The 55,216-nt window shown below is 72.5% G+C and carries 52 protein-coding genes (1 of these 52 cut by a window edge); 30 read left to right on the top strand and 22 right to left on the bottom strand.

Annotated elements, in window-relative coordinates; genetic code table 11:
* Nucleotides 1-155, top strand: the end of a protein-coding gene (locus tag ABGB11_RS37780; protein ID WP_347640306.1) for a DUF2470 domain-containing protein. The gene continues 676 nt to the left of window position 1, outside the view; 155 of the gene's 831 nt are visible here — the last part of the coding sequence; its start codon lies beyond the left edge, outside the window; the stop codon is at nt 153-155.
* Between the two features lie 333 nt (nt 156-488).
* Complete coding sequence (locus ABGB11_RS37775) at nt 489-1,670, top strand: aminotransferase class I/II-fold pyridoxal phosphate-dependent enzyme (RefSeq protein ID WP_347640305.1); 1,182 nt, start codon at nt 489-491, stop codon at nt 1,668-1,670.
* Between the two features lie 12 nt (nt 1,671-1,682).
* Here the strand turns inward: ABGB11_RS37775 and ABGB11_RS37770 are convergent, their stop codons facing one another.
* Together ABGB11_RS37770 and ABGB11_RS37765 are read right to left on the bottom strand one after the other, a co-directional pair.
* Nucleotides 1,683-2,876 carry a DUF5925 domain-containing protein gene (locus tag ABGB11_RS37770; RefSeq protein ID WP_347640304.1) on the bottom strand — a complete coding sequence of 398 codons (1,194 nt, stop codon included), beginning with the start codon at nt 2,874-2,876 and terminating at the stop codon, nt 1,683-1,685.
* Between the two features lie 62 nt (nt 2,877-2,938).
* Nucleotides 2,939-3,721, bottom strand: coding sequence for a lysophospholipid acyltransferase family protein (locus ABGB11_RS37765; protein WP_347640303.1), 783 nt, complete (start codon nt 3,719-3,721; stop codon nt 2,939-2,941).
* 133 nt (nt 3,722-3,854) lie between these two features.
* Here ABGB11_RS37765 and ABGB11_RS37760 point away from each other — a divergent pair, with 133 nt between their 5' ends.
* Complete coding sequence (locus ABGB11_RS37760) at nt 3,855-4,712, top strand: hypothetical protein (RefSeq protein WP_347640302.1); 858 nt, start codon at nt 3,855-3,857, stop codon at nt 4,710-4,712.
* A 31-nt stretch (nt 4,713-4,743) separates the two neighbouring features.
* Here the strand turns inward: ABGB11_RS37760 and ABGB11_RS37755 are convergent, their stop codons facing one another.
* Nucleotides 4,744-5,421 carry a uracil-DNA glycosylase gene (locus ABGB11_RS37755; RefSeq protein ID WP_347640301.1) on the bottom strand — a complete coding sequence of 226 codons (678 nt, stop codon included), beginning with the start codon at nt 5,419-5,421 and terminating at the stop codon, nt 4,744-4,746.
* A gap of 257 nt (nt 5,422-5,678) precedes the next feature.
* Between ABGB11_RS37755 and ABGB11_RS37750 the strand changes: the two genes are divergently transcribed.
* The gene (locus ABGB11_RS37750) at nt 5,679-7,127 is read left to right on the top strand and encodes a wax ester/triacylglycerol synthase family O-acyltransferase (protein WP_347640300.1); all 1,449 of its coding nucleotides are present in this window, start codon (nt 5,679-5,681) and stop codon (nt 7,125-7,127) included.
* On the opposite strand, the gene ABGB11_RS37745 is transcribed toward ABGB11_RS37750, so the two are convergent.
* Nucleotides 7,114-8,109, bottom strand: a complete 996-nt coding sequence (locus ABGB11_RS37745; protein WP_347640299.1) for a hypothetical protein — start codon at nt 8,107-8,109, stop codon at nt 7,114-7,116. The genes ABGB11_RS37750 and ABGB11_RS37745 overlap by 14 nt on opposite strands.
* A gap of 10 nt (nt 8,110-8,119) precedes the next feature.
* Complete coding sequence (locus ABGB11_RS37740; protein ID WP_347640298.1) at nt 8,120-9,040, bottom strand: NAD(P)/FAD-dependent oxidoreductase; 921 nt, start codon at nt 9,038-9,040, stop codon at nt 8,120-8,122.
* 65 nt (nt 9,041-9,105) lie between these two features.
* Here ABGB11_RS37740 and ABGB11_RS37735 point away from each other — a divergent pair, with 65 nt between their 5' ends.
* Both ABGB11_RS37735 and ABGB11_RS37730 read left to right on the top strand, forming a co-directional pair.
* Nucleotides 9,106-9,678: an XRE family transcriptional regulator gene (locus ABGB11_RS37735; protein WP_347640297.1), complete on the top strand. Its 573-nt coding sequence runs from the start codon at nt 9,106-9,108 to the stop codon at nt 9,676-9,678.
* Nucleotides 9,679-9,694: 16 nt separating this feature from the next.
* On the top strand, nt 9,695-10,972 hold the full coding sequence (locus tag ABGB11_RS37730; protein WP_347640296.1) for an MFS transporter: 1,278 nt from the start codon (nt 9,695-9,697) through the stop codon (nt 10,970-10,972).
* On the opposite strand, the gene ddaH is transcribed toward ABGB11_RS37730, so the two are convergent.
* Nucleotides 10,969-11,808: a dimethylargininase gene (gene ddaH, locus ABGB11_RS37725; protein ID WP_347640295.1), complete on the bottom strand. Its 840-nt coding sequence runs from the start codon at nt 11,806-11,808 to the stop codon at nt 10,969-10,971. The genes ABGB11_RS37730 and ddaH overlap by 4 nt on opposite strands.
* A 186-nt stretch (nt 11,809-11,994) precedes the next feature.
* On the opposite strand from ddaH, the gene ABGB11_RS37720 reads away from it, so the two are divergent.
* From ABGB11_RS37720 to ABGB11_RS37710, 3 genes are all read left to right on the top strand, one after another.
* Entirely contained in the window at nt 11,995-12,135 is a 141-nt protein-coding gene (locus ABGB11_RS37720; RefSeq protein ID WP_347640294.1) for a hypothetical protein, read from the top strand.
* A complete protein-coding gene (locus ABGB11_RS37715) occupies nt 12,132-12,305 on the top strand; it encodes a hypothetical protein (protein WP_347640293.1) in 174 nt (57 codons plus the stop codon). The genes ABGB11_RS37720 and ABGB11_RS37715 overlap by 4 nt, the downstream gene beginning before the upstream one ends.
* Before the next feature lie 119 nt (nt 12,306-12,424).
* Nucleotides 12,425-13,576, top strand: coding sequence for a transposase (locus ABGB11_RS37710; RefSeq protein ID WP_347640292.1), 1,152 nt, complete (start codon nt 12,425-12,427; stop codon nt 13,574-13,576).
* Between the two features lie 292 nt (nt 13,577-13,868).
* On the opposite strand, the gene ABGB11_RS37705 is transcribed toward ABGB11_RS37710, so the two are convergent.
* On the bottom strand, nt 13,869-15,398 hold the full coding sequence (locus ABGB11_RS37705) for a helix-turn-helix domain-containing protein (RefSeq protein ID WP_347640291.1): 1,530 nt from the start codon (nt 15,396-15,398) through the stop codon (nt 13,869-13,871).
* Between the two features lie 132 nt (nt 15,399-15,530).
* On the opposite strand from ABGB11_RS37705, the gene ABGB11_RS37700 reads away from it, so the two are divergent.
* The 3 genes from ABGB11_RS37700 to ABGB11_RS37690 all read left to right on the top strand — a co-directional run bounded on the left by ABGB11_RS37700 (nt 15,531) and on the right by ABGB11_RS37690 (nt 18,477).
* The gene (locus ABGB11_RS37700) at nt 15,531-16,784 is read left to right on the top strand and encodes an FAD-dependent oxidoreductase (protein WP_347640290.1); all 1,254 of its coding nucleotides are present in this window, start codon (nt 15,531-15,533) and stop codon (nt 16,782-16,784) included.
* A gap of 105 nt (nt 16,785-16,889) precedes the next feature.
* A complete protein-coding gene (locus tag ABGB11_RS37695) occupies nt 16,890-17,813 on the top strand; it encodes a DUF2637 domain-containing protein (RefSeq protein WP_347640289.1) in 924 nt (307 codons plus the stop codon).
* 55 nt (nt 17,814-17,868) lie between these two features.
* Complete coding sequence (locus tag ABGB11_RS37690) at nt 17,869-18,477, top strand: hemerythrin domain-containing protein (protein ID WP_347640288.1); 609 nt, start codon at nt 17,869-17,871, stop codon at nt 18,475-18,477.
* 64 nt (nt 18,478-18,541) lie between these two features.
* Here ABGB11_RS37690 and lpdA read toward each other — a convergent pair whose 3' ends face one another.
* A complete protein-coding gene (gene lpdA, locus ABGB11_RS37685) occupies nt 18,542-19,945 on the bottom strand; it encodes a dihydrolipoyl dehydrogenase (protein WP_347640287.1) in 1,404 nt (467 codons plus the stop codon).
* 289 nt (nt 19,946-20,234) lie between these two features.
* Here lpdA and ABGB11_RS37680 point away from each other — a divergent pair, with 289 nt between their 5' ends.
* Both ABGB11_RS37680 and ABGB11_RS37675 read left to right on the top strand, forming a co-directional pair.
* Nucleotides 20,235-20,867 (top strand): hypothetical protein, encoded by a 633-nt coding sequence (locus ABGB11_RS37680; RefSeq protein WP_347640286.1) that lies wholly within the window; start codon nt 20,235-20,237, stop codon nt 20,865-20,867.
* Between the two features lie 65 nt (nt 20,868-20,932).
* Nucleotides 20,933-22,333 (top strand): MFS transporter, encoded by a 1,401-nt coding sequence (locus tag ABGB11_RS37675; RefSeq protein ID WP_347640285.1) that lies wholly within the window; start codon nt 20,933-20,935, stop codon nt 22,331-22,333.
* 338 nt (nt 22,334-22,671) lie between these two features.
* Here ABGB11_RS37675 and ABGB11_RS37670 read toward each other — a convergent pair whose 3' ends face one another.
* Nucleotides 22,672-22,977, bottom strand: coding sequence for a metalloregulator ArsR/SmtB family transcription factor (locus ABGB11_RS37670; protein WP_347640284.1), 306 nt, complete (start codon nt 22,975-22,977; stop codon nt 22,672-22,674).
* A 196-nt stretch (nt 22,978-23,173) separates the two neighbouring features.
* Between ABGB11_RS37670 and ABGB11_RS37665 the strand changes: the two genes are divergently transcribed.
* From ABGB11_RS37665 to ABGB11_RS37650, 4 genes are read left to right on the top strand one after another with little or no spacing between them, the layout of a single operon-like run.
* Nucleotides 23,174-24,589 (top strand): family 2B encapsulin nanocompartment shell protein, encoded by a 1,416-nt coding sequence (locus ABGB11_RS37665; protein ID WP_347640283.1) that lies wholly within the window; start codon nt 23,174-23,176, stop codon nt 24,587-24,589.
* Nucleotides 24,586-25,953: a family 2B encapsulin nanocompartment shell protein gene (locus ABGB11_RS37660; RefSeq protein WP_347640282.1), complete on the top strand. Its 1,368-nt coding sequence runs from the start codon at nt 24,586-24,588 to the stop codon at nt 25,951-25,953. Before ABGB11_RS37665 ends, ABGB11_RS37660 begins: the two co-directional genes overlap by 4 nt.
* A gap of 16 nt (nt 25,954-25,969) precedes the next feature.
* Nucleotides 25,970-27,052, top strand: a complete 1,083-nt coding sequence (locus ABGB11_RS37655; RefSeq protein WP_347640281.1) for a family 2 encapsulin nanocompartment cargo protein polyprenyl transferase — start codon at nt 25,970-25,972, stop codon at nt 27,050-27,052.
* A 35-nt stretch (nt 27,053-27,087) separates the two neighbouring features.
* Entirely contained in the window at nt 27,088-27,384 is a 297-nt protein-coding gene (locus ABGB11_RS37650) for a hypothetical protein (RefSeq protein ID WP_347640280.1), read from the top strand.
* A gap of 51 nt (nt 27,385-27,435) precedes the next feature.
* Here ABGB11_RS37650 and ABGB11_RS37645 read toward each other — a convergent pair whose 3' ends face one another.
* Nucleotides 27,436-28,653 carry an ABC transporter substrate-binding protein gene (locus tag ABGB11_RS37645; protein ID WP_347640279.1) on the bottom strand — a complete coding sequence of 406 codons (1,218 nt, stop codon included), beginning with the start codon at nt 28,651-28,653 and terminating at the stop codon, nt 27,436-27,438.
* A gap of 294 nt (nt 28,654-28,947) precedes the next feature.
* On the opposite strand from ABGB11_RS37645, the gene ABGB11_RS37640 reads away from it, so the two are divergent.
* Genes ABGB11_RS37640 through galT form a run of 4 tightly spaced genes read left to right on the top strand, consistent with a single transcriptional unit; the run spans nt 28,948 to nt 33,614 of the window.
* Nucleotides 28,948-31,551 (top strand): nitrate- and nitrite sensing domain-containing protein, encoded by a 2,604-nt coding sequence (locus tag ABGB11_RS37640; RefSeq protein WP_347640278.1) that lies wholly within the window; start codon nt 28,948-28,950, stop codon nt 31,549-31,551.
* A gap of 6 nt (nt 31,552-31,557) precedes the next feature.
* Nucleotides 31,558-31,938 carry a DUF742 domain-containing protein gene (locus ABGB11_RS37635; protein WP_347640277.1) on the top strand — a complete coding sequence of 127 codons (381 nt, stop codon included), beginning with the start codon at nt 31,558-31,560 and terminating at the stop codon, nt 31,936-31,938.
* Nucleotides 31,919-32,548 (top strand): ATP/GTP-binding protein, encoded by a 630-nt coding sequence (locus tag ABGB11_RS37630; protein ID WP_347640276.1) that lies wholly within the window; start codon nt 31,919-31,921, stop codon nt 32,546-32,548. Before ABGB11_RS37635 ends, ABGB11_RS37630 begins: the two co-directional genes overlap by 20 nt.
* 13 nt (nt 32,549-32,561) lie before the next feature.
* Nucleotides 32,562-33,614, top strand: a complete 1,053-nt coding sequence (gene galT / locus ABGB11_RS37625; RefSeq protein WP_347640275.1) for a galactose-1-phosphate uridylyltransferase — start codon at nt 32,562-32,564, stop codon at nt 33,612-33,614.
* On the opposite strand, the gene ABGB11_RS37620 is transcribed toward galT, so the two are convergent.
* Nucleotides 33,601-35,058 (bottom strand): hypothetical protein, encoded by a 1,458-nt coding sequence (locus tag ABGB11_RS37620; RefSeq protein ID WP_347640274.1) that lies wholly within the window; start codon nt 35,056-35,058, stop codon nt 33,601-33,603. The genes galT and ABGB11_RS37620 overlap by 14 nt on opposite strands.
* 107 nt (nt 35,059-35,165) lie before the next feature.
* On the opposite strand from ABGB11_RS37620, the gene ABGB11_RS37615 reads away from it, so the two are divergent.
* Nucleotides 35,166-36,059, top strand: coding sequence for a hypothetical protein (locus tag ABGB11_RS37615; protein ID WP_347640273.1), 894 nt, complete (start codon nt 35,166-35,168; stop codon nt 36,057-36,059).
* Between the two features lie 68 nt (nt 36,060-36,127).
* Here the strand turns inward: ABGB11_RS37615 and ABGB11_RS37610 are convergent, their stop codons facing one another.
* From ABGB11_RS37610 to ABGB11_RS37570, 9 genes are all read right to left on the bottom strand, one after another.
* Entirely contained in the window at nt 36,128-37,066 is a 939-nt protein-coding gene (locus ABGB11_RS37610; RefSeq protein WP_347640272.1) for a LamG-like jellyroll fold domain-containing protein, read from the bottom strand.
* Nucleotides 37,067-37,129: 63 nt separating this feature from the next.
* Nucleotides 37,130-39,223, bottom strand: coding sequence for a PQQ-dependent sugar dehydrogenase (locus tag ABGB11_RS37605; protein WP_347640271.1), 2,094 nt, complete (start codon nt 39,221-39,223; stop codon nt 37,130-37,132).
* A gap of 127 nt (nt 39,224-39,350) precedes the next feature.
* Nucleotides 39,351-40,622 (bottom strand): hypothetical protein, encoded by a 1,272-nt coding sequence (locus ABGB11_RS37600; RefSeq protein ID WP_347640270.1) that lies wholly within the window; start codon nt 40,620-40,622, stop codon nt 39,351-39,353.
* Nucleotides 40,619-41,419, bottom strand: coding sequence for a sugar phosphate isomerase/epimerase family protein (locus tag ABGB11_RS37595; RefSeq protein WP_347640269.1), 801 nt, complete (start codon nt 41,417-41,419; stop codon nt 40,619-40,621). Before ABGB11_RS37595 ends, ABGB11_RS37600 begins: the two co-directional genes overlap by 4 nt.
* Nucleotides 41,419-42,537, bottom strand: coding sequence for a dihydrodipicolinate synthase family protein (locus ABGB11_RS37590; RefSeq protein ID WP_347640268.1), 1,119 nt, complete (start codon nt 42,535-42,537; stop codon nt 41,419-41,421). The genes ABGB11_RS37595 and ABGB11_RS37590 overlap by 1 nt, the downstream gene beginning before the upstream one ends.
* Nucleotides 42,534-43,676 (bottom strand): Gfo/Idh/MocA family oxidoreductase, encoded by a 1,143-nt coding sequence (locus ABGB11_RS37585; RefSeq protein WP_347640267.1) that lies wholly within the window; start codon nt 43,674-43,676, stop codon nt 42,534-42,536. The genes ABGB11_RS37590 and ABGB11_RS37585 overlap by 4 nt, the downstream gene beginning before the upstream one ends.
* Before the next feature lie 63 nt (nt 43,677-43,739).
* A complete protein-coding gene (locus tag ABGB11_RS37580; RefSeq protein WP_347640266.1) occupies nt 43,740-44,558 on the bottom strand; it encodes an ABC transporter ATP-binding protein in 819 nt (272 codons plus the stop codon).
* Between the two features lie 20 nt (nt 44,559-44,578).
* On the bottom strand, nt 44,579-45,601 hold the full coding sequence (locus ABGB11_RS37575; protein WP_347640265.1) for an ABC transporter substrate-binding protein: 1,023 nt from the start codon (nt 45,599-45,601) through the stop codon (nt 44,579-44,581).
* A gap of 146 nt (nt 45,602-45,747) precedes the next feature.
* Entirely contained in the window at nt 45,748-46,617 is an 870-nt protein-coding gene (locus tag ABGB11_RS37570) for an ABC transporter permease (protein ID WP_347640264.1), read from the bottom strand.
* 141 nt (nt 46,618-46,758) lie between these two features.
* On the opposite strand from ABGB11_RS37570, the gene ABGB11_RS37565 reads away from it, so the two are divergent.
* Together ABGB11_RS37565 and ABGB11_RS37560 are read left to right on the top strand one after the other, a co-directional pair.
* Nucleotides 46,759-47,817, top strand: a complete 1,059-nt coding sequence (locus tag ABGB11_RS37565) for a LacI family DNA-binding transcriptional regulator (protein WP_347640263.1) — start codon at nt 46,759-46,761, stop codon at nt 47,815-47,817.
* Between the two features lie 13 nt (nt 47,818-47,830).
* On the top strand, nt 47,831-48,955 hold the full coding sequence (locus ABGB11_RS37560) for an enolase C-terminal domain-like protein (protein ID WP_347640262.1): 1,125 nt from the start codon (nt 47,831-47,833) through the stop codon (nt 48,953-48,955).
* A 46-nt stretch (nt 48,956-49,001) separates the two neighbouring features.
* Here ABGB11_RS37560 and ABGB11_RS37555 read toward each other — a convergent pair whose 3' ends face one another.
* Nucleotides 49,002-49,130 (bottom strand): hypothetical protein, encoded by a 129-nt coding sequence (locus ABGB11_RS37555; protein ID WP_347640261.1) that lies wholly within the window; start codon nt 49,128-49,130, stop codon nt 49,002-49,004.
* A gap of 192 nt (nt 49,131-49,322) precedes the next feature.
* Between ABGB11_RS37555 and ABGB11_RS37550 the strand changes: the two genes are divergently transcribed.
* Nucleotides 49,323-49,850, top strand: a complete 528-nt coding sequence (locus ABGB11_RS37550; RefSeq protein ID WP_347640260.1) for an NADAR family protein — start codon at nt 49,323-49,325, stop codon at nt 49,848-49,850.
* Between the two features lie 115 nt (nt 49,851-49,965).
* On the opposite strand, the gene ABGB11_RS37545 is transcribed toward ABGB11_RS37550, so the two are convergent.
* Entirely contained in the window at nt 49,966-52,155 is a 2,190-nt protein-coding gene (locus tag ABGB11_RS37545; RefSeq protein WP_347640259.1) for a germacradienol/geosmin synthase, read from the bottom strand.
* 113 nt (nt 52,156-52,268) lie between these two features.
* Between ABGB11_RS37545 and ABGB11_RS37540 the strand changes: the two genes are divergently transcribed.
* Genes ABGB11_RS37540 through ABGB11_RS37525 form a run of 4 tightly spaced genes read left to right on the top strand, consistent with a single transcriptional unit; the run spans nt 52,269 to nt 55,095 of the window.
* Nucleotides 52,269-52,640, top strand: a complete 372-nt coding sequence (locus tag ABGB11_RS37540) for a phage holin family protein (protein ID WP_347640258.1) — start codon at nt 52,269-52,271, stop codon at nt 52,638-52,640.
* Between the two features lie 16 nt (nt 52,641-52,656).
* Nucleotides 52,657-53,544, top strand: a complete 888-nt coding sequence (locus ABGB11_RS37535; protein ID WP_347640323.1) for an aldolase — start codon at nt 52,657-52,659, stop codon at nt 53,542-53,544.
* Nucleotides 53,545-53,575: 31 nt separating this feature from the next.
* Nucleotides 53,576-54,124: a 2Fe-2S iron-sulfur cluster-binding protein gene (locus ABGB11_RS37530; RefSeq protein ID WP_347640257.1), complete on the top strand. Its 549-nt coding sequence runs from the start codon at nt 53,576-53,578 to the stop codon at nt 54,122-54,124.
* Nucleotides 54,121-55,095 (top strand): xanthine dehydrogenase family protein subunit M, encoded by a 975-nt coding sequence (locus ABGB11_RS37525; protein WP_347640256.1) that lies wholly within the window; start codon nt 54,121-54,123, stop codon nt 55,093-55,095. Before ABGB11_RS37530 ends, ABGB11_RS37525 begins: the two co-directional genes overlap by 4 nt.
* Nucleotides 55,096-55,216: the final 121 nt, after the last annotated feature.

Genomic DNA, 55,216 nt, shown 5'->3' with positions numbered 1-55,216 from the left:
CGCTCGACCGGTACGGGATGTGGCTGCGGTGCTCCGCCCCGCCACCGGACGGGCCCTCGTCGTTCGACGTGCGGCTCGCGTTCCCCTCGCCCGTCAGTGATCTCCACGGTCTGCGGTGCGTGTACCGGCGGCTGTTCGCCCGCGCGACCCCGTAACCGGTACGTAGTACTCGCGGTCGCGGCCCCGTAGGGGCCGTCCGGTATTGGCGGTGGTACCCCGGATGGCGGGAGGGGCCCTCGCCGGGTGATGCTCGGGTCTCCGGTCGAGGGACGCCGATCGCCACCTCGTCCGGGACGACCCCGATCGCCGGTCCGCCCTCGCGGGGTGGGTGGGCCGGCGACGGGACCGTACCGGGCGGCCAGGGGCGGCGGCGCCCCGGCCGGGCCGGTGGTCCGGCTCCGCGACGCACGGCAGCGGGGGGCGTGGTCCGGGCCACTGGTCGGAATTGGCCGTTTCCGCCGGTCGGGCGACGGGCACAGGCTGGGACCATGACCGGACACCATCCGCAGACCCGCGCCGTCCACCCGCCCGTGATCGCCCCGGAGGGGAGCCGCCCGCTCGGCGTCCCGATCTACCAGGGCCACCTGTTCTCCTTCGACGCCGCCGACGAGCTGGCCGCCGCGTTCCGGGGGCCGGACGAGGCGTTCTTCTACGCCCGGATGGGCAACCCGACCGTCCGCTCCCTCGAACGGGCGCTCACCGAGCTGGAGGGCGGGGCCGGCGCGCTCGCCACCGCCTCCGGCATGGGCGCGGTCAACGCCGTGCTGATGGGGCTGCTCCGCGCCGGCGACCACGTCATCGCGCAGACCGCCCTCTACGGCGGCACCTACGCGCTCCTCCAGGACCTCTCCGCGCGCTGGGGCGTCGACGTGACGTTCATCCCCGGCGATGACCCGGCCGAGGTCCGCGAGGCGCTGCGCCCCACGACCCGCCTGCTCTACCTGGAGACGGTCGCCAACCCCACCACGCACGTGACGGACCTGCCCGCGTTCACCGAGGCCGTCCGCGGGACGGGCGTCCTCACCGTCGTCGACAACACCTTCGTCCCGCTGCTCTGCCGCCCGATCGGGCACGGCGCCGACATCGTGATCCACTCGACCACGAAGTACCTCGGCGGCCACGGCGACATCATCGGCGGCGCCGCCGTCTTCGCCGACCAGACCGTGCACCAGCGCGTGTGGGAGCACGCCGTCGAGCTGGGCTCCACCGCCGACCCGTTCGCCGCCTGGCTGGCCGTGCGCGGTCTCGCCACGATGCCGCTGCGCGTGGCGCGGCAGAGCGCGTCCGCGCTGGACCTCGCCCGCCGCCTCGCCGCGCACCCGTCCGTCACCCGCGTCCACTACCCGGGACTGGACGACCACCCGCAGCACGACGTCGCGCGCCGCCTCCTGCCGGACGGCGCCGGCGGGGTCCTCGCGTTCGAGCTGGCCGGGGGCCGGGACGCGGGCCGCACCTTCTCCGAGGCCGTCGGCCTGATCTCCCTCGGCCCGTCCCTCGGCGCGATCGCCACGCTCGTCATGCACCCGGCGAGCACGTCCCACCGCCAGATGGACGCGGCGTCCCTCGCCGCCGCCGGCATCGGCGAGGGGACGGTGCGCCTCTCCGTGGGCCTGGAACACCCCGACGACCTCTGGGCCGACATCGAGCAGGCCATCCAGAAGGCCACCTGACCGGCGCCTCGATCAGAGGTAGAAGCCCGTGTCCGTGCTGGGGGCGCTCTCGGACTCGGGGCGCTTCTCGCCCTTGCGGAGGGCGGCGAGCTCGGCGAGGGTCGCGCCGTCGGCGCCGATCTCGGCGGCCGGGACGTCCGCGCCGTCCAGCCAGTCGAGGGACTCGGCGCGGGTGAGGCGCCCGACCTCGATCTGCGCGAGGCAGCGGCCGGGGCGGACGACCGCCGGGTGCAGCATGGCGAGGTCCTCGTTGGTCGTGATGGCCACGAGGACGTCCCGGCCCTGCCCGAGCATCCCGTCGGTGAGGTTGAGCAGGCGCGACAGGCCCTGGCCCGTCGACTGCTTGGCCTCGCCGCGGATCAGCTCGTCGCAGTCCTCCAGGATCAGCAGCCGCCAGCGGCGGTTCTCGTCCTCGTCGTCGCCGACCGCGACCTCCATGAGGTAGCTGGGCGTGCCGAACAGCGCCTCGGGGTCGAGGACGCAGTCGGCCTGGCACCAGCCCTTCCAGGAGCGGGCGAGGGCGCGCAGCGCGGTGGTCTTGCCCGTTCCGGGCGGTCCGTGCAGGAGCAGCAGGCGGCCGGAGACCTCCTCGCGGGTGAGGCTCATCACGTCGTCGAGCGCCTTGGCGACGGGCGCGGTGTAGTTGCGCCGGATGCCGTCCCAGGAGTCGGCGGTGATGGCGCGCTCGTTGCGGACCGGGCCGTGCGTCCCCATGTGCCAGAAGCCCATGTCGACGCTGGTCTCGTCCACCTTCGGCGGCTCGGTCGCGTCCTTCACCGACGCTTCGAGGACGGTCTCGGCGAGCTTCTCGGTGACGGCGGACACCGCGACGTACGCGATGCCGCTGTTCCAGCGGTTCGTCAGCAGCGTCCAGCCGTCGCCCTCGGCCAGCACCGACTGCTTGCCCTTCTCGTGCGCGACCCGCACCAGCCGGGCGTCGTCCGGGCGCAGCGGCGCCTCCGCCCGGACGTTCTCCAGTCGCGTCGACCGCGACCAGGGCTGCTCGCCGGACGCGAACGGGCGCAGCGACAGCACGTCCATCACGTCGGCGGGCGAGTTGTTGTCCGACAGGTTGAAGACCACGGGCAGCGCCGGCTCCGAGCCCAGGGCGGTGCGGGGAGGCGTCCCCTCACCGAGGTCCGCGACGTTCTCTCCGGGCTCGATCAGATGCAGGACCTCCTGCGGCCTCTCGTGCGACATGGTCATGGCATCGATGATCACGCCCGGTGGCGGACCGCGTCCACCGAATTAGCCGGGCGGGACACCCGTCAGGCGCCGCCCTTGTCCGCCTCGTCGGCGGCGCGGGCCGCCTTGCGGGCCTCGGCCTCCTCCATGTCGAGCTTGTCGGCCTCCTCCGGCGTCGGCGCCGTCCCGCCGAGGTAGGCGGGCTGCCACCACGTCTCGTCCGAGCGCGGGACGTCGGGGTACTCGCGCTGCGCCTTCTCCAGCAACTCCGAGATCCTCGCGCGCAGGTCGAGGGTGACCTGGTCGTAGTCGTCGCCGCGCTTGGGGTGCATCGGCTCGCCGACGAGGATCGTCACCGGCACGTTGCGCTGGAGCAGCTTGCGCTTGCGGCCCTTCGTCCACAGCCGCTGCGGGCCCCAGATCGCGACCGGGACGAGCGGCGTCTTGGACGCCACCGCCATCCGCACCGCGCCGCTCTTGATGTCCTTCACCGTGAACGACCGGCTGATCGTCGCCTCCGCGAAGACGCCGACGACCTCGCCGCCCTTCAGCGCCTTGAGCGCCGCCGCGTACGAGGAGGCGCCCGCGTCCCGGTCCACCGGGATGTGGTGCATGCCGCGCATCAGCGGCCCGGCGATCCGGTTGTCGAAGATCTCCTTCTTCGCCATGAACCGCACCAGCCGCTTCGCCGGGTGGGCGGCGACGCCCGCGAAGATGAAGTCGAGGTAGCTGACGTGGTTGCTGACGAGCACCGCGCCACCGGTGCTGGGAATGTTCTCGGTCCCTTCGAGACGGAACTTGATGTTCAGGGCCTTGAACACACCGAGAGCCGTCTTGATCACCGGTGGGTACACGATTTCGGACATGTGAGCACCGTACTTGAGCAGCTCATGATCAGCGAGTGTGAGCCGGGGATGTCGATGCATCGCACAACCGGCCCCAAACCTGAGAAGGTGGGGAGTGACGTGATCCGCCGATGGCTGAGGGAGGATGAGCCCCATGGAACCGTTGGACGCGGCGGCGGACGTGCACTCGCTCATCCGCGACGTGCTGCCCGCCCTGGCGCCCAGCGCCTGGTTCGACCCCGGCACCTCCGAGGTGGTGCTGCCCGTGGGACGGTCGGAGGCGCGCGCCTCCAGCTGGACGGTGCTGGAGCGCTGCGCCCGCGAGCCGCGCTCGGCCTGGCCGAAGGTCGTGGACGAGTGGGTCCGCGAGATCGGCGACCGCGCGTTCCTCGCGGTCGGTGAGATGGAGCTGTTCGGCGACGTCCGGGAGCTGCTCCGCCTCCGCATCGTGCCGAAGCTCGCGCCCCGCGACCGGGAGGGCCTGGTCGTCGTCCCGGCCGGCGACCACTTCGACGCGATGGTGATGATCGAGCACCCGCGCTACGGCGGGCCGCTCACCAAGGCCCGCGCCGGTCTCCTCGGCCTCCACAAGCTCGGCTACGTGATGACGAACACCCACGACCGGGAGCTGGCCGACGTCTCCGTCCACGACCAGCCGCTGCTGCCGGGCCGCAACGTCCGTGTCGTCACCAAGCCGGGCAGCCGCTACGTGTCGGCCCTGCTCAGCGAGGTCGACCAGTTCCTCCCGTGGCCGAACGAGCACGGCGCCCTGGTCGGCGTCCCGTGCCACAGCACGCTGCTGCTGTACCCCATCACCTCGCGGTCCGTCCGTGAGGTGCTGCCCGTCTTCGCCGACGTCGTGGAGGAGATGCACGCCGCCGCCGACGACCCGTGCGCTCCCGGCGTCTACTGGAGCCACGGCGAGCGCCGCCTGACCCCGCTCCCCGCCCACACGTCCCCCGAGGGCGCCGACGAGTTCGCCCTCCTCCTCCGCAAACTCCCCGAAGACTGATGTGCTAGCCCAGGGGGTCGCTCCCTGGGGGTTACGGCAACTTCCAGTCGACCGGTGGGGCGCCCTGTTGTTCCAGGAGCTGGTCGGCCCGGGAGAACGGGCGGGAGCCGAAGAAGCCGCGGTCGGCGGACATGGGGCTCGGGTGCGGGGACTCGATGCAGGGGACGTCGCCGAGCAGCGGCTTGAGGTTGCGGGCGTCGCGGCCCCACAGGATGGCGACGAGGGGGCGGCCGCGGCCGGCGAGGGCGCGGATGGCCTGCTCGGTGACCTCCTCCCAGCCCTTGCCGCGGTGCGAGCCGGGTTTGCCGGGCATGACGGTCAGCGACCTGTTGAGCAGGCAGACGCCCTGCTCCGTCCACGGGGTGAGGTCGCCGTTGGACGGTTCGGGGTGGCCGAGGTCGGCGCGGTACTCGCGGAAGATGTTGACGAGGCTGGCGGGCAGCGGCCGGACGTCCGGGGCGACGGAGAAGCTGAGGCCGACCGGGTGGCCGGGGGTGGGGTAGGGGTCCTGCCCCATGATGAGGACGCGGACGTCGTCGAACGGCTGGGTGAACGCGCGCAGGATGTGGTTCCCGGCGGGCAGGTAGCGGCGGCCGGCGGCGACCTCGGCGCGCAGCCAGTCGCCGGCGGCGGCGATCGTCCCGGCGACCGGCTGCAGCGCGGCCGCCCACCCCGCTTCGACGATCTCCGAGAGTGGTCGTGCCGTCATGGCGCACCACCCTAGTGTGATGATCTTGGTGCCACCCGGAGAACACCCCTTTGAGCTGGGTTGTGAAGTTTTCTGACCACATGAGGTCGAGAGCCGGGCAAATGTTTTCAAGGCGCGCGGAAAGTGCCCGGTGAACTGGGTGAAACGCCCCGTTAAGTCGCTGTTACTTCCGGGCGGCCCACGTTGACCTGCGCTCCCGGAGCGCATAACTCTCAGAGAGGTAAGGACGGCGCAGGACGAGCGGACGGGACGAGAGCATGACCCAGCTGACAACCGTGGACGCCACCTTCCTCCATGCCGAGAACGGCACCACGCACGCCCACATCGCCGGGCTGGGCATCGTCGACGCGGCGTCCTGCCCCGGGGGAAGGCTCACCGTCCCGCTCGTCGCCGAGCTGATCCGGAGCCGCGCGCACCTCGCGGCGCGGCCGCTGCGGCAGCGCCTCGTCCAGGTGCCGTTCGGCCTGGACAACCCGTACTGGGAGGACGACCCGGACTTCGAGCCCGAGCGGCACATCTCCGAGATCGGGCTGCCGCCGCCCGGCACCGCCCGGCAGCTCGGCGACATCGTCGCGATGCTGCACGAGCAGCCCCTCGACCGGTCCCGCCCGCTGTGGGAGATGGTCCTCATCCAGGGGCTCGCGGGCGGCCTGACCGCCGTCTACGTGAAGGTGCACCACGCCGCGGTCGACGGCGTGATGGCCGCCGAGACGCTCGCCGCCCTGCTCGACCTGTCGCCCGAACCCCGCGACCTGCCCGCCGACGAGACCGCGCCCGCCCGTGCGCCGGGCACGGCGGGCATGCTCGGCACCGGGTTGCTCCGGGCCGCGCTGCATCCCGTCAAGTCCGCGGTGGCGGCCGCGCGGACCGCTCCGTACCTGGACGAGATCCCGGGGCTGTCGTCCGTCCCGGGCGTCGGGCTCGTGTCGTCGGCGATGCAGGGCGCGCTGCGCCGCCCCGCGCTGCCGCGGGCGCCCCGGGTGAGCGCGCCGCCGACGCCGTTCAACCGGCCGATCGGGCGCCGCCGCTCCGTCGCGTGCGGCGAGCTTCCGCTGGACGAGATCAAGGAGATCCGGCGGGCGCTCGGCGGCAGCGTCAACGACGTGGTGATGGCGCTGTGCGCGACGGCGCTGCGGCAGTGGCTGGACAAGCGCGGCGACCTGCCGGAGACGCCGCTGGTCGCGGCCGTCCCGGTGTCGCTGCGGCGGCGCGCCGGCGCGGCGGCGGTGCCGGGCAACCAGGTCTCGATCATGACGGCGCCGCTGGCCACGCACGTCCCGGACCCGGCCGAGCGGTACGAGCTCGTCCGGCGCGACATGGACGTCGCCAAGCGGCGCTTCACCGGCACGTCGGGCGGCTGGGTGCGGGACATGAGCGGGCTCCTCCCGACGCCGGTCGCCGGCGCGGTCACGCGCCTCGCGCTGCAGGCCGCGCCCGCGGTGTCGCTGCGCCCGGTCAACCTGATCATCTCGAACGTGCCGGGCCCGCAGTTCCCGCTGTACCTGTGCGGGGCGAAGGTGCGTGCCTACTACCCGATCTCCGTCATCACGGACGTCTCCGGCGGCCTGAACATCACGGTGTTCTCCTACGACGGCAAGGTGGACGTCGGCATCGTCGCCTGCCGCGACCTCGTCCCCGACCCGTCGGAGATCGTGGACCACCTGGTGGACGCGCTGGACGAGCTGAAGGCGCTCAGCCGCGCGTGAGCCCGAGCGCCGCCCGGTGCCGCCACGCCAGGCGCAGCGCGGCGGCGCCGGCCGGCTGCATCGGCCGCGGGACGGTCCCGCCGAACGGCGCCGTCGACACCTCGCCCTCGTCGTTGACCGCGACCAGGCCGCCGAAGAGGCCGGAGAACAGGGCGGCGTCCATGACGACGACGGTCAGGAGGTCGAGCGCGAACGTGAGCGGGTCGACGCCGAGCCCGAGGAAGAAGACCCGGATCATGCCCTCGGACCGGGCGGTGGTGAGCGTCCGGTGGAAGGGCCACTCGTCCTGGACGAAGCCCTCGCCGTAGTCCTCCGCGCCACCGAGGAACTCCTCGGCGTACTCGCGGACCATGCACTCCCACATGTCGGGCGCCTCGTCGCCCAGCGGCTGGAACACCCCGACCGGCATCACCTGGTAGAGCCCCCCGGCGTGCGCGACCTTCGCCGGGTCGCGCCAGTGCAGGACGTACTCCCCGGCCGTCGTCACGGTCACCGTCGTGATCGCGGGCAGCGCCGCCCGCCGGGACAGGTCGCACGGGTCGCCGATCCGGGTCCGCAGCGGCAGCCCGTTCGCCCCGGCCGCCAACTCGTGCGCGGCGGACTCGCCCACGTTCACCGCGTCGAAGTAGCGCGCGGGCCCGAGGCGCAGGACGGGGGGAGTGGCGGCCAGCAACCGGTAGCTCGGACGGTCCTCGAAGACCCTCGGCGGCGCGAGGGCGGCCATGGTCTCGGCGTACGTGCGGTACCCGGGCGGCAGACCGTCGGGCGGGTCGGCGACGGCCGGCGTGGCGGGACGGTCCTCCCACTCCAGCCGGACGTCCTCCAGCGGGATCGGTGCGTCCGGAACCCACCCGTCCCGGCACAGCAGCGAGGTCCCCGCGACGCGCGGCACGTCCGGATACAGGCCGCTCGCGACCTCGCCGAGCCGGCCGCGCCCCGCGTCGAGCGCCGCCCGCGCCCGCCGCCACTCCCGCTCGTCCACGCCGCCCACCCTAGGCGGCGATCTTGCGGGCCACCTCCTCGTCGACGAGGTCGGCGTTGAGCATCGCGGCGGCCATCACGCCGGCGGCGGCCGCCGTGATGACCTGGCCCGCCGGGGCCACGACGTTGCCCGCCGCCCACACGCCCGGGACGCTGGTCCGCCCGGTCGCGTCGACCGTCACGAAGCCGTCGTCGCCCGTCTCGCAGCCGAGGTCGGTGAGCGGCCCGTCCTTGGCGACCCATTCCGGCGCGAGGAACACCGCGTCGCACGGGAGCACCGGGCCGCCCGCCAGTTCGAGCCCGGTGAGCCGGTCGTTCTCGACGACGGCGCGCTTCACCTCGTCCGCGACGACCGGGATGCCGCGCGCGTCCAGGCGTGCCGCGTCCTCTCCCTCGGGGGCCCGCGGGGCGACGAACGTCACGTCCGGCGACCACTGCCGCACCAGCGACGCCTGGTGCACCGAGTTCGGGGACGTCCCGAGCACCACGATCTTCCTGTCGCGGACCTCCCAGCCGTGGCAGTAGGGGCACATCTGCACCTCGCGCCCCCATCTCTCCTGGAGGCCGGGGACGTCGGGCAGGACGTCGGTCACGCCGGTGGTGACGAGGAGGCGGCGGCCCTTGAGCCGCCTCCCGTCGGCCAGCGTGAGGACGAAGCCCTCCTCGGCGCCGCCCTCCGCGCGCGTGACCCTCCCCTCGACGATCTCGCCTCCGTAGCCGCGCACCTCGGTGCGGCCGGTCTCCAGCAGGAGGGCGGGCGGCATGCCGTCCCTGGTGAGGAAGCCGTGCATGTGGTCGGCGGTCGCGTTGCGCGGCTCGCCGGCGTCCACGACGGTGACGGTGCGGCGGGCGCGGGACAGGGTCAGCGCGCCGCTCAGCCCGGCGGGCCCGCCGCCGATGATCAGTACGTCTCGTTCGCTGTCGTCGCTCATGCCGCGAGAGTGCGCGGTGGGGAGCCGGTTTGACAAACTTCTTTTGCCGATTCTGCAATTGCCGTATGGAGAGCACCGAGGACGTCCTCGCCGGGGTCGGGCCCAGGCTCCGGCGGCTGCGCCAGGAGAGGAACGTCACACTGGCCGCGCTCGCGGAGGTCACCGGCATCTCGGTGAGCACATTGTCGCGGCTGGAGTCGGGCAAGCGGCGGCCGAGCCTGGAGCTGCTGCTCCCGCTCGCGCAGGCGCACCAGGTGCCGCTGGACGAGCTGGTCGGCGCCCCGAACGTCGGCGACCCGCGGATCAGGCCGCGCCCGCAGCGCATGAACGACATGATCGTCCTGCCGCTGACCAGGCGTCCCGGCGGCGTCCAGGCCTTCAAGATGATCATCCCGGAGCGGTCGCCGGACACCGAGCCGCGAGTCCACGAGGGCTACGAGTGGCTGTACGTCCTGAACGGCCGGCTCCGCCTCCACCTGGCCGGACGCGACCTGGTCCTGGAGCCGGGGGAGGCCGCCGAGTTCGACACCCGGCTGCCGCACTGGTTCGGCGGCGCCGGCGGGGCGGTGGAGGTGCTCAGCCTGTTCGGGCCGCAGGGGGAGCGGCTGCACCTGCGCGCCCGTCCGCGGCAGCCGTGACATACATTGGGTATCCGTGCATACCGCCCAAACCCCCCTGTCATCCCTGGAAAAAGAGAAGGCCGCCCCGATCGCGTGGGTGCTGTGGAGCGTCGGCGTCGTCGCCTACGCCGTGGCGGTACTGCACCGGACCTCGTTCGGCGTCGCCGGCCTTGAGGCCGTCCACCGGTTCGACGCCTCCGCCGGGATCCTCGCGTCGTTCACCGTCCTGCAGCTGCTCGTCTACGCGGGCCTGCAGATCCCCGTCGGGCTCCTGCTCGACCGCCTCGGCCCGCGCCGGATGGTCGCCGGCGGCGCGCTGCTCATGGCCGGCGGGCAGGCGCTCATGGCCGTCTCCACCGATATCGGGACGGCCGTCGCCGCCCGCGTGATGGTCGGCGCCGGCGACGCCATGACGTTCATCAGCGTCCTCGGCATCGTCGCGACCTGGTTCCCCGGCCGGTACGTCCCGGTCGTCACGCAGCTCACCGGCCAGCTCGGGCAGCTCGGCCAGGTGCTCAGCGCGATCCCGCTGGTCGCGCTGCTGCACGGGCCCGGCTGGGGCACCGCGTTCGGGTCGGCCGCCGCGCTCGGCGCCCTCATGGCGGTGCTGTCCGCCGCCTTCCTGCGCACCGGGCCGGGCCGCGCCGAGGTCCTCACGCTGCGCCAGACGGGCGCCAACCTGGCCGAGGCGTGGCGCCACCCGGGCACCCGCCTCGGCCTCTGGTCGCACTTCGTCACCCAGTTCCCGGCCCACACGTTCGCGCTGATGTGGGGCTACCCGTACCTGGTGTCGGGGCAGGGGATGCGGCCGTCGGCGGCGTCGACGCTGCTGACACTGTTCGTCCTGGTCAACGTCGTGTCCGGGCCGCTCATCGGGCGGCTCGTCGGGCGCTACCCGCTGCGCCGGTCGTGGCTCGTCCTCGGCATCGTCGCGCTCGGCGTCGGCGCGTGGACCGCCGTCCTCGCCTGGCCGCCGCCCGCGCCTTCCTGGCTGCTCGTGCTGCTCGTCCTGTGCGTCGCGCTCGGCAGCCCCGGCTCGATGATCGGCTTCGACTTCGCCCGGACGTTCAACCCGCCCGGCCGCCAGGGCACCGCCACCGGCATCGTCAACGTCGGCGGCTTCTGCGCCTCCCTCGTCACGATCCTGCTGATCGGCCTCGTGCTGGACGCGCTGTCACCAGCCGGCGAGTTCACGCCTGGAGCGTTCCGGGCGGCCTGGACCGTCCAGTTCGCGATCTGGGCGATCGGCGTGGCGGGCGTCCTGCGCACCCGCGCGCTCGCCCGCCGCCGCCTCGCCCTCGACGAGCGCTAGGAGCGCAGCTCCAGCGTGCAGCACTTGGGGCCGCCGCCCGACTTGCGCAGCTCCGACAGGTCCACCGGAACCGGCGCGTACCCGTGCTCGCGCAGCGTGCCGATCAGCCCGGTCGCCTCGGCGTTGATGACGACGTTGCGCCCGTCGGACACCGCGTTGAGCCCGAGCACCGCCGCGTCCTCCTCGCTCGCCAGGATCGCGTCCGGGAACAGCCGCTCCAGCACCGCGCGGCTCCCGGGTGAGAAGGCGCCGGGGAAGTACGCCACGTTGCGGCCGTCCAGGGGGAAGAGCGCGGTGTCCAGGTGGTAGAAGCGCGGGTCGACGAGCCGGAGCGTCACCACGGGGCGGCCGAGGAACTCCTGCGCCTCCTGATGTGCGGCGATCTCCGTCCGGAACCCCGTCCCGGCAAGGATCATGTGGTCGAGCGTGAGGAAGTCGCCCTCGCCCTCGTTCGTGTGCTCCGGCTCCAGGATCTCGGAGAAACCGTTCTCCAGCATCCACTTGGTGTACGCGGGGCCTTCGGCGTACCGCTCGGGGTACATGAACTTCGCCCCGTACACCCGCCCTCCGACGACCAGCGCCCCGTTGGCCGCGAACACCATGTCGGGCAGCCCCTCGATCGGATCGATGAGGCTGACCTCGTGCCCGAGCGCGAGGTACGCCGCCCGCAGTTCCTCCCACTGCGCGACGGCCTTCGCCGCGTCCGCCCCCGCCGCCGGGTCCATCCACGGGTTGATCGCGTAGGTGACGGCGAAGTGCTCGGGCCGGCACATCAGGTAGTGCCGCCGCAACGCGGTCCGTGCGGTGCTCGGCTTCGTTGCGGGCATCACGGTCATGGGCGTCTCCAGGCTTCCGAAGGGTGATCGCTCGATCGGAAGCCTAAGAAGTGCGCGACGGAAATCCAATGCGTCAACCTTGCGCTGACCAGGCATTTCCTTGCGTCTTCAGCCCTCATCGCGGCGTTTCGTTGCGCGCCCCCTGCTTCGGCGCGGCGGGGCTGATCCGCCAGCGTGTGGCTGCGCATGACCCCCGCCGAACTCGGCGAACTGGAGCGGGAGATCCTCGCCGTGCTCGACCGGTGGGAGCGGCGGGACCCCCCGACGACGGGCAGGACCGCGAGCCGGTCTTCCTGCTCGCCCACGGAGCGTCTGCGCGGGCCGTGACCGCCACCGGACTCGGGTCGCCGCACGGGCCCGGTGCGCGGCGCCGGCCGGGCGGCCTGCTGCGGCACCGCGACTTCCTGCTGCTGTGGACGGGCCAGACCACGAGCAGGCTGGGCAGCAGCGTGACCGGCATGGCCCTGCCGCTGACCGCTTCAGATGTGTCCCCGTGAACACCGGAGGCCGGATATCTGGTCACAAAGATCAAGTGTGCGTGCAGTGCGGAAACGCAGTGTCTACCGGCTTGTGATATCGCCATGCTGTGTCATGGACCATTAGTAGGATCCGGGGCGTGCAGCTCAGGTACCAGTTCCGGCTCTACCCGACCCCAGGTCAGCAGGAGTCGCTGGCGCGGGCGTTCGGGTGTGCGCGGGTGGTGTTCAACGACGCGCTGCGCGTACGGCAGCAGGCGCACGCGGCCGGGCTGCCGTACGTATCGGACGGGGACTTGTCCAAGCAGGTCATCACCCAGGCGAAGAAGACCCCCGAGCGGGCATGGCTGGGCGAGGTGTCGGCCGTCGTGCTCCAGCAGGCCCTGGCGGACCTGAGCACCGCCTACCGGAACTTCTTCGCGTCGGTGTCGGGGAAGCGGAAGGGCCGGAAGGTCTCCCTGCCCCGGTTCCGGTCGCGCAAGGACCGGCGGCAGGTGATCCGGTTCACCCGCAACGCCCGCTTCACGGTCACGGCGGGTGGGAGGCTGCGCCTGCCGAAGATCGGGGATGTGCGGGTGCGGTGGTCGCGGGATCTGCCGTCCGAGCCGTCGTCGGTGACGGTGATCAAGGATGCGGCGGGCCGGTATTTCGCGTCGTTCGTGGTCGAGACGGCTGGCGAGCCGTTGCCGGAGGCGGCGGCCGAGGTCGGTATCGATCTGGGGCTGACGCATTTCGCGGTGTTATCGGACGGCCGGAAGATCAGCAGCCCGAGGTTCCTGCGCCGCGCCGAACGCCGTCTCCGCAAGGCGCAGGAGGCGCTGTCTCGCAAGCAGAAGGGCTCAGCGAACCGCCGCAAGGCCGTCGTGAAAGTAGCGCGGCTACATGCCCGCGTGGCGGATGCGCGGCGGGACCATCACCACAAGCTGTCCACACGACTGATCCGCGACAACCAAGCGGTCTACGTGGAGGACCTCGCGGTGAACGGTCTGGCCCGCACCCGGCTCGCCAAGTCCGTACACGACGCGGGCTGGTCCACGTTCGTCGGAATGCTGGAGTACAAGGCGAAGCGGTATGGCCGTACCTTCGCGAAAGTCGACCGGTGGTTCCCCTCGTCCAAGCTGTGCGCGGCGTGCGGGGCCGTGGCCGAGTCGATGCCGCTGAGCGTCCGCGCGTGGGCCTGCCCATGCGGCACGGTCCACGACCGCGACATCAACGCAGCCAACAACATCCTCGCCGCCGGACGGGCGGAGAGACAAAACGCCTGCGGAGGGACCGCAAGCCCCGCCGCCTAGCGGAGGGCAGGACCCGGTGAAACAGGAAGCCACAGAAGTGCCACGCACGCGGCACAGGCTGAATCCCCGGCCTTCAGGCCAGGGAGCGCGTCAAGGGACCATTCCCCTCGGCGCGCGCGCTGCTCGGCGGGTCGCTCGCGACCGCGCTGGGCGTCCGCCCCGCCATGTGGATCATCATGAGCGCGCTGGCCGCGACCGGGCCGATCCTGCTCGTCGGACCGCTGCGCCGGCATCGCGACCTTCCGGATCGTCCGCCGGCCGACCGGCCCGCCCAGGCGACGGAAAGCCGGGCCTAGTCCCGGGCGTGGAGGGCCGTGAGCTGGAGGCGGAGGGCCAGGCGGGTCTGGGAGGACGAGAGGTCCAGCGGGGTCACCTCGCTCATCCGCCTCAGCCGGTGGCGGAGGGTGTTGGGGTGGACGTCCAGGGCCTCGGCCGTGCCCTTCGGGTCGCCGTAGTGGTCCAGCCAGGCGGCCAGGGTCGGGAGGAAGGCCGTTCCGTGCTTCTCGTCGTGGGCGCGCAGGGCGGGCACGGGTCCGCCTAGAAGGTCGGTGCCCACCGCTTTCCTGCCGCGTTCGACGGTGACGGCGTCCCAGGCGTCCTCCAGCAGAATCGTCCCGGGGGAGAGCCTGCCGGCCGTGATGAGGGCGGCGAGTTCGGCGGCCTCGGCGCGGGAGCGGGGGAGGTCGGCGGGGGAGTGCGCGAGACCGCCCGCCGCCGCGTACAGGGCGCGGTCGTGCGCGCGGACGCGGGCCAGGGCGTGCCGCAGCCAGGGCATCGTTCCCGCGGTCTCGCGGCCCGGCGGTTCCGTCAGCACCGCGAAGAGGGTGCCGTCGAGGTCGGTGAGCAGCGGGCGGTGCCAGCCGAAGCGCTGCACGATGGCGTCCCACAGGTCGAGGCGCCGGCGGACGTCCTCGCTTTCGTCCCGGCCGCCGAGGACCACCGCGCGCCACGGCGGCGGTTCCGGGATGGGCCGCGTGCCGTCCCGCAGCGCGGCGCGCAGCCGGTCCGCCGAGACGCGGCGTGCGACGCCCGCCTCGGCGCGCAGGCGCAGCAGGTGCAGGGCGAGGACGGACGCCAGGTCGGTGAGCCGCGCGACCCGGTCCGGCGGGATCGGCGTCCGCGCCACCACCCAGATCGAGCCGAGCCACTCGCCTCCGGCGCGGACCGGGATCACGAGCCGGGGCAGCATGCCGTCCGGGCCCCCGGGGACGAGGATCGGGTCGCTCGACCGCGCCAGCTTGCGGAACACCCCGGAGGCGCGCAGGTGCGCGATGACCTGCTGCGGGACGCGACGCCCGACGATCGTGGAGACGCGGGCGGGGTCGGTGCTGTCCTGGCGGCCGGAGTAGGCGAGTACGCGCGAGCGGGCGTCCTCGACCGTGACCGGGGCGTCCGCGATCTCCGCCGCGGTGTCGGCGAGGGCGAACAGGTCGTCCCGGGGGCCGGACGGCCCGGGAAGCGGCGCGTGGGCGCGGTCGACGGCCCCGCGCACGAGCCAGATGACGTGCGTCCAGGAGGCGTCCCGCTGGAGCTCGACGAGCGCGGGCGCCAGCCGCCGCGCGGCCTCGACGACCTCGGGTTCCGCGGCGAGCGGCGCCTTCAGCACGACGCCGGCCGCGCCCGCCGCGCCGGCCCGCTCCAGCAGCTCGACGGCTTCGGCGGGGCCGGTCACGCCGGCGCCGAGGACGATCTCGCCCGGCTGCCCGGCCGCCTCGCCCGGTTCGGCGAGGACGACGTCGTGCACCTGCGCGTCCCGTCCGGACGCCACCAGGCGCAGCAGCCCGGGGCCCAGCGCGTCGACCAGGCCGGTCACGCTGATCATTCGGCGACCTCCTCCCTCCATTGTGCGCTTTGCAAAACGTCGGCCGCTCATATTGGCCGGACCGGACAGAGGCATCGGCGCGCGGGCGTATCACCATCGAGAGTGACGAGGTTCACGAGGAGAGGAGTCGCCATGGCCGCCGACGCAGCGCCGCGCCGGGTCGCCGTGGTGGGCGCCGGCATGGTCGGGCTGTCCACCGCATGGTTCTTGCAGGAGCACGGTGCGGACGTCACCGTGTTCGACCGGCGGGACGTCGCCGCCGGGGCGTCCTGGGGCAACGCCGGCTGGCTGACGCCCGGCCTCGCGACCCCGCTGCCCGAGCCGGCCGTCCTCTCCTACGGCGTGCGCGCGGTGCTCAGCCCGTCGTCGCCCGTCTACGTCCCGCCGAGCGCGAACCCGAACCTGCTGAGGTTCCTCGCCGGGTTCGCCCGCAACAGCACCGCCGCGCGGTGGCGGCGCGCGATGGAGGCGCTCGTGCCGATCAACGGCCGGGCGCTGCCGAGCTTCGACCTGCTGGTCGAGGGCGGCGTCGACGCCGAGACCCGCGACGCGGCGTCCTTCTTCGCCGCCTACCGCACGGCCGGCGAGCGGCGCGTCCTGCTGGAGGAGATCGAGCACATCCGCGCGGCCGGCCAGGAACTGGAGTACGAGGTCCTGGACGGCGACGACGCCCGCCGGCTGGAGCCCGCCCTGTCCGAGGAGGTCGGCGCCGCGATCCTGCTGCGCGGCCAGCGCTTCATCAACCCCGGGGCGTTCGTGCACGCCCTGGCCGACTCCGTCCGCGACCGGGGCGGCAAGATCCGGACGGGCGCGGCGGTCACCGACATCGCCCACCAGAAGGGCAGCGTCTCGGTCCGCACCACGGGAAGCGACTTCGAGAAGTTCGACACGGTCGTGCTCGCGAGCGGCGTGTGGCTCGGCGACCTCGCCCGGCGGTTCGGCGTGCGGTCCCTTGTCCAGGCGGGCCGGGGCTACAGCTTCAGCGTGCCGGTGGACCGCGTCCCCGGCAGCCCGGTGTACTTCCCCGCCCAGCGCGTCGCCTGCACGCCGCTCGGAGACAGGCTGCGCGTCGCCGGGATGATGGAGTTCCGCCGCCCGGAGGCGCCGCTCGACCCGCGCCGGATCAGGGCGATCGTCGACGCCGCCCGCCCGCTGCTGCGCGGCGCCGACCTGGACGCCCGGCAGGACGAGTGGGTCGGGTCCCGGCCCTGCACCCGCGACGGCCTGCCCCTGATCGGCGCGACCCGCTCCCCGCGCGTCTTCGCCGCCGGCGGGCACGGCATGTGGGGCATCACCCTCGGCCCGGCGACCGGGAACCTGCTCGCCGAGATGATCGTCACCGGGCACCGTCCGCGCGAGCTGGACCCCTTCGACCCGCTCCGCTGACACCCGGGACGGCCGGGCGGACGGCTGGGGGATATTGCCGGTTTCGTCCCGGACGGCGCTGTACCGTCACGGGTGATCTAGACACCCCCGTGGCGGGAGGAAGCGATGGACGAGGCGCGGACGGTCGAGCCGCTGACCCGGGCGCAACGCGTTCTGGCCGGGGCCGGCGGCCTGTTCTTCGCCGGTCTCGCGGGCCTGGGCGGCTACGGCTCGTTCGCCTCCGTCCAGGACGTCGCCGAGCCGTGGTTCGGCGACCAGGCGTGGATCGTCCCGGCCGGGGTCGACCTCGGCATCCTGGCCCTGGTGTCGGTGGCGCTGCTGCTGGAGTGGCTGGCCATGCCGATGCCGGCGCTGCGCTGGATGGCGTTCGCGTTCACCGCCGCCACCGTCTGGCTCAACGTCTCCGCCGCGCACGGCGACGTCACCGGCATGGTCATGCACGCCGCGATGCCCGTGTTGTTCATCACGTTCATCGAGGCCGTCCGGCACGCGATCCGCCGCCGCGCCGGCATCGCCGCCGGGACCGTCCGCGAAGGCATCCCCGTCGCGCGGTGGCTGCTCGCCCCGTTCTCGACGTTCCGGTTGTGGCGCCGCATGGTGCTGTGGCAGATCACCTCCTACCCGCAGGCGCTGACCGCCGAGCAGCGGCGCCGCCATGCCCTGGCGCTCCTGGAGTCGCACTACGGCCGCAAGTGGAAGGCCAGGGCGCCCGCCGACGTCGTCTGGATGCTGTCGGACGGCGTCATGCTCGACGAGGCCCTCGCCCGCGTCACCGAGCTGACGGCACCGAAGCCCGCGCCCGAGCCGGAGCGCAAGCCGGAGCCCGAGCAGCCGCAGCGGAAGGCGCCGGCGAAGAAGACCCAGCGGGTCCCGCGCAGCGTCGCCACCGACAACGAGGCCCGCGCCCTCGCCATCATCGACGCCGAGCCCGGCATCACCGGCGCCGAGCTGGCCCGCCGCCTCGGCATCAGCTCCCGCCAGGGACAGCGCCTCCTGAGCCGCCTCGCGAGCCCGGCGCCTACATCCTGAGCGGTCACGTTTCCTCCTCCTGCTCCGTCAATGCAGTGAACGAAGGAGGAGGAACGTGACCAATTACGAGTGGACCCCGATGTACGCCATGCACGATGCGCTGCGGCGGGAACTGGAGCGCCTCGCGAAGGCCACCGCCCGCATGGGCGACGACCCCCGGCGCGTCCTGGCCGCCGCCGCGGGCTGGGAGCTGTTCAAGAAGGCCCTGCACGCCCACCACACAGCGGAGGACCAGGCGCTCTGGCCGGTGCTGACCAGGACGCTCGCGGACCGTCCGGACGACCTGGCCCTGCTGGAGGCGATGGAGGCCGAGCACGCCGCCATCGACCCCTTGATCGCGGCCATCGACACGGGCACCGAACCCGTCGCCGACCTGGTCGACGCGCTCGCCACGAACCTGACCGCCCACCTGGCGCACGAGGAGAAGGAGGCGATCCCCCTGATGGACGCCACCCTGACCCTCGAACAGTTCCAGAATTTCGGCAAGGTCCACGGCGAGCGGGTCGGACCCGACGCCCCGCGCGTGATCCCGTGGATGCTCGACGGCGCCGACGACGCGGTGGTGGCATCGCTGCTCGGGGTCGCGCCCCCGCCGATGCGCGCCGCCTACGAGGGCGAATGGCGCCCCGCCTTCGAGGCCCTGACCCTCTGGCCGACCACCTGACCCGCCCTGAAAAGGCCGCCGCCGCGGAGTCGATCCGCGGCGGCGGCCTTCTCGTTCCGCGGCCTCAGAGGTTGATCATGTGGCCGGCCAGGCCGTGCACGGCCTCCTTCATGGCCTCGCCCAGCGTCGGGTGGGCGTGCACGTTGCGGGCCACCTCGTGGACCGTCAGGTCCCACTGCTGGGCCAGGGTCAGCTCGGGGAGCAGCTCGGTGACCTCGGGGCCGATCATGTGGGCGCCGAGGATCTCGCCGTACTTGGCGTCGCTGATCACCTTGACGAAGCCGTCGCCCTCGCCCATGCCGAGCGCCTTGCCGTTGGCGCTGTAGGGGAACTTGGCGGTCTTGACGTCGAAGCCCTGCTCCTTGGCCTGCGCCTCGGTGTAGCCGAAGCTCGCGACCTGCGGCTGGCAGTAGGTGGCGCGGGGGATCATGATGTACTCGAGTTCCATCGTCTCGGCGTCCGCGATGGTCTCGGCCGCGACGATGCCCATGGCCTCGGCGGCGTGCGCGAGCATCAGCTTGGCGGTGACGTCGCCGATGGCGTAGATGTGCGGGACGGACGTGCGGCAGCGGCCGTCCACGTCGATGGCGCCGCGCTCGGTCAGCGCCACGCCGGTCTTCTCCAGCCCGTAGCCCTCCACGTTCGGCTGGAAGCCGATCGCCTGGAGCACCTTGTCGGCCTCGATGACCTGCTGGGCGCCGTCCTTGCCGGTGACGGTGACCTTCACCTTCTCGCCCGAGTCGTCGATCGCGTCGACCCGGGTGGAGGTGAGGACGTCCACGCCGAGCTTGCGGTAGCGCTTCGCCAGCTCCTTCGACACGTCGGCGTCCTCGTTCGGGACCATCCGGTCGAGGAACTCGACGATCGTGACCTTCACTCCGTAGTTGTGCAGGACGTAGGCGAACTCGACGCCGATGGCCCCCGCGCCCGCGATGACGATGCTCTCGGGCAGCTCGGAGCTGAGGATCTGCTCCTCGTAGGTGACGACCCGCTCCGACAGGGACGTGCCCGGCAGCAGCTTGGTGTGCGCGCCGGCCGCGATGATGCAGTTGCCGAACGTGACCGTCTCGCTCGACCCGTCCTGCCGCGCGACCTGCAGCGTGTTCGGGTCGGTGAACGTGCCCCGCCCGTCATAGGACGTGATCTTGTTCTTCTTCATCAGGAACTGGACGCCCTTGACGAGCTTCTCCGAGACCTGGCGGCTGCGCTGGTAGGCGGCGCCGTAGTCGAAGGTCACACTCCCCTCGACGTTGATCCCGAACGTCTTCTGCTCCCGGGTGACGATGTGCGCCAGCTCCGCGTTGCGCAGCAGCGCCTTCGAGGGGATGCACCCGACGTTGAGGCACACCCCGCCCCAGTACCTCTCCTCGATGATCGCCGTCTTCAGCCCGAGTTGTGCCGACCGGATCGCGGCGACATATCCACCCGGGCCCGCGCCCAGGACCACGACGTCAAAGTGTTCGCTCATGTCCATGGACGATATTCGCCCCGAGCTCGTGTTCGCATCCCGGCGGTGGGTACGCCCGGTGTCCGGGGCGCCGCGTGGGAGGTGAGTGTCACGCCCTGTTAGTGTTTCGAGCGGACTCCCGCCGGTCATCATGTCCCGCGGGAGCGGGCGGCGCGCCGGCGGCGCGAGCCCAGGCCGTCCCGGCCGCGGAGCCCGGCGGTGTACTCAGGACCAGCGGTGCCGCGGTGTGGAACATCACGTCGGGGCCCGCTCGTTGTTCCCGTCCCGAGCCGAGTGGAGGAGAAGGCGAGTGAGGATTCCCAAGCGCGTGAACGCCGTCCTGGACTGGATGGAGCAGCACTTTCTCGCGCTTGCGATCGTGGTCGCCCTGGTCGTGGTCGCGCTGGTGGCCCTGCTGGCACCGACGGCCGTCGGCTTCCCGGTCGCGGGCTTCGTGCTCGGCGCGGCGGCGGGCGGCCTGCTCGTGCACGTCCGGCTCAGCCGCCGCATCGCCCGCGCCCGCGCCGACGTGGACAACCTGCTCCGCGAGAACGGCGCGCTGCGGCACCGCAACACCGTCCTCGCCAGCGGCGTCATCACCCGGGAGGCGCAGGAGACGCAGGCGCTCGTCTCCATCCCTGAGGACGACCTCCTCCTGCTGGACGAGCCGGACGCCGACCCGCAGAAGACCGCCGCCCTCGACGAGCTGCCCGCCGGCGACGACGACCCGCAGACCACCGACGACCCGCAGACCACCGACGAGCTGCCGGACCAGGACGCCGGCCCCGAGCCGGAGGAGCCCGACGGGAGGAACGCCGCCCTCGCGGAGCTTCCGGACGGGGACCCGCAGCGCACCACCGTCCTCCCCGAACTGCCGGGCCTCCTCGGCGGCGAGGAGGAAGAGGACACCGTGCGTACCCCGCGCAGGACGCGCAAGGCCTGACCACCGCTCGGTGACCGCGCCCCGGCAGGGCGTTAGCTTCGCCGATCTTCGGGCAGATGTAGCGCGTGAAAAACACGGTGAACGCGGCTGCCGGACAGGATCCCGGGGACGGGGAGGGCGTCTCCCTCTCCAAGGAGCAGAAGGCGAGCGAGCAGGCCGTGCACAAGGCCGTGATCGCCTCCGCGATGGGCAACTGCATCGAGTGGTTCGACTTCGGGGTGTTCAGCGCCGGGGTGATGACCGCGATCATCGGCACGGTGTTCTTCCCGGAGGGCGCGAGCGGCAGCGCGTCGCTGCGCTCGTTCGCGCTGATCGCGGCCGCGTTCCTCGCCCGCCCGTTCGGCGGCCTGTTCTTCGGCCCGCTGGGCGACAAGCTGGGCCGCAAGCGGGTGCTGGCCACCACGATCATCCTGATGTCGGGCTCCACGTTCGTGATCGGCATCCTGCCCGGATACGGCACGATCGGGATCGCCGCGCCGCTGCTGCTCCTCGCGGTCCGGCTCGTGCAAGGCTTCTCGACCGGCGGCGAGTACGGCGGCGCCGCCACGATGATCGCCGAGTACTCGCCCACGCACCGGCGCGGCTTCTTCGGCAGCTATCTGGAGCTCGGCACGCTGAGCGGCTACATCCTCGGCGCCGGGCTCGTCCTGGCGATCGACCTCGCGCTCAGCGAGGAGGCGATGAACGGCTGGGGCTGGCGCATACCGTTCCTGATCGCGCTGCCGCTCGGCGCCGTCGGCCTCTACGTCCGGACGCGGATCGAGGACACCCCGGTCTTCCAGCACATGGAGCAGGAGGGCAAGAAGGCCCAGTCGCCGCTGAAGGAGACCCTGGCGCGCTACTGGCGCATGATCCTGATGCTGATCGGGATCGTGTTCCTGCTGAACGTCGCGGACTACACGCTGCTGACGTTCATGCCGTCCTACCTCGTGGACTTCCTGGACATGAACGACACGACGGCGCAGCTCATCACGATCGGGGTCGAGGCGGCCATGATCGTCGTGATCCTGCCGCTCGGCGCGCTGTCGGACCGGATCGGCCGCAAGCCGCTGCTGATCACCGCCGCGGTCGGCTACCTCCTGCTCTCGTGGCCGGCCTTCGCGCTCATGCAGACCAACAGCGCGCTCGGCGTCGCGGCGGGCTACGCCATCGTCGGCGGCCTGCTGGTGCTGATCCTCGCGGTGATCGGGGCGACGTTCCCGGCGATGTTCCCGACCCGGGTGCGGTACGGGGCGTTCGCGATCGGCTACAACATCTCGACGTCCCTGTTCGGCGGGACGGCGGCCGTGCTGATCGGCTCGCTGATCGACGTGACGGGCTCCAACTACATCCCGGCGTACTACCTGATGATCGCCGCGCTGGTGGCGCTGGTGCCGATCCTCAAGATCCCCGAGACCGCCGGGGTGCCGATCGAGGAGGCCGGGAACGAGCGCGCCCCGGAACCGGTGGGTTCCGGGGCACGGTGAACGGAGCGCTCAGCGGGACCGGGCGAAGCGCCGGCGGGCCCAGCCCGCCAGCGAAGCCGCGATCACCAGGCCGGCGCCGGTCTCGATCGCGAGTGCCGTCCATACCGCCGTCACTTCGGGCCTCCCTCCGGTTTCCGCCGGGCCCGTCCTGTCCGGGCCCGATGCTCACGGTGATGAACAATCCGACGCGGCGGATCTTTCCTCGCCCGCGCCGTGCGGAAGGGTGATTTGGCGCACCTCGTCGATGAGGGTCCACCAGCCGTCGATCTCGACGCGGAGCCGAAGCCCTCGCCGCGTGCCAGCAGGACGTCGAGCAGCGCGCCGACCGCCGTCCCAAGTCACTCTCCTGCGTCGAGGTGTCGTTCCAGGGCGTCCAGCCGGGCCGCCCAGGCGCGTCTGTACGGCGCCAGCCATGCGTCAACCTCGGCCAAGGGCTCCAGTCGGACCTCGTAGACGCGGCGCTGCGCGTCCTGGCGCGCCTGGACGAGGCCCGCGTCGCGCAGTACCCGCAGATGCTTGGACGTCCCCGGCTGGGTCAGCCCGAGGTGCTCGACCAGCTCGCCCACCGGACGGGGGCGTTCCAGCAGCAGGTCGAGGATGTGGCGGCGGGTCGGCTCGGCGAGCACGGCGAACGCGGACGGCATGGCGCCCATCATAACCGTCGACTCATATGTCGACCGAGGCATGTAGACGCAATGTCACGTACCGGTGCTACTTGTGTGGCGCCGTGGCGAAGCAGAGGTGGAGGCAATGGCCCGTTGCACACATCTGATTACCGTCTGTAGCTTCATCGTTGGCCGAACAGGGCCGCTTCCCGCAGACCCACGACGAATCGGTGGTGTGGACGTGACGGAACAGCAGCAACAGTTGAGCCTCGGTACCGCGGCGGCACGGAACCTGGCGACCACGACCAAGTCCGTCCCGCAGATGCAGGGCATCACCTCGCGGTGGCTGCTCAAGCTGCTGCCCTGGGTGCAGGCGGCCGGCGGCGCCTACCGCGTCAACCGGCGGCTCACCTACACGCTGGGCGACGGCCGGGTGACGTTCGTGACGACCGGTGCCGACGTCCGCGTCATCCCGCGCGAGCTCGGCGAGCTGGCCCCGCTGCGCGGCTACGACGACGACCTGACCCTGGACGCCATCGCGGGCCGCTTCACCCAGCAGGAGTACGAGCCCGGCGACGTCATCGTGGAGCGCGGGCGTCCCGTCGACCGGGTCGTCCTCGTCGCGCACGGCAAGCTGAGCAAGGTGGGTGCCGGGGAGTTCGGCGCCGAGGCGGTGCTCGGGACGCTCGCCAACGGCGACTTCTTCGGTGAGCAGGCCCTCCTCGGCACGGAGGAGGGTGAGGAGCCGGTGACCTGGGAGCACACGGTCAAGGCCGTGACCGCCTGCACCGTCCTGAGCATGAGCGAGACCGACTTCCAGGAGACGCTCGCCCAGTCCGCTTCCCTCCAGGCGCACCTGGAGGAGTACCGGGCGAGCCCGTCCCGCGCGCACAACGCGCACGGGGAGGCGGCGATCGAGCTGGTGTCCGGGCACGAGGGCGAGCCGGTGCTGCCCGGCACGTTCGTCGACTACGAGCTCTCGCCGCGCGAGTACGAGCTGAGCGTCGCGCAGACCGTGCTGCGGGTCCACACCCGCGTCGCCGACCTCTACAACGAGCCGATGGACCAGGTCGAGCAGCAGCTCCGGCTGACCATCGAGGCGCTCCGCGAGCGGCAGGAGCACGAGATGATCAACAACCGCGACTTCGGCCTGCTGCACAACGCCGACCTGTCGCAGCGCGTCCACACCCGCAACGGCCCGCCCACCCCCGACGACATGGACGAGCTGCTCACCCTCGTCTGGAAGGACCCCGCGTTCTTCCTCGCCCACCCGAAGGCCATCGCCGCGTTCGCCCGCGAGTGCAGCGCCCGCGGCGTCTACCCCGAGGGTGTGGACGTCGGCGGCCACAAGGTCCCCGCCTGGCGCGGCGTGCCGATCTTCCCGTGCAACAAGATCCCGGTCAGCCGGACGCGGACCAGCTCGATCCTGCTGATGCGCACGGGCGAGGCGGCGCAGGGCGTCATCGGCCTGCACCAGGTCGGGCTGCCCGACGAGTACCAGCCGGGCCTGTCCGTCCGGTTCATGGGCATCGACGACAAGGCGCTCATCTCCTACCTGGTCAGCGCGTACTACTCGGCCGCGGTCCTGGTGCCGGACGCGCTCGGCATGCTGGAGTCCGTCGAGATCGCGCACGGCGGTGCCGGCGCGTGACCGAGCGGCTCGCCCTCAGCACGCAGGCGGCGCGCAACCTCGCGACCACGACGAAGTCCGTCCCGCAGATGCGGGGCATCACCCCGCGGTGGCTGATGGCGCTGCTGCCGTGGGTGCGGGCGGACGCCGGCGTCTACCGGGTGAACCGCCGCCTCACCTACCGGCTCGGCGACGGGCTGGTGACGTTCGTCAACGACGGCGCCGAGGTCAGGGTCGTCCCGCCCGAGCTCGCCGAGCTGCCGCCGCTGCGCGACCTGCCCGACCCCGCGGTCCTGGCCGCCCTCGCCGCGCGGTTCACGCAGCGCGAGTACGTCCCCGGCGAGGCGATCGCGGTCGCGGGACGTCCCCTGGACGCGGTCCATCTCGTCGCGCACGGCAAGGTCGAGCAGGCCGGGCCGGGCGAGTACGACGCCGACGCCCGGATCGACGTCCTCGCGGACGGCCGGTTCTTCGGCGACCGGGCGCTCCTGGACGTCACCGAGGAGTGGGAGCACACCTTCCGGGCGGTGACCTCGGCGACGGTGCTGTCCCTGTCGCGGGAGGCGCTGGAGGAGGTGATCGACCAGTCCGAGACGCTGCGCGCGCATCTCCAGGAGTTCCGGGACGCGCCCGCCCCGCCGCAGACCAGGCACGGGGAGGCGGCGATCGAGCTGGCGTCCGGGCACGAGGGCGAGCCGGTGCTGCCCGGCACGTTCGTCGACTACGAGGCCTCACCGCGCGAGTACGAGCTGGGCGTCACCCAGACGCTCCTGCGCGTCCACGCGCGCGTCGCCGACCTCTACAACGGGCCGATGGACCAGGTCGAGCAGCAGCTCAGGCTGGTGATCGAGGAGGTGAGGGAGCGGCAGGAGCACGAGCTGATCAACAACCGCGACTTCGGCCTCCTGCACAACGCCGACCTGCGGCAGCGCATCCAGACCCGGGCCGGCCCGCCGACCCCGGACGACATGGACGAGCTGCTCGCGCGCCGCCGCAAGACCCGGTTCTTCCTCGCCCATCCGCGGGCGATCGCCGCGATCGGCCGCGAGTGCACCCGCCGCGGCGTGTACCCGTCCGTCCTGGAGATCGGCGGGCGCCGCGTCCAGGCGTGGCGCGGCGTCCCCATCTACCCGTGCGACAAGATCCCGGTCACCCCGGGCGGGACCAGCTCGATCCTCGCGCTGCGCACCGGCGAGGACGACCGGGGAGTCATCGGCCTGCACCGCACCGGGCTGCCCGGCGAGGTCCGGCCGGGGCTGTCGGTCCGGTTCGCCGGGATCGACGACCGGGCGCTGCTGACCTACCTGGTCAGCGCGTACTACTCGGCCGCCGTGCTGGTCCCCGACGCCCTCGGCGTCCTGGAGAACGTCGAGACCGCCCGCTGACGAGAGGGGACGTGCCATGCCCGCCTGGAGAGAGGACCCGGCCGTGGTCCGCTGCGGCCACCGGCCGGGGCCGGACCACCGTCCCCGCACGGCGGCCGAGGTGCTCGCCCGGACCCGCCGCATGGTCGACCCCGCGCTGCGCCGCGCGGCCGAGGCCATGCCGGACGCGACGGGCCGCATCGCCGCGTTCCACTTCGGCTGGCGGGACGAGCGGGGGCGGCCCGCCGCGGGGGCGGGCGGCGGCAAGGCGATCCGCCCGGCGTTCACGCTCCTCACCGCGGAGGCGGCCGGCGGGACGGCCCCGGCCGCCCTCCCGGCCGCCGTCGCGGTGGAGCTGGCGCACAACTTCTCGCTCCTGCACGACGACGTGATGGACGGCGACCGCACCCGCCGGCACCGGCCGACCGCCTGGACCGTCTTCGGGGCGAACGCCGCGATCCTCGCCGGCGACGGGATGCTCGCCGCCGCCTTCGAGCGGCTCGCCGACGAGCGCTCCGGGGGCCTGGCGGGCGGGGTCCGCGTCCTCGCCCGCGCCGTCGTCGAGCTGGTCGAGGGCCAGTGCGCCGACCTGGCGTTCGAGCGGCGCACCGACGTCACGCTCGACGAGTGCCTGGCCATGGCGGCCCGCAAGACCGGCGCGCTCCTCGGCGCGGCCTGCGCGCTCGGCGCGGTGTCCGCCGGCGCCGGCGCCGACCGCACCGCCCGCCTGCGCGCCTTCGGCGAGCGCCTCGGCCTCGCGTTCCAGTTCGTGGACGACCTGCTCGGCATCTGGGGCGAGCCGGAGGTCACCGGCAAGGCGGCGCAGGCCGACCTGCGCGCGCGCAAGAAGTCGCTCCCCGTCGTCGCGGCCCTCACGTCCGCGACCCCGGCGGGGGAGGAGCTGGCCCGGCTGTACCTCCGCGACGAGCCGCTCACCGGCGAGGAGGCCGCCCGCGCCGCCGAGCTGGTCGAGGCCGCCGGTGCCCGCGCCTGGGCGGTCGCCCGCGCCGAGGCGCTGCTCGGCGAGGCCCTGGAGGAGCTGGACGCCGCCGCCCCCGCCCAGCCGGCCGCCGCCGAACTGCGCGCCCTCGCCCGCTTCGTCACCCGGAGGGACCACTAGAGATTCGACAGTATGTTCGACTAGAGTGAGGTCTCGTGCCAGCCAGCGAGACCCTGCCGACCGGTGGCTCCGTACCCGGTGACGGTGCGCCCGGTGACCAGCTGCCCGGCGACCATGTGCCGTTCGTGTGCCCCGCCGGGCACCGGCTCGGCCCGGGGCGGGTCATCGTCGGCTGGTCGCCGTGCGTGTGCCCGCCCTGCGACCGGCGCGGCCGGGGGCTGCGCGGCCACCGCACCTACCTGTGCTTGTCCTGCAAGGACGAGCACGTCACGACGAAGTGCTACCTGCCGCACCACGTCCCATCCGAGAACGCCGCCTACCGCTGGCCCTAGTGATCGGGCCGGCGGCAGGCGGCGTCCTCGGGGGAGGGGCGGACCCCTCCGTCAGCCCTTGATCTGCGTCCAGGCCTGCGCCCAGCGGGAGTACTCGACGCACTTGTTGCCGCGGTCGTCGCCGCAGTCCTTCACCGGCGTCTTCCAGAAGGCGATCCGCTTGTAGAACTCCGGGTCGCCGACGTGGTACGTCGAGCAGAAGCCCTTGGCGGTGTACCTGCACGCCTTCGGGTTGGCGGGCGCCTCACCGAACCACTGCGCGATCTCGGCCTGGATCTTCGGCGTCGAGATCCAGTTCATCCACTTGTACATGCAGGTCGGATGCTGGGCCTTCGACGAGATCATCCAGGTGTCGGACCACCCCGTCGCGCCCTCGGACGGGAGCGTCGTGGCGACCGGTGCCTTCTCCGACATGGCCAGGTTCGCGGTCACCTGCCAGGCGGTCCCGGCGTAGTTGTAGCCGCTCTTGAACGACTGGAGCTCGTCCAGGTAGTTCGCCCAGTACTGGTTGACGTTGGGCCGCTGCTGCTTCAGCAGGTCGACCGCCGCGGCGAACTGCTTCTCGTCCAGCTCGTAGACGTCGGTGATCTTCAGGTCGGGGCGGTGCGTCTTCAGGTACAGCGCCGCGTCCGCGATGTAGATCGGCGAGTCGTAGTCGACGACGTGTCCCGCCGCGGGGGAGTCCTTCTCCCACACCACGCTCCAGGAGGTCGGACGTTGCGGGATCTTGTCCGTCCGGTACATGAGCATGTTGGCGCCGTAGCCGTGCGGGATGCCGTACATCTGGCCCTTGACCGAGTTGTACGGCTGGTTCTTGAGGTACTCGGCGATGTCCTCGTAGTTGGTGAGCAGGCCGGTGTTGACTGGGGCGACCGTTCCGCCGTAGATGAGCCGGAGGCTGGCGTCACCGGACGCCGACACGCCGTCGTACCGGCCGCTCTGCATGAGCGCGACCATCGAGTCGGAGGTGTCGGCGACCTTCGTGTACACCTTGCAGCCGGTCGCCTTGGTGAACGGGGTGACCCAGTCGACCTTCGGATCGGTGGAGCCGTCCTCGGCGTAGCCCGTCCAGGCGACGAGGTCGAGGCGGCCTTCGGGGGTGCCCAGTTCCTGGAGCATCGGGACGTCGGGCGGAGCCGCCGCCCCGTCGGAGCCGTCGCTGCATCCGCCGGTCAGCGCCGCGATCAGCAGAGCGCCGGCGGCGAGCAGGGTCCGGCCGGGGCGGGCCGACCGCCACGCGCTCTTCGTCGCGTGTGGATTACGAACCATCACGCTGAGGCATGGTAGGGGTATTTTGGACTCTTCGTGCGCACAAAACGTGATGATCTGGAAACTGTCGACACACGACTGCGTACGGTTCTAGGCTCTGCTGCGTTCAACGCGTAGTTCCGCGCGGTCGTCCCGACCCTTCCGCGCGGTCGTCCGAGCCGTCCCCCAGCCGTCCGCCCGAGTGAAAGTTCAGCCGCAGTGCCAAAACGAGGCCGCAACACGGACTCAGCCGCCGGCCACCGGCGGGCTCCCAAGGCCGCGCGATTTCGGTCAATCCGCTTCAAAGTCGTCCTCATGGTCACCGTCTCGGTGGTCTCCCTCGGCGTCCTCTGGGCGTTCGCCGCGAGCATCGCGCTCGGCGAGGGACTCAACCTGAGGGGTGTCAAGACCGTCCAAGACCACTACGGGTACCCGGCCGGCGCCCTCGGCAGCGCGCTGCAGGCCGAGCGCCGCCTGTCGATGGTCTACCTCGGCGGCAGGGTGGAGGGCGACCGCGCCTCCATGGAGTCCGGCCGCCTGGTCACCGACCGGCAGGCCGACCTGTTCCGCCGGCTCGCCTCCGACGACGGCGCCCGCGACGCGGCGCCGGAGAACACCCGCCGGCTCGCTGACAAGATCATCAAAGAGCTGGACGGGCTGGACGACCGGCGCCGCGCCATCGACACCCTCCGCACCGACCGCTCCCGCGCGTTCGCCGACTACACCGCGCTGCTGAACGACGTCGGCTCGCTGCAGGGCTCCCTCTCCACCCTGGACAACTCCGAGGTCGCCAAGGACGCCCGCAACGAGGCGTCGCTGAACCGGGCCCGCGAGGTCCTCGCCCAAGAGGACGCGCTGCTGGCCGGCGCGATCGCGGCCGGCCGCATGACGGCCGAGGAGCACGCCCAGTTCGTCAAGCTCGTCGGTACCCAGCGCACCCTCTACGACTACTCGGCGTCCGAGCTGCGGTCGGCCGACCAGGCCTACTACCAGCGCGTCATCGGGATGCCCGAGTACAGCCGGTTCCGCACGCTGGAGGACCACTTCGTCGCGTCGGCGAACCTGGTCCGGACCTCCGGCCCCACCGCCGGCGTGCTGTGGAAGACCACCGCCGACTCCAACCTGACCCGGCTCCGCGGCCTGGAGCTGTCGGTGTCCGCGGGCGCCGAGAAGCGCGCCGCGCCGATCTCCGAGGGCATCATCACCCGCGTCGTCCTCGCGGGCGTGCTCGGGCTCGTCGCCGTCGTCGCGTCCCTCGTCCTCGCGATCTGGGTCGCCCGCTCCGTCATCCGCGAGCTGGCCCGGCTGCGCCGCGAGGCGATCGACCTCGCCGACGTCCGGCTGCCGAACGTGATCCGGCGGCTGCGCCGCGGCGACGAGGTCGACGTGGCCGCCGAGGCGCCGCCGCTGGCGTTCGGCACCCGCGAGATCGACCAGGTCGGTGAGGCGTTCAACGCCGCCCGCCGCACCGCCATCCAGGGCGCGGTCGAGGAGGCGACGCTGCGCCGCAACGTCAGCGACGTGTTCGTCAACCTCGCCCGCCGCAGCCAGACGCTGCTGCACCGCCAGCTGAAGCTGCTCGACTCGATGGAGCGGCGCATCGAGACCCCGGACGACCTGGAGGACCTGTTCCGGGTCGACCACCTCGCCACCCGCATGCGCCGGCACGCGGAAGGCCTGATCATCCTGTCCGGGCAGGCGCCCGGCCGCGGCTGGCGCAGCCCCGTCGCGATCGTGGACGTCGCCCGCGCCGCCGCGTCCGAGGTCGAGGACTACACCCGGGTCAACGTCGCGCCGATGACCCGCGCCGCGATCGTCGGCCCCGCCGTCGCGGACGTCATCCACCTGCTCGCCGAGCTGATCGAGAACGCCGCCACGTTCTCGCCGCCGCACACCACCGTCCAGGTGCAGGGGCAGGCGGTCTCGCACGGCTTCACGCTGGAGGTCGAGGACCGCGGCCTCAGCATGGACGAGTCGAGGCTCGCCGCCGCCAACCAGCGGCTCGCCACCTCCGCCGAGTTCGACCTGTCCGACAGCGCGCAGCTCGGCCTGTTCGTCGTCGGACGCCTCGCCCGCCGGCACGGCATCAAGGTCACGCTGCGGACGTCCCCGTACGGCGGTATGACCGCGATCGTGCTGCTGCCCGAGGAACTCGTCGTCCCGGACGAGGGCGACACCGCCCAGGGCGCGCCCGCCCTCACCACCCGCCGCGCCGAGGACGCGCTCGTCCCGGTCGGCACGGTCGTCGGCGGCCGCCACGGCGAGCGGCAGCCGCAGGGGCTCGAAGAGGGCTACGACCAGGGCGGATCCGTGCTGCGGCTGCCGTCGGGGCGGCACGCCGCCGCGGCGCCGCCTCCGCAGGAGGAGGACCCCCTCGCCCGCCCGCCGCAGCCCGCGAGCCCGTTCGGCCAGCCGTCCGGCCCGCCCACCAGACCCGCGTCCGCCAGGACCCCGTCCGGCGGCCTCGGCGGCCTGTCCTCCAACGGCGGCCCGCCGTCCTCCGGCGGCCTGCGGCCGGAGGACCCGGACGCCCTGACCGGGCCGATCCCGGTGTTCGAGGAGCCGGCGCAGGGACCGGTGCCGACCCCGCGCGCGGCGCCGTCCCCGTGGGGCGACCCGCCGTCGGTCCCCGAGGCGCAGCCGGCCGCCGCGCCCGCCGCGCCCGGCGTGCCGCGCTCGCCGCGCGAGGTCCGGCGCCGCCCCCCCGGCGGGTCCGGCGGCAGCCGGCCCCCGCTGCCCAAGCGCGTCCGGCAGGAGAACATGGCCTCGCAGCTGCGCGAGGACCGCGCCGCCGCGGCCCCGCCCGCCGCCGAGCCGCGGGCCGGCCGGTCACCCGAGGAGCTGCGGTCGATGATGTCGTCCATCCAGCAGGGCACCCGGCGTGGCCGCGCCGAGGCTCTCGACAACGAGGAATCGTGACGGACCATGAGTGGTCCTCCTGGCAGCGAATGGCTCGACGACGAGGCCGGCCCGATCGTCCGCTCGTACGCGCTCACCCGCGGCCGGGCGAGGCCGGCGACCGGCGAGGCCTTCGACATGATCACGATCGTCTCGACGGCCGCGCGGCCCCGGTCGGGCTCGCCCGGCATCGGCCCGGAACATCTCGACATCCTGGAGATGTGCGTGCAGCCGCAGCCGGTGGCCGAGATCGCGGCGCGGATGCGGCTGCCCCTGGTCGTCGTCCGCGTCCTGCTCGGTGACCTCCTGCATCACCGGCTCATCACCGCCACCCGTCCCCAACAGGAGAGCCCGCTCTCCAAGGAACGTCTGCTGAGGGAAGTGCTTCATGGTCTCCAGGCACTCTGAGAGCGCGGGGTCGCCCCCCGAGGACGCCGCGCCGGTGGCCCCGGTCGCGGTGAAGATCCTCGTCGCCGGGGGATTCGGGGTGGGCAAGACGACGCTGGTCGGCGCCGTCAGCGAGATCCGGCCCCTGCAAACCGAGGAACTGCTCACCGACCGGGGCGTCGGCGTCGACGACACCGAGGGCGTCGAGCAGAAGACCACCACCACGGTCGCGATGGACTTCGGCCGGATCACGATCCGCGACGGCCTCGTCCTCTACCTGTTCGGCACCCCGGGGCAGGACCGCTTCTGGTTCATGTGGGACGAGCTGTCCTACGGCGCGCTCGGCGCCGTCGTGCTCGCCGACACGCGCCGGCTCGCGGACTGCTTCCCCGCCGTCGACTACTTCGAGAACCGCGGCCTGCCGTTCCTCATCGCGGTGAACTGCTTCGACGACGGCTACGACTACGGGCCGGGCGAGATACGGGACGCGCTGGACCTCAACGACGCCGTGCCCGTCGTCCTGTGCGACGTCCGGGAGCGGGGGTCCGGCAAGGAGGTGCTGACCACCCTCGTGAAGCACCTGCTGGCCGTCCACGAGGCGGAGACCCGGGCGGACATGCCGGCGCTGTAGGCTTCCGGGCGAGATGAACCGGACACGTGCACGGCTGTCGGACGGCCGCGAGATCGTCTACTACGACGAGGCGCCGGGCCGGGTCCCCGTCCCCGACCCGCGCGGCCTCCCGCCCGCCGCGCCGGTGTGCGAGACCCGCCGCGACCCGCTGACCGGCGAGCACGTGACGATCACCGCCCACCGCAACGACCGCACGTTCCTGCCGCCGCCGGACCAGTGCCCGCTGTGCCCCGGCGGCCCAGCCTCGGAGATCCCGGACCCGTCCTACGACGTCGCGGTCTTCGAGAACCGCTTCCCGTCGTTCGACGTCCGCACCCCGCCGGTGCCGCCGGAGATCGACGGTGTGGAGCGCGCCCGCGGCGCCGGGCGGTGCGAGGTCGTGTGCTTCACCGACGAGCACTCCACGTCGATGGCGCGGCTGCCCGTCTCCCGGGTCCGGACGGTCGTCGACGCGTGGGCCGACCGCACCGCCGAGCTGTCCGCGATCCCGGACGTCGAGCAGGTCTACGTGTTCGAGAACCGCGGGGTCGAGATCGGCGTGACCCTGCACCACCCGCACGGGCAGATCTACGGGTACCCGTTCGTCACCCCGCGCACCGGCCGCATGCTGGAGACGGCCGCCGCGCGCCCGGACCTGTTCGCCGCCGTGCTGAAGGCCGAGCGCGCCGGCGAGCGGGTGGTGCTCGCCGGCGAGCACTGGACGGCCTACGTCCCCGCCGCCGCCCGCTGGCCGATCGAGGTGCACCTGACGCCGCACCGCCACGTCCCCGACCTCACCGCCCTGGACGCCGCCGAACGCGACGAGCTGGCCGTCCTCTACCGCGACCTGCTGCGGCGCTGCGACGCCCTCGACGACGGGCCGCTCCCGTACGTCGCCGGCTGGCACCAGGCCCCGGTCGGGGCGGGCCGCGACCTGTTCCGCCTGCACCTGGAGCTGTTCTCGGTCCGGCGCGCCCCCGGCAAGGTCAAGTACCTCGCCGGCTCCGAGTCGGGCATGGGCGCCTGGATCAACGACGTCCCGCCGGAGTCGGTGGCCGAGCGCCTGCGCGCCGTCACTGCCGGCTGAGCGTCCGGGTGACGCCCGCGGCGATCGTCGTCGCGAGCACCCAGCCGGTGATGATCAGCGTGTAGGCGAGCCACTGGTACCAGCCGGCCGTCTTGAACGCCTTCTCCTGCCCGAAGTCGATGATGGGCAGCAGCAGGTCGAGCGTGTAGAAGAACGCGTTGAACGGCGGATGCTCGTCGGCCTTCAACGGGAGCGGCGCGTGCAGGCCGAACACCGTCGTGCCCACGGCGAGCAGGCCGGCGAGCCACGCCGCCGCCCAGCGGGGCCGGTATCCGTACCCGACCGTCACGTCCTGGAGGTAGCCCCACATCCGCGAGTACCACGGGCGCGTCGCGCGGTGGCGGCGCTGCTTGGCGAGCTGGACGTTCCGCGCCGCCCGCTCGTCCCCGGCCTGCCGGTAGGCGGCGGCGAGCTGCTCGTACGCGTGCGGGACGTAGCCCTCGGCGTCCCGCTCCAGCATCGCGATGCGGACCTTCGCGGGCAGCCGGGGAGTGAGCGACCCGTAGGTCAGGCCGTCGAGCCACACCTCACTGTCGCCGAGCGCGCTCGGCGCGACATGGAGCAGGCCGAGCCGGCTGCGGAGCATGTTCATCGGCCCGTCGACCCGCGCCTCGCGGAACCAGAGCTCCCCGATCGCGGCGCTGGTCGTGCGCAGGGCGCACCGCGCATCGGACAGGGACGCCTGCGTGAACACCAGCAGCCCGGGGATCGTCGCGCCGCGCAGGCTGACCTCCCCCTCGAACCGCGACCGCGTCGCCTTGACGTCCGACCCCACGCTCAGGTTCTCGCCGTCGAACGCCCGCCCGCCCGGGTTGCGGACGACGGCGCCGGTCAGGTCGACCCGGCCCGCGACGGACGCGCCGTTGAGCCGGACCTCCCCGTCCGCCGCCAGGCCGATGCCGAGGACGTCGTCCTCCAGGACGGAGTGGTCGAGGTGCAGAACCTCCTCGGACGCGCCTTCAGACCCGAGCCGGGCGCGGTCCAGGAGGAACGTGCCGGACAGCCGTGCCCCGCCGAGCCGGATCCGTCCCGGGACGCGGCAGCCGCTGATGCGCAGCACCCCGTCCACGCGCACGTTCGCCGCCTCCAGGCCGGGCAGGTGGGAGCCGCTCAGGTTCAGCTGCCGGATGCGCGCCCCGTACAGCACGAGAGGCTGCTCGAAACGGCACGCCATCAGCCGCACCGGATGGTCGACCGTCGCGTGCGCCAGGTTCAGCTCCCCGGTGACGCGCGCCCCCATCAGCCGCAGCGCCGCGACCTCGCCGTCCATCGGCGGTCTCAGCAGGAGCTTGCGCAGCACCTCCGCGCGGACGGTGCGCGCGGCTCCCCACGCGTCGCCGTCCTCGGGATCGTCGTCCGCACTGCCACGGAGGTCGACCGGGACGCCGGTGGGGAACGACCGCCACACGCGCCGCTCGACGGGGGAAAGATCGATCGGCTCCACGATGACGGAACCTACAACAGCCCCGCGGCGGCCGAAATCGTCACAGCTCGGCCGAGTTCTCGCGACCGTATAGAACGATCTCAGCGGTGTGGCCTACTCTCCCACGCATGCCGGAAAGGGTGCTGGCCGAAGGGTCCTTCGACGGTGTCGCCGCCGCGGCCGAGGGGCCGCCGCTGGCGTGCGCGTCCCGGTCCGGTCAGGGCGCGAACACCGGGCAGGCGTGGGACCTGGCGGCCGGTTCGGCGCTCGGCCCGCCGATCCCCGACTTCCCGGTCGACCGCGCCGAGTGGGCGTTCGGCGTCCCGGCCGGCTCGCCGGTCGTCGCGTGGACGCACCGCGACCGCGTCCACGTCCTCGACCTGCGCACCGGCGACGAGCTGACCCTGGACGGCCGCCCCGACCTGCTCGGCCTCGCCGTCCACCACGGCCGCGCCGCGGTGGTCGCGGTCTCCGGCCCCGCGAACGACGCGGAGGTCGTCGTGTGGGACGCCGTGACCGGCGAGCGCCTGGCCGACCTCTCCCTCTGGCTCGGCCACCGGACCGCCCTCGGCCGCCGGATGCTGCACACGGCCCCCGCGGGCGGTCCCCTGATCGGCCTGCCCGGCGACTCCGCGGTCGCCCTCTGGGACGTGGAGCGCGGCGAGGAGATCGCCGCCGTGCCGCCCGCCTGCACGGCGCTGACCCCGTCCCCGGACGGCCTGGTCCTCATCGAACGCGCCCCGTCGGAGCTGCGCGTCCACGGATTGGACGGCGACCGGCTCACGACCCTTCCCTTGCCCGGCCCGTCCGCCCACGTGGCGGCGGCCTCCGCGGGCGGCCGCCTCCTGGTCGCCGCGGCCCTCCGGGACGCGCCCGGCGCGATCCTCGTCTGGGACGCCGCGGGATCCGTCCCGTCCCACCGCGTCGAGGCACCGGCCCCCGTCAACGACCTGGCCGTCTCCCCGGACGGCACCCTGCTGGCCGCGACCGACGCCGGCCTGCTGACCGTCCCGTGTGGCTAGGCGACGTCCCCCGCCCCGGCACCCGCAAGGCCAGGCCGCTGCTCTACCTGGACGTCGACGGCGTCCGGTCAGTGGCGCGCGAAGGTGTACTGGATGGCCGCCTCCTTGGCGGTGATGGCCCGGTCGAGGAACATCAGGCCGTCCATTCGGCAGTTGCAGGGGTTCTTCTCCTGGTCGTTCTGCGGGAAGCTGCCGCCGATCTTGATGCCGCGGGGGTCCGTGGCGGACGTGAGGTCGGGTTCCGGGGCGCCTTCGAGCTTCCACGGGTCGCCGGAGACGGTGGAGAAGCCGGGCAGCGGCCTGCCGTCCTTGTACAGCGCCATCCGCCCGGTGTCGTAGTCGAACGTGGCGGCCAGATGCACCCAGGTGTTCTGCGGGAGGATGCTCCGCCAGTCCTCGCTCGCGGCGAACGTCTGGGAACTGCCCCCGTCCACGCGGCGGCCGAGCGCGACGACGTGCAGGGTGCCGCCGACGTCGATGATCTCCAGCAGGGCGCGCACGGCGTGGCCGTCGGAGTCGCCGGTGAGCAGGCCGGACAGGCCGATCGCGTTGTAGACGTCGTCGGGGTTGGAGGTCTCGGTGTTGGGGCTCGGGTTCGTCCCGGTCATCTTGAACCAGCCCATGAGGGTGGCGCCCTTGGCGGCGTTGAACGCGCGCAGGGACGGCACGCCCGTCGCGGAGTAGATCCCCGCCTTCCAGTCGTCGGTGCCCTTCCCCGACGGGTTCACCTGCTTGATCTGGACGGCGTGCCGCCGGGCGCCGTCCCGCACCCGCATGGCCGCCCCGCCGTTGATCAGGTCGATCGCGGTGCCGGACCGGCCCCGGTCGGCCTCCCGGGACGGGTCGCCCGGCACGGGATGCTCGAAGTCGTAGTAGGAGACCAGGTTCTTCTTCAGGGGCGGGAAGACGCCGCCGTGCCCGGACGACGCGGACGCCGGGGCGGCGACGGAGAGGGAGGCGCCGAGCAGCACGGTCACGAGTGCGGCGGGGCCACGACGGATCAGCATGTGCAGACTCCTTGGAGCCCTCCGGGCGGGCGGCGGTGCCCGCCGCCCGCCCGGAGGAGGCCGTTACTTCGCCGGGGTCCCGCGGACCGTCAGGTCGCGGAGCCGGCCGATGTTGTCGAACGAGCCGAAGCCCACCCGGCCAGAGCCGAGGGTCGTGTCGATGGCCGTGAAGACCGGTCGGGTCTTCCCGTCCACGTACACGGCCGTCTCACCGGTGCCGGCACAGTGCGTCACGGTGACGCGGTGCCACGCCTCGTCGGTGACGGACGGGGGCGCTCCGTGCGACCGGTTGGCGTTCCACTGCTGGTCGATCCGCAGCCGGTCCGCGCCGTTCACCAGGTAGATCCCGTTGTGCGGGTAGATGGTGTTGTCGCTGGAGAGATGGGCGTAATAGAAGTGCGTGTCGTCCTGGTAGCCGAAGACGACGATCACATCCCGGTTGCTGACCGATACCGGTGTGTCGAGCCGCACCTGCGCGTCGATCCGCGTCGAGGTGAACGCCGGCCCCTTCTTCAGGACCGCGTACTCGAACGGGCGGCGCGGCCCGGGGCGCTCCTCACCGGCCTCGGCGAGGATGACCTGGTCGCCCGGGAACTTCCACTTGGACGGCGTCACCGGCGCCCAGTTCTTCCCGGCCATGGCGTGCCCGACCTTGACCGGCCCGGCCTTGCAGTCCGCGAACCGCTTGGTCCCGACGACCTTCCAGATCTTGCCGTTGGCCTTGGCGAGCAGGTAGGGCTCGCCCTTGCCGTCCGAGCCGTAGCGCAGGTCGACCCGCTCGTCGCCCGCCAGCTCCTTCATCGTGACGGGCTTGCCGGAGGTGTCGTACGCGGTCATCTCGTAGATCTGCGCGCGGTTCTTCCCGGTCGCGTCGTGCTTCATCTCCGACTCTTCGGTGTACATGAGCCGGCCGTCCACGATGTCGGTGAACAGGTACTTGCCGCGCAGCGCGGGCAGCTTCGAGCCCCGGTAGACGTAGCCGCCGGAGATGGCGTGGCCGACGTCGCTGGAGCAGTTCCAGTCGGGCGGCGGGTCGTGGTCGTACGCCGCGAGCGGGTACTCGTAGTCGTACTTGTCGTCGTCCGCGGGCAGCGGGTACAGGTGGCAGCGGTCGTCCTTGCGGAACGTGAACGCGCCCTCCCGCTCGCTCCACCCGATGTTGGCGCCGGGGTAGAGCTCATGGATCGACTCGATCTCGTGCTCGCCGATGTGCGCGAGGAACATCCGGTGCGTCCCGCCGGTGTCCCAGCTGAACCGGTGCGGGTCGCGCATGCCGTAGGCGTAGATCTCGCCGACCTTGCCGGGCTGCCCGGCGTACGGGTTGTCGGCCGGGATGCCGTACTTGCCGTTGGCGCTGTCGTTCCCGGACGGGTCGATCCGCAGGATCTTGCCCTGCGGGACGCCGAGGTTCTGCGGGTCGCCGCCGTTGTCGCCGACGTTGCCGTTGCCGCCGTCGCCGACCGACAGGTAGAGCTTGCCGTAGTCGGGGTCGCCGGGCCGCGCGTTGGGGTTGAAGTCGATCTGCTGGAGGTTGTGGATCCGCCCGGCGAACCCGATGCGCAGCAGCTCCCGGTGGGTGCCGGAGAACCTGTTCGCCTTCGGGTCGGACGCCGTCCACTCGTCGATCACGCCGTGGTAGCCGGTCTTCGGCTGCGGCGTGAGGTCGGGCTTCTTCGTCGTCAGCGCGTCCCCGGCCTCGACGTGCGCGGTGTAGAACTTCCCGTTCTTCGCGAAGTCGGGGTGGAACGCGACGAACCCGAAGCCCTGCCCCAGCCCGGCCTGGGAGAAGAAGTCGGGCGCGAACGTCGCCGCGACGTCGAGGTAGACGTGCGGCGTGCGGGTCTTCTTGTCGAGCAGGTACAGGTTGCCGTTCAGGTCGGGCACGTAGAGGCGGCCCGAGCGGTCGGGGACCTCACCGACGTAGTTGATGCGGTTCCACCGCAGCAGCCGGGGGTCGGTCGGGGTTCCGGTCGGCTTCGACTTCGGCAGCTGCGCGACCTCCTGCAGCACGAGGCCGAGCCCGGAGGGGGCGGGGTCGTCGGGGATCGGGTCGAGGATCGGCGCGTCGTCGCGCGCCTGCGCCGCCGGTGGCACGGCGAGCAGCGGCAGCAGCAGCGCCGCGATCGTGAGGAGACACCAGTGAAGCTTTCTTCGCATTCCGGCCGTCCAAGGGTGGGGGTCGAGCGGGCCTGGAAAGCGCTTTCTGGAAGCGCTTTCACGAAAGTACGACCGGCCTCGCCCGACGTCAAGAGACAATTCGGCCCTGCCACATGTGGACATCACGTCACGACCGAACCCGCCGCAGCCATCCGTGCACGGCCGTCGCGGCCGCGGACACCACGAGCCCGGCGGGCGCGGCGGCGGAGTGCCCCGCCAAGGTCAGCGCCATGGCGACGGCCGCCCCGGGGGCCCAGATCCACGTCGCCACCGGACGTCCCGCCCGCCCGCGCCGCCGGCGAGCCGCCTCCGCCGCCATCGGCGGCACGAGCGCCGGCAGCGCCGCCGCCAGCACCGTCAGCCAGTCGAGCAGCATCCGGTCCACCCGCAGCGCCGCGAGCACGGCCCCGGGAACCGAGATCGCCAGAACCGCCACGACCTGCCGCCCATCGACCCGCCCCCACACCCAGGTCTCACGCTCGCCGGAACCGAGCGCGGTGGGGGCGGGGAGGAAGCGGCGGACGGCGAAGACGCCGGAGTGGACGGCGGCGAGGGTCGGGGCGATGACCGAGGCGGCGACGAACAGGTTCGCGGCCGGGAGGCCGTCCGGCCCGGCCAGGACGGCGACGACGTCGGTGGAGCCGCTGGCCGCCGCGACCCCGGCGCCCACGACGGAGGCCGCGAGCGCGGGGCCGACGAGGAGCGCCACGCAGGCCGCGAGGTCGCCGCGCCCGCGCAGGCCGACGGTGAAGTCGGGGGCCCGGACGGCGAACACCGACACGTACCCGATGTAGCCGGCGAGGTCGGCGACCAGGACGCCGGGCGGGCCCTCCCGGGAGAACGTCACCGGCGAGGAGGGCGGAGCGAGCCGCACGGCGACGATGCCGATCAGCGCGATCGCGGTGAGGGTGGTGGCGACGGCGACCGCGTTCCACCGGCCGCTGCCGGCGATCAGGACCGCGACCATCGGGACGGTCAGCGCCACCACGCCGACCGCGTCCGGGACGCCGCCCAGCGCGGCGGCGGCCGCCCCGCCGAGGCCGACGTTGAAGCCGAACCAGCCGACCATCGCGGCCGCCAGCAGGGCGGTGAACGCGCGCTCGGCCATGGGCGGCAGGTAGCGCGGCGCGAGCTCGGTCATGCCCGCGTCCTCACCGGCCGGCGCCCGGAGGCCGAGCCGTCCCTGCGCGGCGAGCAGCGTCGCCATGACGGCGCCGCCCACCACGAGGACGATCAACGGCAGCGCGCCGTCGTGGCGCCCGCCGACCTGCGCGCCGAGGACGAGCGCGCCCGGCGCCGTCCCGATGCCGAGCCAGGCGCCCGACGCCGCCCGCCAGGTCCGGCCTCCGTCCGACGTCCGGGAAACGGCCCCGCGAGGCGCGCCGGGCCGGTCCGTCACGCGACGTGCTCGCGGTAGCGGGAGAGGGCCAGGTCCAGGGCGTCCGGGCCCGGCATGGCCCAGACGGCGTCGTTGAAGATCTCCACCTCGATCGGGCCGGTGTAGCCGGTGGCGTCGACGGCCTCGCGGAAGCGCCGCAGCTCGACGCAGCCGTCGCCGAGCATGCCGCGTCCGGTGAGGACGCCCTCGGGCAGCGGCGTCACCCAGTCGGCGACCTGGAACAGCGACAGCCGGCCCTCCGCGCCCGCGCGGGCGATGCCGGCCCAGGCGTCCGGGTCCCACCACAGGTGATAGGTGTCGATCATCACGCCCACCTGGGCGGACGGGAACGGCGCCGCCATGTCGAGCGCCTGCGCGAGGGTGGACACCACGCACCGGTCGGAGCAGTACATCGGGTGCAGCGGCTCCAGCGCGAGCTGGACGCCGTGCTCGCCCGCGTAGGGCGCGAGTTCGGCCAGGACGTCGGCGACACGGGTACGGGCTCCGTCCAGGTCACGGGACCCCTCCGGCAGCCCGCCGCTCACTAGGCACAGTACGGGTGTACCCAGTTCGGCGGCCTCCTCGATGGCACGGCGGTTGTTCTCCACGGCGTCCTCTTCCTGGAAGAAGCCGCCCCGGCACAGGGACGTGACCGTCAGGCCGTGCTCGCGCATCAGCTTGGACGTGCGGGCCACGCCGTACTCGCCGACGGGCTCCCGCCAAAGGCCGACGCCGGTGACCCCTGCCGACGCGCAGCCGGCGGCGAGGTCGGGCAGGGGCCAGTACCGGGTCGTCCACTGGTTGAGGCTGAACCTCATCACTCGGCTCCTTGGACGGTCAGCCAGGCGCGCATCCTGTGGACCGCGAGGCCGGGGTCCGGGAAGAGCCCCGCGGCGTCGGCGAGCTGGAAGAGGCGCACCATGTGCGGGACGGATCGAGCGCCCTCAAGCCCGCCGACCATCCGGAAGTGCTTCTGGTGGCCGGTCAGCCAGGCCAGGAACACCACGCCCGTCTTGTAGTAGTAGGTCGGGGTTTCGAAGAGGTGCCGTGCGAGCGGCACCGTCGGCGCGAAGATCTCCTCGTAGGACGCGGTGTCGCCGTCGTCGAGGGCCCGCAGCGCCGCGGCGGCGGCCGGCGCGATGGGGTCGAAGATGCCGAGGAGCGCGTCGCTGTAGCCCTCGGCGTCGCCGCGGATCAGTTCCGGATAGTTGAAGTCGTCGCCGGTGTAGAGCCGGACGCCGGACGGCAGGCGGCGGCGGAAGGCGATTTCCCGCTCCGCGTCCAGCAGCGAGATCTTCACGCCGTCGATGCGGGACGCGTGCTCGCCGATCAGGGCGAGCAGCGCCTCGGCCGCGGTGTCCAGGTCGGGCGAGCCCCAGTAGCCCTCCAGCGCCGGGTCGAACATCGGGCCCAGCCAGTGCAGGACCGCGGGCCGCTTGACCTGGGGCAGCAGCCGCCCGTAGACCGCGGCGTAGTCGTCCGGCCCGCGCGCCGCGGCGGCCAGATGGCGGCTCGCCATCAGCACCGGCACCGCGTCCACCGACTCGATGACGGCGAGCTGCTCCTCGTACGCCGCCACGATCTCGTCGAGAGAGGCGGGCCCGGGCGGCAGCTGGTCGGTGCCCGCCCCGCACACGATGCGCCCTCCTACTGAAAGCGCTTCCCGACCGCTCCGCACGATGAGCTCGCGGGTCGCCGCCCAGTCCAGGCCCATGCCGCGCTGCGCGGTGTCCATCGCCTCCGCGACGCCCAGCCCGTACGACCACAGATGCCGCCGGAACGCCAGCGTCGTCCCCCAGTCGAGGAACTCGCCGCCGGGCACCACGTGCGCGGCCGCGAAGGCGACCCGGGACGTGCTCGGGCCGGGAGGCGGCGGGTACGAGCGCGGCTCGCCCATGGTGTGCGGGGTCAGCGACCCCGGCAGGTCGATCTTCACAGCTCCGGTACCTCCAGGCGCCTGCCCTCCCGCCACGCCCGCAGCCCGAGCTCGGCGAGCTGCACGCCGCGCGCCCCGGCGTAGAAGTCCCAGGGGAACTCGCCGTCGCCGGCGATGTGCCGCAGGAACATCTCCCACTGGGTCTTGAACCCGTTGTCGAACTCGACGTTGTCCGGGATCTCCTGCCACTGCGAGCGGAAGTCCTCGGTGGCGGGCAGGTCGGGGTTCCACACCGGCTTCGGCGTCATCGACCGGTGCTGGACGCGGCAGCGCCGCAGCCCCGCCACCGCGGACCCCTCGGTCCCGTCCACCTGGAACTCCACCAGCTCGTCGCGGAACACCCGGGTCGCCCAGGACGAGTTGATCTGCGCGACGATCCCGCCGTCCAGCTCGAAGATCCCGTAGGCGGCGTCGTCGGCGGTGGCCTCGTACGGCTTGCCGGCCTCGTCCACCCGCTCGGGGATGTGCGTCGCCCCGAGCGCCTGGACGGAGCGCACCGGCGCGATGGCGTCCAGCACGTACCGCCAGTGGCAGAACATGTCGAGGATGATCCCGCCGCCGTCCTCGGCCCGGTAGTTCCAGCTCGGGCGCTGCGCCTCCTGCCAGTCGCCCTCGAACACCCAGTAGCCGAACTCGCCGCGCACCGACAGGATCCGCCCGAAGAACCCGCCGTCGATGAGGCGTTTCAGCTTGAGCAGCCCCGGCAGGAACAGCTTGTCCTGGACGACCCCGTGCCGCACCCCGGCCTCGTCGGCGAGCCGCGCGAGGGCCAGCGCGCCCTCCAGGTCGTCGGCCAGCGGCTTCTCGGTGTAGATGTGCTTGCCGGCCGCCACGGCGGCGCGGATCGCGTCCTCCCGCGCGCTGGTGACCTGCGCGTCGAAGTAGACGTCGGTCTCCGGACGCGCCAGCGCCTCGGCCAGGTCGGTCGTCCAGGCGGTGAGCCCGTGCCGCTCGGCGAGGTCGCGCAGCTTGTCCTCGCTGCGCCCGACGAGCACGGGCTCCGGCCAGAGCACGGTGCCGTCGCCCGTGCGGACCCCGCCCTGCTCCCTGATCGCGAGGATCGAGCGGAGGAGATGCTGGCGATACCCCATCCGGCCGGTGACGCCGTTCATGACGATCCCGATGGACCTGCGTGCCATCCCGTTCCTTCCTAGCCTGTCGTGTAGTGGCCTTCGCCCGCGGCGCTCCGCCGCGGGCACCGGTCAGTCCGGTGCGCCGCCCGCACCGAGGAGCCCCCGGACGCGGTTGGTGACGCGGGCGAACTCAGGGCGGGCCATGGTGGCGGCGTAGTCGCGCTCGGCCGGCAGGTCGACGTCGATGATCTCGGCGATCGAGCCGGGCCGGTCGGTCATCACCACGACGCGGTCGGCGAGGTAGGCCGCCTCCGCGATCGAGTGCGTGACGAGCAGGACGGTCGTGCCCGTCTCCCGCCAGATCCGGTTCATCTCGACGTTGAGCTGCTCGCGGGTGAGGGCGTCGAGGGCGCCGAACGGCTCGTCCATCAGCAGGACGGGCGGCTCGTGCAGCAGTGCCCGGCACAGCGCGACCCGCTGCTGCATGCCGCCGGACAGCTCGTGCGGCAGCGCGTCCTCGAACCCCGTCAGGCCGGTCATCTCGATCAGCTCGGCGGTCCGCTCGCGCGCCCGCTCGGACGGCATCTTGCGCATCTCCGCCTGGAGCAGGATGTTCTTGCGGGCGCTGCGCCACTCCAGCAGCGCGGCCCGCTGGAACACGTAGCCGATGTCGTGCCGCGGCCCCGCGACCGTCTCGCCGCGCAGCCGCACCGTGCCGGACGAGGGCTTCAGCAGCCCCGCGACCAGTTTCAGCAGCGTGGACTTGCCGCAGCCGGACGGGCCGACGATGGCCACGAACTCGCCCATCGCGATGTCCAGCGACACCTCGCGCAGCGCCGTGACGTCCCGCTTGCGGCTGCGGAACCGGACCGCGACCTCGTCGATCTCGACCGCGCTCTCGCGCGCCGTCGCGTCGGTCCCGTCCGTCCCGGTGGCTGACTTGCTCATGATCCTCATCGCTCGTCCCGTCATCCCTGCGGTGCGGCCGACGCCTGCCAGTACTCCGACGGCGGCTTGGCCTCACCGATGACCCCGGCCTGCTGGAAGGTGGCGATCGTCGTCTTCCAGTCGCTCTCGGCGTTGACGCCCGGCGCCTTGCCCTGCGTCGCCGGCGTGTGCAGCAGCGTCAGCGTGGTCTTGAACTGCTCGGTGATGACCTTCCCGGGCGGGAGCTGTTCGGACGCGCCGGCCATGCTCGCGACGGCGCCCGCCTGGTCGCCCTCCGCCGCCGTCCACGACTCGCTCGTGGCGGCGACCATCTTCTTGACGACGTCGGCGTCGCTCTTCAGCTTGCGCTCGCCGACGATCAGGCCGTTGGAGAAGAAGTTCAGCCCGAAGTCGGAGTACCGCAGGTACGACACTTCCTTGCCGGACTTCTCGGCCATCGTCGGGCCCTGGTCGTTCGCGAAGCCCATCAGCCCCGCGGTCTTGCCGGACAGCACCGCGGCCATCTTCCCGGCCGGGTCGGTGTTCTGGACGGGCACGTCGCTCTCGCTGATGCCGTTCTTCTTCAGGAACACCGGGAAGGTGCGCGCCAGCGCGTCCCCGGCCGTCCCGGCGATCTTCTTGCCCTTCAGGTCGGCGGGCTTCTTGATGCCGGCCGTGGTGAACGACTGCACCGACGCGGGCGTGGTCTGCAGGAACACCCCGACGCTCTTGACGGGCATCCCCTTGTCGACGGCCGCGAGCAGCGCGGGCGTGTCGGCCCAGCCGAAGTCGGTCTGCCCGGCGCCGGTGGCCTGGACGGTCTTCTGCGAGCCCTGGCCCGCCTTGATCTCCAGGTCGATGCCGTGCTTCTCGTAGATGCCCTTCTTCTTGCCGTAGTAGAACGGCGCGTGCTCGCCGTACGGGTACCAGTTGAGCGTCAGCGTGACCTTGGTCAGCTTCTTGCCGGACGCGCTCGTGGTCTCGTCGGAGTCCCCGCCGCAGGCGGTGCCGGTGAGCGCCAGGGCCGGGACCATGGCGGCGATGGCGAGAGTGCGGAGTTTCATGAGGCGGCCCTCCGTAAAGGGGTGGGTTTGTCTCGGCCGGTGGTGTCGGACGTCCCGCCCGGTGGTTCCCGGGCGGACGGTTCGGTGGCGGGGGCGGTGGGACCGGGTGCCGGCGGCGCCCGGCGTGGACGGCGCGCGCGGCGCCGTCAGTACGTCGTGGTGACCGCGTCGCCGCGCCGGCTGGCGTGCCAGGGCAGCAGCAGCTTCTCCGCGACCTCGACGACGACGAACAGCACGACGCCGATGGCCGACATCACCAGCAGGCCGGCGAACAGCATCGGGGTGTCGAGGTTGCCGTTGGCCTGCAGGATCACGTAGCCGAGCCCCTCGTTGGCGCCGACGAACTCGCCGACGACGGCGCCGGTGACGGCGAGCGTGACCGCGACCTTCAGGCCGGAGAACAGGTGCGGGAGCGAGGCCGGCAGCCGGATCTTGGCGAACGTCGCCAGCGGGCTCGCGCCCATGGTGGCCGACAGCTGGAGCATCTCCGGGTCCACCGCCTTCAGCCCGGCCACCATCGAGATCACCACCGGGAAGAACGCGATCAGCACCGCCACGACGATCTTGGGGCCGATGCCGAAGCCGAGCCACACCACGAACAGCGGGGCGATCGCGATCTTCGGGATGACCTGCGCGAACAGCAGGATCGGATAGAGGGTGCGCTCGACCGTCGCCGAGTAGACCATGACCACCGCGGCGAAGACCCCGATGAGCACCGCGAGCGCGAAGCCGATCAGGGTCTCGTACGTGGTGACCCAGGTGTGGTGCCAGATGTAGCCCCACTTGTCGGCCATCAGGCTCAGCGTCGCGCCGGGCGACGGGACGAGGTACGCCTCCACGATCTTGAAGGCGCTCACGGCCCACCAGGCCGCGAAGCAGGCGATCAGCAGCGCGACGGGCCGCCACGACCGTTCCAGGCCGTCGCGGACCCGCTCGCCCACGCCGGGCCGGCCGCGTTCGACGACGCCCGCCGCGTCCGCCTTCGGCGTCGCGGCCGTCGTGCCCTGACTCACCATGGGTTCCTCCGGGACGGTGGCTGTGAAAGCGCGTTCAGAAAGCGCTTTCTGATGTACCGTAAGAAGCGGCGCATGGCGCGGTCAAGAGGGTCTTCGCAGGAAACCCGCCGCGTGGACCCCGCGTCGACCGAGGGGGCGGTGATGACGGAAGCGGCCGAGGAGCAGCGCGCCGGCGACCGGGCCTACGTGACCCTGCAGGACGTCGCGCGGGAGGCCGGCGTCTCGCTGGCCACCGCGTCCCGCGTCCTGAACGGGACCTCCCAGGTGCGCGCCGACCTCCGGGAACGCGTGCTCGCCGCGGCCGCGGAGCTGAGCTACACCCCGAACGCGCACGCGCAGGCGCTCGCCAGCTCGTCCAGCAAGTCCGTCGGGGTCATCTGCCACGACGTCAGCGACCCCTACTTCGCCGCCATCGCCCACGGCGTGATGCGCACCGCCGCCGAGCACGGGATGCTCGTGATGCTCGCCAGCACGTTCCGCGACCCGTCCCGCGAGGTCGAGTACGTGGCGATGCTGCGCGCCCAGCGGGCCCGCGCGATCCTGCTGATCGGCTCCGGCTTCGAGGACCGCGACTGGGAGCGCCTGATGGCCGCCGAGCTGGACCCCTACCAGCGCACCGGCGGGCGCGTCGCGGTCCTCAGCCGGCACCGCAGCCTCAAGGTGGACGCCGTCCTGCCGCAGAACCGGGAGGGCGCCGGCGCCCTCGCCCGCGCGCTGCTCGACCTCGGCCACCGCGAGTTCGCCGTGCTGACCGGCCCCCGCGCGCTCACCACCGTCGCCGACCGGCTCGGCGGGTTCACCGACGCGCTCGCCGACGCCGGTATCACCGTCCCGCCCGAGCGCATCGTCGAGGCGGCCTTCACCCGCGACGGCGGCTACGCGGCGGCGATCGAGCTGCTCCGCCGCGGGACCCGCCCGACCTGCGTGTTCGCCGTCACGGACGTGATGGCGATCGGCGCGCTCGCGGCGTTCCGCGACAACGCGGTCTCCGTGCCGGGCGACATCTCCCTCGCGGGCTTCGACGACATCCCGATCGTCCGCGACCTGACCCCGCCGCTCACCACCGTCGCGCTCCCGCTGAACGCGATGGGGGAGCGCGTGATGGGGCTGGCGCTGCGCGAGCCCGCCACCCGCCGGAGCCGCATCGAGCGCGTCGCCGGCGAGGTGGTGCTGCGCGCCAGCACGGCCCCGCCCAGCTGACCGGAGGCGTGCGATGAGGATCGAACGGGTCGAGACGTTCTGCGTGGCGCTGCCGACGCGCCGGTCGTTCGGCGTGTCCGGCGGCGCGGTCACCGTGGCCGGGCGGCCCAGCCTGCGCGTCCTGGTCAAGGTCAGCGCGGACGGCGCGCACGGCTGGGGCGAGGCGACCCCCATCCCCGCCTGGACGTACGAGACCGCCGAGTCGATCGTGACCACGATCGACCGCTACCTCGCGCCCGTCCTGGTCGGCCGCCCCGCCTGGGACCTGGACGGTGCCACCACCGCCTTCGACCGGGCCGTCAACCGCGGCTTCAGCATCGGCGCGCCGCTGGCCAAGAGCGCCGTGGACGTCGCCCTCCACGACCTGCTGGGCCGCGCCGCCGGCGTCCCGCTCGGCATGATGTGGGGCGCGCGGCGCCGCGAGACGATCGACCTGGCCTGGATCGTCTCCGGCCAGTCCCCGGACGAGGTCGCCGACAGCGTCGCCGAGGGGCGCGACCTCGGCTACGGCGCCTTCAAGGTCAAGATCGGCCTGCACGCCGACGACGCGGCCGTGGTCGAGGCGGTCCGCCTGCACGCGGGCGACGACGCCGCCCTCTGGGTGGACGCCAACCAGGGCTACACGGTCAGCGGCGCCCTGCGGATGGCGCGGCGCCTGGAGGACCTCGGCGTCACGGCGTTCGAGCAGCCCCTCCCGGCCAACGACATCGCCGGGCTGCGCCGCCTCCGCGACACCTGCCCGATCCCCGTCGCGCTGGACGAGAGCCTCCGGCACCCGTCCGACCTGGCCACGTTCGTCCGTCTCGAAGCGGTCGACATCGCCATCGCGAAGGTCCAGCGCACCGGCGGGCTCACGCTCTCGCGCCGCCTCTGCTCGCTCGCCGAGGACGCGGGCGTCGCGCTGATGGGCTCCGGCCTCACCGACTCCGACCTGGGCCTGGCCGCGTCCCTGCACCTCTTCGCGGCGCACGGCCTGGACACCCCGGTCGACCTGAACGGCCGGCAGTTCATCGAGTCGCCGTACGCGGGCCCGACGGTACGGGTCTCGAAGGGCACGGCCGAGGTCCCGTCCGGTCCGGGCCTGGGCGTCGAGGTGGACGAGAAGACCGTCCGCGACCTGGCGGTCTCCGTCCTCTAGAAACGAAAGAACCCGCCCGGGGCTCCGGGCGGGTTCTCATCTATCGTCAGCGCGCGGCGAGTTGGTCCTTGGTCGCCTCGGTCTCCGCGGGACGTTCGGAGTCCGAATCCGCCGGGCGCCGCTCGGGCCACGCGACGATCTGGGTGCGACGGGGGTTCGCCAGGGCCTTGTCCATTGTTACTGCCGTCCTCCTGTTCGGGCCGGGCCGAAGTTAGACGATGGTCCCGGCGTCCAGCCCGCTTTCGCAAAATGGTCTAGACCGCACCCTCTGACCAGGGCCGCGGTACTTCTTCCGAACAACGCCGGCCGATCTTCCATTCCCGAAACCCGCTGGCCGCCCCCGTCCACCGGCTGGCACCCTCGTCCCATGGACGTCGCCGAGCTGTCCCGCCTCCAGGAGGAGGGCACGCGCCTGAAATTCCTGTTCTTCTGGGGCCACCAGAAACCGGGACCCGGCTATCTCAGCCAGTGGTGGCCGTCCCCCTTCACCGTCGACGGCACCACCTACGCCACCGCCGAGCACTACATGATGGCCGGAAAGGCCCGCCTCTTCGGCGACGAGGAAACGGCCGCCGCGATCATCGCGGCGTCCCATCCGCGCCGCGCCAAAGACCTCGGCCGCCGTGTCCGCGATTTCGACGAGAAGACCTGGCAGGACCACCGTGTGGCGATCGTCACGAAAGGCAGCGAGGCCAAGTTCGCGCAGAACGAGGAGCTTCGCGACTACCTCCTCGGCACCCGCGACCGCATCCTCGTCGAGGCGAGCCCCCTGGACCGCGTCTGGGGCATAGGCCTGGCCGCCGACGACCCCCGCGCCGAAGACGTGTCGTCCTGGCAGGGCCAGAACCTCCTCGGCTTCGCCCTCATGACCGCCCGCACGGCCCTGACCCCGTAGCCCGGGCAGCGGGCACGGGGCCAGGGAACGATGCCCGCTAGGGCTCCAGACGCACCCCACATGTCCGCACACCCCCCAGCATTTCCCGCGATGACCATGTCTTCTAGGTACACCCTCATGAGCCTGGGCTTGCTGGGCGCGGGGACGGAACGGTCGGGGTCGTGGTCGTGCGGGTGAAGAGGTAGATGGCGGAGGTGCCGAGGCCGGTGGGTTTGGGGAGGCGCGGGGTGGGCTCGCGTTCGTCGTAGCGGTCGGATTCGCGGTGCCATAGGAGGATGCCGGCCATCCAGTCGCGGAGTTCGGCCACGTAGGCCGTGAGTGCCGCGCGGGTGGTGTCGTCCAGGTCCAGGTCGTCGCAGAGGGCCGGGAGTTCGGTGGTGGCCAGGTGCTCGAACTGGCGGCGGCGTGAGGTGATGAGGTCGTTGACGATGGGCAGTGCCTCGTCGCGGCCGCAGCCGAAGAAGTTCTCGATGGCGAGGACGCCGTTGTTCAGCTCGCCCTCGTACTCGATCTCCTTCTGGTAGGAGAAGCAGTCGTTGAGGAGGCAGGCGACGTCCATCGCGGAGGCGTCGATCTCGCGGAGGGTGCGGGTCTGGAAGACGTGCGCGGGGATCTCGTGTGCGCGCTCGATGCGGGACAGGCTCATCGTCAGCTCGGAGCCGAAGGTGTGCCGGCGCATCTCGATGTAGTCGACGGGGTCCGGGATGCGTGACTGGAGATGGTTGTTCAGCTCCCAGAGCCAGCTTTCGGTCATGTGCTCGACGGCCGTGCGGAACTCGCGGCGGCCGCGGTCGTCCATGGGGGTGGCGGTGCGGCGCCACAGGTCGGCGAGGGCGGCCTCGAACGGGTTCTCCGGGGGCGGGGTCGCGCCGCAGTCCAGGGGCATGAAGGACGGGACGCGGGCGTGGAACAGCTTCGCGCCGGCCATGTCGCGGTCCCGGTTGAAGACGGCGGGGAAGTAGTCGTCGCCGAAGGTTCCGCAGGCCAGCCACTGGGTCGCGAGGTCGAGTGCCTCGGGCCCCGCGTCCGGGGCGATGGACGCGGCGCAGATCTCCAGGGCCATCCCGGTGAGCCTCTCGGCGCTCCATACCGGGACGGGCGTGCGTGGTCGCGGGTCGAACATGCCCATCTCGCGGGCCCAGGCGACGACGTTGCGGCCCGCGTCGGCGCGGTGCGGGTTGACGCGGGGCGGGTACGGGATGTCGAACTCGGGCAGCGGTGTCGGGCCCACCCGCTGGAACGGGACGTGGGGCAGGCTGATCCGCGCGGATTTCAGCAGCGCCGGGATGCGGGCGGCCGACATGCCCAGCGCTTTGCTGTTCATGTACCGGCTGGAGCGCAGGTGCCATTCGTGGCCGCCGGACTGCCAGTCCTGGAGGGCCTTCACGTAGGCCGCGACGCCCGTTCGTTCGACCGGGTCGAGCGCGTGGTCTTCGACGATGTGGGGGAGTTCCGTCAGAGCGGTGTTCTCGAACTGGCGCAGGCGCGAGGTCAGCAGGTCGTTGACCGTGTTCGCGGCGACCTGGGGCGCGACGGAGAGGAAATGCTCCATCACCAGGACGCAGTTGTTCACCTCGCCCTCGGATTCGGTCTCCCGCTGGTAGGAGAAGAGGTCGTTCCGCAGGTGCACGGCGTCGGAGAAGGTGTCCTTGAGGACGCGCAGCGGGCGCGTGCCCACGATGCGTTCGGGCAGCTCGACGCCCGCCGCGTGTTCGGCGAGGTCCGCCGACCAGGGCGCACCGCCGACCTTGCGGCGCATCTCGATGTACTCGACCGGGTTCGGGATCCGCCCGGTGCTGATGTTGGACAGCTCCCACAGCGACTCGCGCAGCAGGTTCAGGGTGCTGGTGGAGAAGCGGCGCCGCCAGGCGTCCGACCTGGACGGGACGGTCCGCGCCCACAGGTCGGCGAGACCGCGCTCGACGGCGTTCACCGGCTCCGGCGGGTCGAGCGACATGAACAGCGGCAGCCGGTCGAGGTACGACCGCGCGCCCTCCTGGTCGTGCGGCTTCTTGAAGACCTCCAGGAAATGGTCGTCGAAGTAGAACACCCAGACGTACCAGTCGGTGACGAGGTCGAGTTCGGGCCCGTCGCAGTCGGGGTGCGTGTAGGCGCACAGGAGCGCATAGTCCATGGCTTCGAGCGCGCTCTCGTCCCAGATGTCGGGCGTGCCGGGGTCGCGGTGCTCGTCCAGCATCCGCATCTCGCGCGCCCACGCCATGGTGTGCGCTCGCGCGCGCTCCAGGTGCGGGTTCAGCCGCGCGGGGTACGGGACGTAGAAGTCGGGCAGCTCGAAAGGTTGCATCCACCGGCCTCTCTGTCGGGGTCCGGATCGGTAACCTACAGCACACGTAAAGTCACTTGAAGTGACACTTTGCTCGCTCGATTCTCATCCTCATCTGCGGGTAAGGCGAGGTCATGACGGAGTCGCGCGAACCGGTGGAGGCCGGCGACCCGCTGGAGCAGAACCTCGTGCTCGCCCGGCGGGTGGTCGAGGCCGCTCAGCAGGAGATGATCGACAAGGCCAGGCAGCGCATCCCCGCGCTGCGGCTGGGCGCCGTGGCGGGGGCCTTCGGGGTCCTCGCGACCGCCGCCACCTACCGGATGAACGTGCTCCTCCTGGAGCGGAAGCTGCCGCCCGAACTGGCGTCGTTCGTCGCCGCGGCGGTGTACGGCGGAGGGGCGGGCGCCGCGGCGGTGGCCGCGTCCCGAAAGTGGAAGGGCCTGCCGGCGCCGCTGCCCACCGACACGGCGCGCCAGGTGGTGGAGATCCTCTCCGACTCCGGCTGATTGACATGGCGAGGTGATCATCAGCAGACTCGGCGGCGTGCGCATCAGCGACCTGGCCGACGTGCGGGCCGCGCGGCCGGAGGCGATCGCCGAGGCGGCGGCGCGGCGGGAGCGGCGGGACGCGCCGCCCGGCGCGTCCGGCCGGCTGATGATCATCGCGGCGGACCATCCGGCCCGCGGCGCGCTCGGCGCCGGCGGCGACCCGGTGGCGATGGCCGACCGCGCCGACCTGCTCGACCGGCTGTGCGTCGCGCTCGACCGGCCCGGGGTGGACGGCGTGCTCGGCACCCCCGACGTCCTGGAAGACCTGATGCTGCTCGGCGTCCTCGACGGCCGGCTGGCGATCGGGTCGATGAACCGGGGCGGTCTCGCCGGGACGTCCTTCGAGATCGACGACCGGTTCACCGCCTACGACGCGGACGCGATCGCCGCGGCGCGGCTGGACGGCGGCAAGATGCTCCTGCGCGTCGACGACGCCGACCCGGCGACCGCCCGGACGCTGGAGGGCTGCGCGCACGCGGTGTCGGCGCTCGCGCGGCACCGGCTGATGGCGATGGTGGAGCCGTTCGTGGCGCACCGGATCGAGGGCCGCGTCCGGAACCTGCTGACGCCCGAGGCGATGATCCGGGCGGTGTCGGTCGCGTCCGGGCTCGGCGTCACGTCGGCGTACACGTGGCTGAAGGTGCCGGTCGTCCCGGAGATGGAGCGGGTGATGGCGGCGACGACGCTGCCCGCGCTGCTGCTCGGCGGCGAGGTCGCCGGCGACCCGCGCGCGGTGCGGGACGGCTGGCGGCGCGCGATGCGGATCCCGGGGGTGAAGGGCCTCGTCGTGGGACGGTCGCTGCTGTATCCGCCGGACGGTGACGTCCGGGGCGCCGTGGACGCCGCCGTCGAGGTCTTGTGACCGATCGATGATCCGGGGTAGGCAGTCGGGCATGGACAGTGAAGCCACCCCGGTACACGCCGACATCACCCTGCGCGTGAACGGCACGGAGCACCGGCTGAACGTCGATACGCGGGCGTCGCTCCTGGACGTCCTGCGTGAGGATCTCGGGCTGACGGGCTCGAAGAAGGGCTGCGACCACGGTCAGTGCGGTGCGTGCACCATCCTTCTCGGCGGACGCCGTGCGAACGGATGCCTTGCCCTGGCCGTCGCGCATGATGGCGCGGAGATCGTCACCGTCGAGGGGCTGGCGCAGGACGACGGGCGCCTCAGCCCCGTGCAAGAGGCGTTCATCGAGAACGACGCGTTCCAGTGCGGTTACTGCACCCCTGGTCAGCTCTGTTCCGCGACGGCGGTACTGGACGAGGCGGAAAGCGGCTGGCCGAGCGCTGTGACCCGCGACCTCGGCGCTGACCCCGTCCTGGACGACGACGAGATCCGTGAACGCATGAGCGGCAACCTCTGCCGGTGCGGTGCGTATGTCGGCATCGTCGCGGCGGTGAGACAGGCCGCGCAGGGCAGGGAGGCGGCCGGAGCATGAGGCCCTTCGCCTACGAGCGCGCCACCAGTGCCGAGGACGCCCTTCAGCGGCACGAGGCCGGAGCCGTCTATCTCGGCGGCGGGACCAACCTCGTGGACCTGATGCGGCTCGGGGTGGAGGAACCGGCCCGGCTCGTCGACGTCTCGCACCTGCCGCACGACGGGATCGAACTGCGGCCCGACGGGAGCCTCGTCATCGGGGCGGCGGTGAGCAACAGCGCCCTCGCCGCGGACCGGACGGTCCGCGAGGGGCACCCCGTGTTGGCGCAGGCCGTCCTTGCGGGAGCGTCCGGGCAGATACGCAACCTGGCGACCGTCGGCGGCAACCTGCTCCAGCGCACCCGCTGCTCGTACTTCCAGGACGCCTCCAAGCCGTGCAACAAGCGGAGTCCCGGCAGCGGATGTCCCGCGCGGGAGGGCGAGCACCGCAACCTGGCGATCCTGGGCCACTCGGAGGCGTGCGTGGCGACGCACCCGTCCGACATGGCGGTCGCGCTGGCGGCCCTGGACGCGTCCGTCCGGGTCCACGGGCACGGCGGGGAGAGGACCGTCGCCTTCGATGACCTGCACAGGCTCCCCGACAGCGAGCCGGAACGCGACACCACGCTCGAACCAGGCGATCTCATCACCGCCGTGGAGGTTCCTCCGCTCGGCATGCCGTCCCGCTACCGCAAGGTCAGGGAACGCGCGTCGTTCGCCTTCGCGCTGGTCTCCGTGGCCGCCGCCCTGGACGTGGAGGGCGATCACGTGCGGGACGTGCGGCTGGCCCTGGGCGGTGTCGCCCACAAACCGTGGCGGGCGCGGCGCGCGGAAGAGGCGCTCCGGGGCGCCCAGGTGACGAGGGAGTCGTTCCTGCGCGCCGCCGAGGCCGAACTGGAGGCCGCCGAGCCCCTGCGCGACAACGCGTACAAGGTGCCGCTGGCGCGCAATCTGATCGTCCGGACGCTGACCGAACTGGGGGAGGCCTCATGACACTCCCTGTGTCAACCTCAGGAAGCGAGAGGCTCCATGAGCGCTGTTGCGGCGCCGTGTTTGGTGGGGTCGTAGGGGACGCTGTCGTGCCAGCAGCGCCAGATGACGCGGATCCAGGCGC

Origin of the sequence: Actinomadura sp. B10D3 (genome assembly GCF_039871695.1) — a bacterium.
GTDB classification, from domain to species: domain Bacteria; phylum Actinomycetota; class Actinomycetes; order Streptosporangiales; family Streptosporangiaceae; genus Spirillospora; species Spirillospora madurae.
This window is presented reverse-complemented; position numbering and strand designations above follow the sequence as displayed.

Excerpts from the sequence above, each read along its gene's own strand:
- ABGB11_RS37775 (WP_347640305.1), top strand. The coding sequence starts at position 489 with ATGACCGGACACCATCCGCAGACCCGCGCCGTCCACCCGCCCGTGATC.
- ABGB11_RS37770 (WP_347640304.1), bottom strand. The coding sequence starts at position 2,876 with ATGACCATGTCGCACGAGAGGCCGCAGGAGGTCCTGCATCTGATCGAG.
- ABGB11_RS37765 (WP_347640303.1), bottom strand. The coding sequence starts at position 3,721 with ATGTCCGAAATCGTGTACCCACCGGTGATCAAGACGGCTCTCGGTGTG.
- ABGB11_RS37760 (WP_347640302.1), top strand. The coding sequence starts at position 3,855 with ATGGAACCGTTGGACGCGGCGGCGGACGTGCACTCGCTCATCCGCGAC.
- ABGB11_RS37755 (WP_347640301.1), bottom strand. The coding sequence starts at position 5,421 with ATGACGGCACGACCACTCTCGGAGATCGTCGAAGCGGGGTGGGCGGCC.
- ABGB11_RS37750 (WP_347640300.1), top strand. The coding sequence starts at position 5,679 with ATGACCCAGCTGACAACCGTGGACGCCACCTTCCTCCATGCCGAGAAC.
- ABGB11_RS37740 (WP_347640298.1), bottom strand. The coding sequence starts at position 9,040 with ATGAGCGACGACAGCGAACGAGACGTACTGATCATCGGCGGCGGGCCC.
- ABGB11_RS37735 (WP_347640297.1), top strand. The coding sequence starts at position 9,106 with ATGGAGAGCACCGAGGACGTCCTCGCCGGGGTCGGGCCCAGGCTCCGG.
- ddaH (WP_347640295.1), bottom strand. The coding sequence starts at position 11,808 with ATGACCGTGATGCCCGCAACGAAGCCGAGCACCGCACGGACCGCGTTG.
- ABGB11_RS37720 (WP_347640294.1), top strand. The coding sequence starts at position 11,995 with ATGACCCCCGCCGAACTCGGCGAACTGGAGCGGGAGATCCTCGCCGTG.
- ABGB11_RS37705 (WP_347640291.1), bottom strand. The coding sequence starts at position 15,398 with ATGATCAGCGTGACCGGCCTGGTCGACGCGCTGGGCCCCGGGCTGCTG.
- ABGB11_RS37700 (WP_347640290.1), top strand. The coding sequence starts at position 15,531 with ATGGCCGCCGACGCAGCGCCGCGCCGGGTCGCCGTGGTGGGCGCCGGC.
- ABGB11_RS37695 (WP_347640289.1), top strand. The coding sequence starts at position 16,890 with ATGGACGAGGCGCGGACGGTCGAGCCGCTGACCCGGGCGCAACGCGTT.
- lpdA (WP_347640287.1), bottom strand. The coding sequence starts at position 19,945 with ATGAGCGAACACTTTGACGTCGTGGTCCTGGGCGCGGGCCCGGGTGGA.
- ABGB11_RS37670 (WP_347640284.1), bottom strand. The coding sequence starts at position 22,977 with ATGCCGTCCGCGTTCGCCGTGCTCGCCGAGCCGACCCGCCGCCACATC.
- ABGB11_RS37655 (WP_347640281.1), top strand. The coding sequence starts at position 25,970 with ATGCCCGCCTGGAGAGAGGACCCGGCCGTGGTCCGCTGCGGCCACCGG.
- ABGB11_RS37645 (WP_347640279.1), bottom strand. The coding sequence starts at position 28,653 with ATGGTTCGTAATCCACACGCGACGAAGAGCGCGTGGCGGTCGGCCCGC.
- ABGB11_RS37640 (WP_347640278.1), top strand. The coding sequence starts at position 28,948 with ATGGTCACCGTCTCGGTGGTCTCCCTCGGCGTCCTCTGGGCGTTCGCC.
- ABGB11_RS37635 (WP_347640277.1), top strand. The coding sequence starts at position 31,558 with ATGAGTGGTCCTCCTGGCAGCGAATGGCTCGACGACGAGGCCGGCCCG.
- ABGB11_RS37630 (WP_347640276.1), top strand. The coding sequence starts at position 31,919 with ATGGTCTCCAGGCACTCTGAGAGCGCGGGGTCGCCCCCCGAGGACGCC.
- galT (WP_347640275.1), top strand. The coding sequence starts at position 32,562 with ATGAACCGGACACGTGCACGGCTGTCGGACGGCCGCGAGATCGTCTAC.
- ABGB11_RS37615 (WP_347640273.1), top strand. The coding sequence starts at position 35,166 with ATGCCGGAAAGGGTGCTGGCCGAAGGGTCCTTCGACGGTGTCGCCGCC.
- ABGB11_RS37610 (WP_347640272.1), bottom strand. The coding sequence starts at position 37,066 with ATGCTGATCCGTCGTGGCCCCGCCGCACTCGTGACCGTGCTGCTCGGC.
- ABGB11_RS37605 (WP_347640271.1), bottom strand. The coding sequence starts at position 39,223 with ATGCGAAGAAAGCTTCACTGGTGTCTCCTCACGATCGCGGCGCTGCTG.
- ABGB11_RS37595 (WP_347640269.1), bottom strand. The coding sequence starts at position 41,419 with ATGAGGTTCAGCCTCAACCAGTGGACGACCCGGTACTGGCCCCTGCCC.
- ABGB11_RS37585 (WP_347640267.1), bottom strand. The coding sequence starts at position 43,676 with ATGGCACGCAGGTCCATCGGGATCGTCATGAACGGCGTCACCGGCCGG.
- ABGB11_RS37580 (WP_347640266.1), bottom strand. The coding sequence starts at position 44,558 with ATGAGCAAGTCAGCCACCGGGACGGACGGGACCGACGCGACGGCGCGC.
- ABGB11_RS37575 (WP_347640265.1), bottom strand. The coding sequence starts at position 45,601 with ATGAAACTCCGCACTCTCGCCATCGCCGCCATGGTCCCGGCCCTGGCG.
- ABGB11_RS37570 (WP_347640264.1), bottom strand. The coding sequence starts at position 46,617 with ATGGTGAGTCAGGGCACGACGGCCGCGACGCCGAAGGCGGACGCGGCG.
- ABGB11_RS37565 (WP_347640263.1), top strand. The coding sequence starts at position 46,759 with ATGACGGAAGCGGCCGAGGAGCAGCGCGCCGGCGACCGGGCCTACGTG.
- ABGB11_RS37560 (WP_347640262.1), top strand. The coding sequence starts at position 47,831 with ATGAGGATCGAACGGGTCGAGACGTTCTGCGTGGCGCTGCCGACGCGC.
- ABGB11_RS37555 (WP_347640261.1), bottom strand. The coding sequence starts at position 49,130 with ATGGACAAGGCCCTGGCGAACCCCCGTCGCACCCAGATCGTCGCGTGG.
- ABGB11_RS37550 (WP_347640260.1), top strand. The coding sequence starts at position 49,323 with ATGGACGTCGCCGAGCTGTCCCGCCTCCAGGAGGAGGGCACGCGCCTG.
- ABGB11_RS37545 (WP_347640259.1), bottom strand. The coding sequence starts at position 52,155 with ATGCAACCTTTCGAGCTGCCCGACTTCTACGTCCCGTACCCCGCGCGG.
- ABGB11_RS37540 (WP_347640258.1), top strand. The coding sequence starts at position 52,269 with ATGACGGAGTCGCGCGAACCGGTGGAGGCCGGCGACCCGCTGGAGCAG.
- ABGB11_RS37530 (WP_347640257.1), top strand. The coding sequence starts at position 53,576 with ATGGACAGTGAAGCCACCCCGGTACACGCCGACATCACCCTGCGCGTG.
- ABGB11_RS37525 (WP_347640256.1), top strand. The coding sequence starts at position 54,121 with ATGAGGCCCTTCGCCTACGAGCGCGCCACCAGTGCCGAGGACGCCCTT.